The following is a 57,671-nucleotide window of genomic DNA, read 5'->3' as shown; positions in this document are numbered from 1 at the left end:
CGAATTGACGATCTTCCAGCATCTGGCACGGGGCGTGAGCAACAAGGTCATCGCTGAAATCATGCATTTGAGCCACAAGACCGTCAGTACCTACAAAACCCGTTTGATCGGAAAACTCAACGTGGAATCGTCGGTGCATCTGCGGGATCTTGCCCGACGCAATCATTTGATCTGAATGAACGCCCTCCGACACTTTCGCTGCCTGAAAAGACTGCTGTTGCTGGGGTTTGGCCTATGGGTGTCGCATGTCAGTGCCCAGCCGCAAACCTTGACATTGCTGGGTCGTTCCTACGCGCAAGAGTCTACGGTCAAGCTGTCGGAGGCCGATTCCCGCTGGCTGCAGCAAAAGGGCCGGTTGGTGCTTGCCGTCTCTGCCCCGGACTATCCCCCCTTCGACATCACTACCACGGGCCATGCGTTGGAGGGGGTTACGGCGGACTACGCCGGTTTGCTCAAACAGCTTTTGCAGGTGGAGATCGACGTTCAACGCTACGGGTCGCGAGAAGAGGCCATTCAGGCGCTCAAACAAGGGACGGCTGATCTGCTGGGAACGGCTAATAGGTACGAGGCACAGGATCCGCAGCTACAGAAGTCCAGCGCCTACGCCGTCGATCAACCGGTACTGGTGACCCGCACCGATTCGCCTCAAACGCTGACCCCGGCACTGGCCGACAAGCGCCTGGCGATGCTGTACCACTACTTGCCCGAGCAATACGTGCAGCAGTTTTATCCCGAGGCCCGGGTCGAGCTTTTTCCTTCGACGCTGGGGGCGGTGGGGGCCGTGGCGTTCGGTCAAGCGGATGTCTATCTGGGCGATGCGATCAGCGCCCATTACCTGATCAGCAAAAACTACCTGAACAATGTCCAGCTGGCCGATTTTGCTGCCATGGAGCCTGGCCGTTTTGCCTTTGCCATGGCTCGCGATAATCGCCGGTTGTTGCGTATCGTCAACCAGGCGCTGACGGCGATCACGACCAATGAAAAAATGAATATCTTGCGCCGCTGGGGCAGTGGAGGCGCCTCTATTTCGGGCACTCAGCCATTGCATTTCAGCGTGACCGAGCAGCATTGGCTCAAGCAGCATCCGCATTTGAGGGTCGCGATCAATGAAAATCTGATGCCGATTTCCTTCTTCGACAGCGAAGGCAGGTTTCGCGGTATTGGCGCTGATGTATTGGAGAAAATCAGCCTGCGCACAGGGTTGACGTTCGACCTACGACCGACAAAGTCCGTCGCTGAAATGTTCGAGTGGATCAAGACCGGGCAGGTCGATCTGGTAGCAGGCATCAGCCCCAGCATCGAACGTGAAGCCGAGTTGCAATTCACTCGCCCGTTTCTGACCAGCCCGAATGTACTGGTGACTCGCGCAGAGCCAGGCAGCCCCATGACGCTTGATGATATGGCCGGCAAAACCCTGGCCGTTACCCAGGGCAACAGTGCCGGCGAATTCGTCCGTCAGCATTTTCCGCAGATCCGGCTAGTCAATGCACCGTTGACGGCAGATGCAATGGAAATGGTCGCCGAGGGTAAGGCTGACGGTGGTATCAATTCATTGATCGGCGCCCGTTACATGATTTCCCGGCTGTATCGCGGTCATCTGCAAGTGACAAGCACCGTTGGCGTCGATCCCGCTCGCAGCACGCTGGCGACTGGTCGGGACGCCCCCGAGCTGCATTCGATACTGGACAAGGCATTGCTCAGCATCGCTCCCGAAGAGATCGACGAGATGACTCAGTATTGGCGCAATGACCTGATGCTGGAGGAAAGCTACTGGTTGCGTCATCGCCGACAAATTCTCCAGGCCTTCGTCGTGGCCGGCGCCTTGTTGCTGCTCGCCCTGGCCTGGATCGTCTGGCAGCGTCGGCAGATCCGTCAGCGTCAGCAGTGGCTCAAACAACTGCAGGACGCCAAGGATGCCGCCGACGATGCCAACCGGGCCAAGACCACGTTCCTGGCCACCATGAGCCATGAGATTCGCACGCCGATGAATGCCCTGCTCGGCATGCTTGAGTTGGCGCTGAAACGGGCAGATGAGGGCGTTACCGACCGTGCGGCCATCGAGGTGGCGTCAAATGCCGGGCAGCAGTTGCTGGCATTGATCGGCGACATTCTGGACATCGCCCGTATCGAGTCAGGGCATCTGTCGCTGTCGCCGGAGCGGGCCAATTTGCAGGCGCTGGTAGTGTCGGTGTGCCGGGTCTTTGAAGGCCTGGCACGGCAGAAGAATCTGCAGTGGCGGGTCGAACTGGACGAGCACAGCGACCGTGATGTGCTGATCGACCCCACGCGTTTCAAACAGGTGCTGTCCAATCTACTGAGCAATGCAATCAAGTTCACCCACGAAGGCGAGGTCAGTCTGAGCATGCGGATTGTGCCCGCGCCGCCTGATCGTCTCGTGGCCCGTGTGCGCATCGAGGACAGCGGCATCGGCATCAGCGCCTTTGACCAGCAACGATTGTTCAGCCCTTTCGTGCAGGCCGGGAACAGTCAGCAATCAGGCCGACAGGGTTCCGGTCTGGGGCTGGCGATCAGTCGCACATTGTGCGAAATGATGGGGGGGCGCTTGCAGCTCGACAGCCTTCTCGGGCGTGGCACCCGGGTGGACATCAGCCTTGAACTGGTCGCATTGCACACGTTGCCCATCATTGAAATGTCGGAGAGTGAATCACAGATAAAGACCCGCCCTCTGACGATTCTAGTGGTCGATGATTACCCGGCTAATCGGTTGTTGCTTTCGCGACAACTGAGTTATTTGGGGCACCACGTTCGGATCGCGGAGGATGGTCAGCAAGGATTCGAGCAATGGCGTGAACAGACCTTCGATCTGGTCATCACCGACTGCAACATGCCGGTGGTCAGCGGTTATGAACTGGCGGGTGCGATCCGCGATGAGGAACGCTTTGAAGTGGGGCAACCGACCGTAATTCTGGGCCTCACCGCCAATGCGCAACCCGAGGTGAAAACCCGTTGTATTGAAGCAGGTATGGACGATTGCCTGTTTAAACCGATTCGATTGGTCGACCTGAGTACATGGTTGGCCACGAGATTTTCCAGCGGACCGGCAGACGCGAATGAAGGGCTTTCCATGGTCGAAATCGATTTAAGCGGGCTGCAGCGATACACAGGGGCCGACTATGAGCTGATCACCCAGCTGTTGCACGACCTGGCCGTGACCAACCGCGATGATCGCGAACGCCTGCTGCAAGAGCATGCCAGTGGCAATCACCACGGCTTGCAGGACCTGGCACATCGCATCAAGGGCGGGGCGCAGATGGTCCGGGCGCTGAGCCTGGTCGAGTGTTGCGAACAACTGGAGCGTGCATGTGGCAAGGGCGATGCCGCATTGATTGACGTAGCCGTCGATCAGTTGCATCAAGCCATGACGCGCCTGGACCACAGTCTTGAGCAGGGCTGAGGCTTGATCTCCCGTCTATCGCCGGCCTCAAGCGATGTCACTGTGACTGAATTCCTCCCCGAGAAAGTCGATCAAGGTCCGCACTGACGGCAACAATCCGCGTCGTGAGGGGAAGATCGCATGCACGATCCCGCACTTGGGTGTCCAGCCCGGAATCAGTTCCACCAGTCGTCCGGCGGCAATCTCATCACGCACCACCACGTTGGGCAGGTGGGCGATGCCGATGCCGGCGAGCACCGCGTGACGCAAGGCCAGCAAGTCGTCAGTGACCATCCGCGGGGTATGACGAATCAGCGCGCTGGCACCGTCGGCACCGAACAATTCCCACTGGTATTCACGCTGCGCGCCACCCCAATGCACGCTTGGCAGACCGCTGAGATCAGCCGGCGTGGCCGGTGACGACAAACGCTGCAAAAACGCCGGAATGCCCACCAGGCATTGGGTGCTGTTGCCCAGCACCTTCATCACCATGTCGGTGTTTTCCAGCGGTGGAAAGCGCACGCGCAGAGCGATATCGAACCCTTCGTGGATCAGATCGACCCGGCGGTTGGTGCTTTCGATGAACAACTCCACCAACGGGTATTTGAGCATGTAGCGGGTCAGCATCGGCCCGACCCAAGTGTTCAGCAGCGCGGTCGGGCAACTGATGCGCACCAGGCCCTGGGGTTCGGAACGATTGCGTTCGATCAGCTCGGCGGCGCTTTCGGCTTCCACCCGCATGGCCAGGCAACGCTGGTAATACGCCTGGCCGATTTCGGTCAACGAGCAATGCCGACTGGTGCGGTGCAGCAAGCGCACACCGAGGCGTTCTTCGAGTTCGGCAATGCGTCGGCTGAGCTTGGATTTGGGCATGTCCAGCGCGCGCCCGGCCGGGGCGAAACCGTGGTGTTCCACCACTTGGGTGAAGTAGTACAGGGTGTTGAGGTCTTCCACCATCGTTCTCCAAATAGAACGCTAAGGCTGATTTTTGCAGTCTAGCGCAGAAAAGGCGCCGGTTTTAAGCTTTGTCCATCGCGTCACACAACAGATTTGGAGGAAAAGATGAAAAACATCATCGGCATCTACACCAGCCCACGAACCCATTGGGTCGGCGACGGTTTTCCGGTTCGCACGCTGTTTTCCTACGACAACCTGGGCAAACACATCAGCCCATTCCTGCTGCTGGATCACGCCGGTCCCGCCGAATTCACCCCGACCACCGAGCGTCGTGGCGTTGGTCAGCATCCGCACCGCGGTTTCGAAACCGTGACTATCGTCTACAAGGGCGAACTGGAACACCGCGACTCCACCGGCAGCGGCGGCAAGATCGGCCCCGGCGACGTGCAATGGATGACCGCGGCCTCGGGGATTGTTCATGAAGAGTTCCACTCCGAAGGTTTCGCCAAGAGCGGCGGCACTCTGGAAATGGTGCAGCTGTGGGTCAACCTGCCGGCCAAAGACAAGATGGCCGAGCCCGGTTACCAGACGATTCTCGACAGTGACATCCCGAGCCTCTCGCTCAAGAACAACGCTGGCAGCCTGCGCTTGATCGCCGGTGAATTCGACGGCCACAAAGGCCCGGCGCGGACTTTCACGCCGATCGACGTATGGGACGTTCGCTTGAAGGCCGGCAAGTTGCTGACCCTGGATCTGCACGAAGGACGCAACACCGCACTGGTGGTGCTGCGCGGTACGGTTCAGGTCAACCAGAAGGAATTGGTGCGTGAAGGGCAGTTGGCGTTGTTCGAGCGCAATGGCCATCAGCTCAGCCTGGAAGCCAATAACGACGCCGTGGTGCTGCTGCTCAGCGGCGAGCCGATCGACGAACCCATCGTCGGCCACGGCCCGTTCGTGATGAACAGCGAGCAGGAAATCCACCAGGCCTTTGCCGACTTCCAGTCCGGTCGCTTCGGTCGGATGCCCGGTTGAAATCAATGTTGTAACGCTGTGACGTGCCGGGTTTGCCTGACTACGCTTGCCTGGCCATGTTTAAACGAAAAAACAGAGTTCACTTACGCCGGCCCGTTCGGCATCGATAAAAAGCGAGGATTACTCCATGACTACTTCCTACAAACGTCTCGACAAAGATAACGCCGCCGTTCTGCTGGTGGATCATCAGGCGGGTCTGCTTTCTCTGGTGCGCGACATCGATCCGGATCGTTTCAAGAACAACGTGCTGGCCCTGGCCGACCTGGCCAAGTACTTCAAGCTGCCGACGATTCTGACCACCAGTTTCGAAACCGGCCCCAACGGTCCGCTGGTACCGGAACTCAAAGCGTTGTTCCCGGATGCGCCGTACATCGCGCGCCCAGGCCAGATCAATGCCTGGGACAACGAAGACTTCGTCAAGGCGATCAAGGCCACCGGCAAGAAACAACTGATCATCGCCGGTGTGGTCACCGAAGTCTGCGTGGCGTTCCCGGCACTGTCGGCGCTGGCCGAAGGCTTTGAGGTATTCGTGGTGACCGACGCTTCCGGCACCTTCAACGAACTGACCCGTCAATCGGCGTGGGATCGCATGTCGTCCTCCGGCGCCCAGCTGATGACCTGGTTCGGCCTGGCCTGTGAACTGCATCGCGACTGGCGCAACGACGTGGAAGGTCTGGCGACCCTGTTCTCCAACCACATCCCGGACTACCGCAACCTGATGACCAGCTACAACACCCTTACCAATACCAAGTAATTAATGTGGGAGCGGGCTTGCTCGCGAAGGCGGCTTAACATTCAACAATGATGTTGACTGTTACACCGCCTTCGCGAGCAAGTCGAATCGTCGCACCGCCGCTCCCACATTGGTTTTGTGGTGTTTTGCAGATCGCAGGCTCCTACAATCTGTGAGATCTTCGCGCCATTGGCCCTTGCTGGAGTTGCTTGATGCTGTCACTGCTCACCGATCACCCATTGCTCAGCGCGTTGATCCTGATCCTGATCGATCTGGTTTTGTGGCGCCTGATCACCGCCAGCGGCAGCAACTGGAAACTGGCGGTGCGGCTGGTGATTTTTTCGCTGTTCAGCGTGCTGCTGTTCAACGAAGGCTTGAACCCCATGGAACCGGCGCCTTGGGCCGATAACGTGCCGTTGCACCTGGCGGCGACCGGTTTGCAAATTGGCTGGTGGCTGTTCGCCGCGCGCACCCTGACGGTATTGATCGGCGCGGTGATGATGCAACGGGTCGGGCACACCGGGCGTTTGCTGCAGGATCTGCTCGGCGCGGTGATTTTCCTGATCGCGGTCATCGCCGCCCTGGCGTACGTACTCGAATTGCCGGTCAAGGGCGTGCTGGCAACGTCCGGCGCGTTGGCGATCATCGTCGGCCTGGCCTTGCAAAGCACCCTCAGTGACGTGTTCTCCGGGATCGTCCTGAACACCACCAAACCCTATCAACTGGATGACTGGATCTCCATCGACGGCACCGAAGGCCGGGTCACCGACATCGACTGGCGCGCCACACGCCTGCAAACCGCGCAAGGCAGCATGGCAGTGATTCCCAACTCCCTGGCGGCCAAGGCAAAAATCGTCAACTTCAGCCGGCCCAGTGACATTTTCGGGGTGTCGATCAGCCTGCAAGTCAGCCCCCACGCGCGTCCGCAAACGGTGATTGATGCACTGGAGCGGGCCATGCAAGGGTGCCGCTTCCTGTTGGCCAAACCGGCGCCGAGTGTGTCGTTGAAAAGCTCCGGCAGCACCGGCGTGGAATACGAAATCAGCGGCTTCGTGGTCTCCATGGATCAGAAGCGCATGGTGCGTAATCTGCTGTTTGACCTGGCGTTCCGGCATTTGCAGGCGTCCGGTGTCAGCCTGTTGTCGAGCATCGAACCCAACGCCCCTGCTGCGCTGTCACGGCAGCGGGCGTTGCTGGATAGCTCGAACATCTTCTCGACCCTGCGTCAGGAAGAGAAAGAAACCTTCAGCCAGAACATGACGCTGCAAACCTTCCGCGCAGGCGAAATGATCCTGCCGGCGGGGGAGGTCAGCGATCATCTATTCATCATCGAGTCTGGTGTGGTGTCAGTGGCGCTGAGTCGCGGTGGCAAAAAGTTCGAGGCCGGGCGCATGGGGCCGGGTGAGGTGATCGGCGAGGCCGGGATTCTTTCCGATGAATCGGCGCTCGCCGACTTTTCGGCCAAGACTTTTTGCACGCTTTATCGCATCGAGAAGGAATACCTCAAACCCTGCCTGGATGCTCGCCATGACATCAGCGAAGCGATGAAGGCGTTGCTGGATTTCCGTATGCATACGGCTCAGACGCTGATTCAGGAAGTGCCTAAGGTGGTGGCGAAGAAAGGGTTTTTGCAGTGGTTGCGCAGTCGGGCTTAGGCAGTCGAAGGTCATGTGCATAGGTGCACTCGGATTGGCCTTCAACAGGCTGCTGTTCACCGACCGAGGTGCGCCCTTGAGTGTTCCAGTGCTCGAACGGCACATGTTGCAATGTGATGCCGATGGGGCCAACCACCAGCAACAGGCCCAGACGAACCAGGGTTTGTCGACGTGTCAGCGGCGTTTTATGCGCCGTTTCAGGGGACGACGAAGGGGTGCAGGGCAACGACATTCGGGATGAGGATGACATGGGCAGATACTCATTTCGGGCATCCCGGCCTCGTAATCAAGAATGAATCGCATTCTAGTACTGCTGATGAGGTGATGGCAATTACCCATGACGCTTATTTATCGAGCTTACCCATTGGCATCCTCAACTTCCCAATAATTGGTTATTTGTTCAACGCCAGGTCGGCATTACCGTAGCGCCAACCCACTTGTCATTGGAGCTCACCATGCAACCTCGTATCGATTTCTACACGGCCTCCCCGGAAGGACTCAAAGCCATGATGGCCCTGGAAGCTGCCGTCTCGAAACTACCGCTGGAAAAGTCGCTGATCGAACTGGTCAAGCTGCGTGCTTCGCAGATCAACGGCTGTGCCTTCTGCATCGACATGCACACTGCCGATGCCATCAAGGACGGGGAAACGCCACGTCGACTGTTCGCCGTGACGGCCTGGCGCGAGGCACCATTCTTCACCGATCGTGAACGCGCCGCGCTGGCCTGGACTGAATCCTTGACCCAACTGAGCCTGACCCACGCGCCGGATGAAGACTATGCGCTGCTCAGCGCCGAGTTCAGCCCTAAGGAAATGGTCGACCTGACCGTGGCGATTTCCACCATCAACAGCTGGAATCGCCTGGCCGTGGGGTTTCGCAAAATGCCTCAGGCGTAAGGCCTGGCATTTCTAATGCCTGTAGGAGCGGGCTTGCCCGCGAAAGCGGTTTGTCAGGCAACATCAATGCTGACTGTGCTGCCGTCTTCGCGAGCAAGCTCGCTCCTACCTGGGTTGCGCGTTTTTTATCGCTGTTAATCAGCGAATCCCCCTACATCCATTTCCACCTTTCCCGACTTCTTTCCTGATCGATCCCCCGCAAAGTCCCCCGCGCCTAACTTTCTGCGCAAGGGATTGCTCATGTTCGACTCCTTTTCTCCAGCAACCCCGTACTTTTTGGTGCGTTGATGGAGCACGTTACCCGCATCGAGGAAGAACTCGACAGCTTCCCGCATACCCTCTCGCTCTACCGCGAACAGCTCAATCACTGGCTCAGCCAGGCCGCCGACAAGGCCAGCCACGTGGCGGATCTGCCGTCGCTGATGGGCATGGAACGGATCATCAGATTCGGAAGCTCCAGCACCGCTGTCAGCAGCGGCGACGATGATTTTTTCTCCACGGTCGTCCAGTGCCCGAAAGGCGGAATACTCGAAATCGAGAGCAAGTTCGAATCGGTTTATGACATTCCGTTGGGGAACATTCAGGTCGATGTGATCGCCATGGAGGGCGGGAAGTCGACGCCGGTCACGCTCGATAAAAACGGCAAGGGAACGTTCCGAGGAGAAGAGGGCAAGCGCTACCGCGTTCATGTTCAGAGTGAAGTCACCCCGGATGAGGTGAGCGAGCTGTTTTCCTCCTACGACGGCCTGAGCAAGGCGTTGGAAGCTTGGCTGCGTAGCGAGTGGGAGGGGTTCAAGCCGCAGTGGTCACAGTCGACTTTGGTGGCCGGGGGCAACGGAATGCTCGCGGGAAGTTGGGCGGCGATCGAGGGCGTGTGGGACAGCATCAGCCTGCTGTCGGACATTCTCCAGGATCCCCGCCAGTTCGCTGTTCGCTTAGGCAGCGGTGCCGATCAGTTGCGTGAGCTGGCAGAAAAATCACCGCAGGTGATGGAAAAGATCCAGCTGCTGGCCAGTGACGAAGCGGCGCTGTGTTTGCTGCTGCGCACCGCCAGCCTGTGGCTGGAAATGCTGCCGCCCAGTGAGGTCGCCGGTAAAACCGCCGAGGCGGTGTCGACGGGCGTGGTGCAATTGCTGCTCGACATTCTGATCGGGATCGTCCTGACGTTCACCGGGGCCGGCGCCGGGATCGCCTACCTGAGCATGCGCCTGGCCAACTACGGCGCACGGATCATCAATGCCGTGCTGCGCTTGGTCAAAGCGATCTTCACGATCATCGACAGTTTCATGAGCTACGTCGACCGCTACAAAAAGGTCGCCGCCAGGGGCATCGCGGCGGGCCTGAAAAAAGGCCGGATGCAACTGCGTTGGGATGCCCGGCGCAACACCACGCTGAAAAAAAACGAACACCACGACGATGTCTCGAAGCAGGCCACCAACCCCAACGGCGACAGCGCCGATTCCGCCGACAAAACCGCCACCAACAAATGCCCGGTGTCGATGGTCACCGGCGAGGAACTGCTGACCCTCATCGACGGTGCGCTGGATGGGCTGCTGCCGTTTGCCTTTACCCGTTTGTACCGCACCAGCGCGGTGGAGATCGATTGCGGGCTGGGTTTTGGCTGGAGTCATTCGCTCGCCCATCGACTGGAAATCGATGGCGACACCGTCATCTGGATCGACCACGAAAACCGTCGTACCCCACTCCCGTTGCCGAGCAGCGAACGCCCGACGATCCATAACAGCCTGTCGCGTGCCGCGATTTATCTGGGCGATGCCCCCGAGGAACTGATCCTCGCCCAGGCTGGCGACGACACCCGTTTCTATCACTTTCACAACGGTCGGCTGACGGCGATCAGCGACGCTTACGACAACCGCTTGCGCATCACCCGCGACCGTCAGGCGCGTATCCAACGCCTCGACAACGGCGCCGGCCGCGCTTTGCGGTTGCGCTATGAGCGCGCGCATCTGATCGCCGTCGACTATCAGGTGTTTGTCCCGGCGCAGACCCTCGACGAAGCCTGGCACACCGAGCAGACGCTGGTCAGTTACCGCTACGACGAACGCGATCAACTGATCGAAGCGAGCAACGCCGCCGGGGAAAGCGAGCGTTACGACTACGACGACCGGCATGTGATTCTGCAGCGGCAGCTGGCCGGTGGCGCGAGTTTCTTCTGGGAGTGGGAACGGTCTGGCAAGGCGGCGCGTTGCGTGCGGCACTGGGCGTCGTTTGCGCAGATGGACGCGCGGTATGTCTGGGATGACCACGGCAGCGTTGTGGTAAAAAACGCCGACGGCAGTGAGGAGGTTTACCTCCATGACGACCGCGCACGGCTGGTGCGCAAGGTCGGGCTGGACGGTGGCGAACAGCTCAAGGCCTATGACGATCAGGGTCGATTGATTGCAGAGCAGGATCCGCTGGGGGCCGTCACTGAATACCATTACGACGAAGTCGGGCGGTTGGTGGCGCTGATTCCACCGGAAGACGAGCCGACGGCCTACGAGTACCGCAACGGTTTCCTGCATGCGCGCTATCGCGGCAAGGCGGTATGGAAATATCAGCGCAATGTTCAGGGCGATGTCACCGAGGCCACCGATCCCGACGGCCATATCACCCATTACCACTACGACCCTCACGGGCGGCTGCTGTCGATCCGCTACCCGGACACCAGCCGCCATGTGTTCGTCTGGAATGCCTTGGGGCAACTGCTCGAAGAGACCCTGCCGGACGGTGGGCAGCGGCGCTTTTCCTACGATGCGCTGGGGCGGCAGATTACCCGTCAGGACGAGCACGGTGCGCTCACCCGCTACCAGTGGGACGCCCTTGGCCGACTGCTCCAGACGACGTTGCCTACCGGCGCCATTCGCGGGTTCAGTTACAACGCCTACGGCCAGATCACCGCCGAACGCGATGAACTGGGCCGAATCACCCGCTACGAATACGCCGACGACCTGCATCTGGTCAGCCGCCGGATCAACCCCGACGGCACCCAGCTCAAGTACCGCTACGACAACGCACAGCTGCTGCTGACGGAAATTGAAAACGAATCCGGCGAAAAATATCAGCTGGACTACACGCCCAGCGGATTGATCCGACAGGAAACCGGCTTCGACGGCCGTCGCACCGCGTACGCCTACGACCTCAACGGCCACTTGCTGGAGAAAACCGAGTTCGGCGACGACGGCTCGCAGCTGATCACGGTTTATGAGCGGGACTCGGCCGGACGCTTGCTGATCAAAACCCTGCCCGACGGTGTCCAGGTCGAATACCGCTACGACCCGCTGGGCCGACTGACCAGCGTCGACGACGGCCACGACCATCCGCTGGAGTTCGAGTACGACCAGCAGGATCGCCTGATCACCGAGCATCAGGGCTGGGGCACCTTGCGTTATGCCTACGACGCCTGCGGCCAGCTCAAGCGCCTGCGTCTGCCGGACGGCAGCAAACTCGATTACCACCACGCCAAGGGCGGCGCGCTGACGGCCATCGCCCTCAATGTCACGCGGCTCACATCGCACACCTCCCTCGCCGGTCGCGAACAAAACCGTCAACAGGGCCTGCTGCTCAGCGAATATGCCTACGACGACCAGGGACGGCTGAAGGCCCACGCCGTCAGCCAACAGCAAAAAAACCTCTACCGCCGCGATTACGCCTACAGCCTCAACGGCAATCTCGACCACATCGCCGACACCCGTCACGGCCAGCGCAGCTACCAGTACGACGCGCTGAACCGCCTGACCCGCGTGCGCCACACCCGCGACCACCAGCCGGAAAGTTTCGCCCACGATCCGGCGGGCAACCTGCTGATGCAGGACCGATCCGGCCCGACGACCGTTAAGGGCAACCGTCTGCTCATGCAAGGCGACCGGCATTACGACTACGACGCCTTCGGCAACCTGATCCGCGAGCGTCGCGGCACCGCGCAAAAACTCGTCACCGAATACCGCTACGACTGCCAGCACCGGTTGATCGGCGTCACCGCCCCGGATGGTCGTTGCGCCAGTTACCGCTACGACGCCTTCGACCGCCGTATCGCCAAAACCGTCGATGGCAAGACTACTGAGTTCTTCTGGCAAGGCGACCACCTCGTCGCGGAAAGCAGCCGCGAGCATTACCGCAGCTACGTCTACGAGCCCGGCAGCTTTCGCCCGCTGGCCATGCTCGACGGCAAAGGCCCGCGCAAAGCCTGCCCTTTCTACTACCAACTCGACCACCTCGGCACACCGCAGGAACTGACCGACTTTGGTGGCGAGATTGTCTGGTCGGCGAAATACAACGCCTACGGCAAGGTCACGCGTCTGGCGTTCGGCGGGGGCGAGCAGCTCGACCAGCCGCTGCGCTTTCAGGGGCAGTACTTCGACGCCGAAAGCGGTCTGCACTACAACCGGCATCGGTACTATGATCCGCAGATTGGTCGGTATCTGACGCCGGATCCGATCAAGTTGGCGGGTGGGCTGAACCAGTACCAGTACACGCAGAATCCGACGGGGTGGGTTGACCCGTTGGGGTTGAGCGGGAACTGTCCGTCACCGAATAAGCCTGGGTGTGGGGCGCCGGATGATACGACTGGCGCTAAGGTTGATGAGGGTGAGCCAGCGCTACCGAAGTTGACAGGTGATCAGCGGAGGGCGCGGATTGATGAATTGGCGGAGGCGGTTGTTCATAGGCGATTGAAAGAAATGGAAGATTCAATTGATGAGGCCCACTTTCTACAGAAACATGGTGCTCAAACCACTCTGCAGTCCCAGCTTCAGCGAGTGCAAGAAGGCAGGAACCCTGCGACCGGCGAAATAGAAAGGTACGAGAGAGGAAGGCGAAGGGGCGAGCCCGTAATACCCTCTGCGGCGACACACTTTCTCAGCCATCGCGATCAGCTGAATGCGATACAGCGCGCACAGTTGATTTTTAAACAGAGTGGTTTGAATGCTTCCAAGCGTCCAATTGAAATGGGTAAAAAAGTAGGCGAGGGATTTAAGAGAGATGGCTTGCAGTACGGTGAGCAAACCAGAGCTGTAGTTATATTGGATGAAATGGGTCGGCCTAAAACAGCTTTTACGGATTTTGACTAATGAAAATTTCTTACAATATTTGGGATATTCGTGGCTTGCTCTTCGTTTTCGACATAGAAAATACACGCGACTTGAAAAGGGAAGAAATAATAGTTTCGAAGGATGTGAATGATGAGCAAGAGCTCACTGAACTATTTGATGTCTTGATGCGTCCGGAGTTTTTTATCTATAGCCAAAAAGAGAGGCAATTACTTATTGATACTTTGGAGTATTTTTTAGATTGTGGTGACGATTTTGATGGGGTTTTTTCAAAAATTGACACTTATTTTGATGAGGATGTTAAGGATCAGAGAAAGTTTATGACGGTTCTTCTTAGCTGTTTACAGCGTTATCAGTCTGAGGAAGATGTTAAATAGGGGGATAAATAAATCTGTCCTGCTTTTGCACCATAAGCCAGCAATGTACTGGCTTAAAGAATCTGCGAGCCTCTTGGAATCCATTGGCGATTAAGGAGCTTGAAAGACAGCGCTAGGGGCGATTTTTTGGGACAAACTCGTCGGAAGTTTCCTTCAACTCGTATCGGTTTCTATGAACTGGTGCGAAATGTTTTCCATCGATAGTCTCTGGTCGTCACTGAAAATTCAGTGGCAGGGTGTAGGAACCCTTCAAGACTAGAGAGGACGCTTTGGCGTCGACACCTGAATTGCGGCCATCAACGTGCGTCCGTAAGATCAGTTGCGGCGGCTGTGCGCGGGCACGCTTCGGTGTGGTCGAGTTCTCTGGTCTCGATATTCCTACCCCGCGTATAGCTGCCACCCAAGCCTGTAGGAAGGCCGATGGTAGCGCCCATTACTACCAGAGGTTTCAATATGAAAAATCTTCACCCCGATCCACCCTACGAAAAACCAATCCCCCACCCAGATAACCGCTTCATGGCGCTCACCAGCAACTGCACCGACATGCCCACCCTGTTCGTCGATACCCACGCGCCGCTCGATGTTTTGTATGACGCCGCCAGCTATCGAATTCGCGCAGTTACTCAGGTGCTCGAAAACATGTCCATGCGCGGCTCGATCGAGTGCGACTCGATCATTCTCAGCGACTTCGCCTTGCTCTGTGCCATTCCTCTGAGGGACGGGTGTGATGGGTTGGATGTGATTGGGCGGCGGTTGCGGGCGCAGTCAGTAGCGGATTAGTTTCAGAGACTTCCGGCGTCTGATCCGGCGTCTTCGCGGGCAAGCCTCGCTCCTACAGGGTTTTGTGTCGTTTGTGAGTATTGCGAACGACGCAAGACGCTGTAGGAGAGTCAGGCTTGCCACTTCGCGACCCAACGGGGGCAAGCCTCAATGCCCATCAGCACTCGGCGCGGCCGGTGGTTGCACCTTACGCATCAAGGGCACCATCGCCGTGGCTAGGATGAAGCAGACCATGATCATCAGGAACGCGTCACCGTAGGTTTGTGTCTGCGCTTCGCGGTAGGTCAGCAGCCACAATTGACGCAGGCTGGCGGTGACGCCGATGTCTCCGCTCTGGCCGAGGGCGGCGAAGTTATTGCCGACCTGGGACAGCCACTGATTGAGTGCTTCGTTGGTGCTGTTGAGGTTCTCCGCCAACCGGGTGAAATGCAGGTTGGTGCGGTCATTGAGGATGGTCGCGCACGCGGCGATGCCCATTGCGCCGCCGAGGTTGCGCATCAGGTTGAATAACCCTGAGGCATGTTTGAGCCGTGCCGGTGCTAACCCGCCGAGAGTCAGGGTTACCGCGGGCGGCACTGCCAGTTGTTGAGCGATCCCGCGCAAGGCTTGCGGCAGCATCAATTCCTTGGCCCCCCAGTCGTGGGTGATCGGGCTGAAATCCCACATCGACAGGGCGAACAGCGCAAGGCCGGTCATCATGATCCAGCGCAGGTCGATGCGGTTGGCCAGAAAGGCGTACAGCGGAATCGCCAGAATCTGGAACACCCCGGTGGAAAACACCGCCAGGCCAATGTCCAGCGCGCCGTAACCGCGCACCCGGCCGAGAAACAGCGGCGTCAGGTAAATCGTCGCGAACAGGCCGATCCCCGTGACGAATGAAAAGAAACAGCCGAGGGCGAAGTTGCGGTCTTTCAAGGCACGCAGATCGACGATCGGGTTGGCCACGTGCAGGGTTCGACCAATGAACGCCAGTCCGGCCAGACCGCTGATCCAGGCCGTGGTCAGAATCGTGCTGTCGCTGAACCAGTTGAAGCGTGGGCCTTCTTCGAGGGTGTATTGCAGGCAACCGAGAAACACCGCCATGAACAGCATGCTCAGGTAGTCGGCGCCCTTGAGCAGCGACAGTTCCGGCTGGTCGATTTTCACCAGCATCGGCACCGCCACCGCGACGAAAATCCCCGGCACCAGATTGATGTAGAACAGCCAGTGCCAGGACGAAATGTCCGTGATCCAGCCACCGATCACCGGCCCCAGCGTCGGGGCCAGCGAGGCCACGGCGCCAATGGTCGCGGCGGCGATCACCCGTTGTTTACCGGTGAAGAAAAAGAAGGCGGTGGTGAATACGAGCGGGATCATCGAGCCGCCAAGAAACCCTTGCAGGGCGCGGAAGGTAATCATGCTCTGGATGTTCCAGGCCGCGCCGCAAAGCAGGCTGGCCAGGGTGAAACCCACCGCCGAAGCGCAGAACAGCCAACGGGTCGAGAACACCCGGGACAGCCAGCCCGACAGCGGAATCACGATGATTTCGGCGATCAGGTAACTGGTCTGCACCCACGCGGTTTCGTCGGTGCCGGCCGAGAGCCCGCCGCCGATGTCACGCAGCGACGCCGAGACGATCTGAATGTCCAGCAGCGCAATGAACATGCCGATGCACATGGTGGCGAAGGCGAATACCTTGGTCGCCGTCGCCATGTTGGCGGCGTTGAACGGTTGCGCGGGGGCGGCGAGGACGCGGTTCATGGCGCGCTGGCTACGGCCGGGGATTCAGCTTCGGGATCGGTGCGGGTATCCACTTCAGCCGTCACTGACAAGCCGGGACGCAGATGACCGAGTACGCCGTCAGCGGGATCGAGCAGGATCCGCACCGGCACCCGCTGAACGATTTTAGTGAAATTGCCGGTGGCGTTTTCCGGTGGCAGCACGCTGAACTGTGAACCACTGGCCGGTGCGAGGCTGTGCAGATGACCGTGGAATTCACGCCCCTTGAGCACGTCCGCATGAACGATCACGCGCTGACCCGGCGTCATCCGCGACAGTTGATCTTCCTTGAAATTGGCATCGACCCACAGCCCGCTGGCCGGCACCACCGACAACAGTTGCGAACCGGCCTGAGCGTAAGCGCCGACCCGTGCCCGACGATTGCCGATCACGCCGTCGACCGGGGCTTTCAACTCGGTGTAACCGACGTTCAACTGCGCCAGATCACGCTCGGCCCGCGCTTGTATCAGCGCTGCGCGCGCCTGCTGTTTCTGGGTTTCGATCACGTTCAACTGACGTTGCGCGGCCAGCAGTTCGGCCTGGGCCCGGGCACTCTGTGCCTGTGCAGTTTTGAAGGTGGCGTCGGCCCGTTGCGCGCTTTCCACCGAGACAGCATTGCTGTTCACCAGGCGTTTGTAGCGGGCGTTGTCGTCCCGCGAGCGTGCGGTTTCGGCACCCGCGGCATCAATGCCGGCACGGGCCTGGCCGATCACCGCGTATTGCAGCTGTTCGGTGGCGTCGAGGTTGGCGAGCAGCGCTTCTTCAGCGGCCACTGCGCCTTCGGCCTTGACCAGGTTGGCGCGATAGTCACGAGCATCGAGGCGGATCAGCACATCACCAGCCTTGACCTTCTGGTTGTCGGTGACCAGCACCTCTTCGATATACCCCGCGATTTTCGGCCCGATCACTGTGACGTCGCCACCTATGTAGGCATCGTCGGTTTCTTCGATGAAACGCCCGGCGGTCCACCAATGGGCTGCGTACAGCCCGATGAACACCAGGGCCGCGATGGCCGCCGTCAGCAACAGCAGTCTTTTAAGCAGGGGAGACTTGGGGGGGGTCGCCGCGACAGCAACGTCGGGTTCAAGACTGGGCATGCTGGTCATGGAAAAATACCTGTGGGAAACGATGCTTTATTACGCGAGTAATATGATGCAGGTAATATTCACTGGCAATTTATTTCTGCTGCCGGTCGTCAGGTTGGGTTTGAGTTATAGGACGTTCGCGGCCTTCTTTTATCGAACGCCTTGGCGCCCGCCCTCGGTTTTTGATTCTGATTCAACATCCCATCCAGTCTTCCGACGGGGCCACAACACGGGGGATCGAGGGAATCCATTGCTTCCAGTTAATAGGAAGCATTACTATTCACGCCTCCTCTCCACAGCACAGCGCAATGACCCCCAAGCTGCCCCGCAGACACGGCTTTTTCGAGCATTACGAAGAGTTGATCGGCACCTGGACCCGTCGCCTGAGAAATCGTCAGCAGGCCGAGGACCTGGCCCACGACACCTTCGTGCGGGTGCTCGAGTCCGATTCGGCGGTGGTGCAGCAACCTCGGGCATATTTGCACCAGACCGCGCGCAATATTGCGGTGGACGGTTATCGGCGTGAGGATCGGCGGGGCGCCATGGAGTCGGAGGCGATCGATCACTGTGTGTCGTCGTCCGGCGACCCGGAGCATTTCATGCACGCGATCCAGTTGGCGGATTCCATCGAACGGGCGCTCACCGAGCTGCCGGTCAACTGTCGCAAGGTGTTCGTCTGGCAGAAGATCGAAGGCCTGACCCAGGCTGAAATCGCCGAGCGCCTGGGGCTGTCCAAGAACATGGTGGAAAAGTATATGATCCGCACCCTGCGGCACCTGCGTGATCGCCTGGACGGGTTACAACCATGATTCGCCGCGTCTTCTCATCCGCCGCCAAAAAGGACTTTCCATGATGGACACTGGTGATTGTGCGTGCGGGCAAACAACGGTTCGCGACGACGCGGCGCGGTGGTTTGTGCGTTTGCAGGAACCTGTCGTCAACGCCGAAGAGCAGCGAGGCTTCGAAATCTGGCTGGACGAACATCCTCAGCATCGCGACGAATATCAAATGCTCCAGAGCCTGTGGTCGGCGGCCGATCTGCTGCCGGCCAATCGTTTGCATGCTTTGTGCGAAACCCCGCCGGCACGCCGCACACGTCATCCGCTGGTGCGTTACGCGGTGGCTGCCAGTGTGTTGACGGTGGCGCTCGGCCTGGGGTTGTTCAGTGGCGTGAACCAGCCGGCGACCTACACGGCTGAATATTCCACGGCCCTTGGCGAGCGTCGCCATGTGGCGTTGCCGGACGGTTCGGTGATCGATCTGAACAGCCGCAGCCGGGTGCAGGTGCGCTATGAAAAGGACCGTCGCGGCATCGAGTTGCTGCAAGGCGAGGCGATGTTCAGTGTCGAGCACGACAGCAGCCGACCGTTCGTGGTCGAGGCGGGCAGCGGCAAGGTCACGGTCACTGGCACCCGTTTTGATGTGCGTCGCGACAGCGCTGAAACCCGGGTCGCGGTGGAGCAGGGCACGGTCAAGGTTCAAGGTAACGGTGCCGATGTCGTCAGCCTTACCGCCGGCCTCGGCACTCGCGTCAATGCCCAAGGCTTGGTCGCCGCCGCCTATGCGGTCAACCCTGCAGAACTGACCGCATGGCGCAGCGGCAAACTGGTGTTCAACAACGCCAGCCTCAGCGAAGTGGCCGAAGAAGTATCGCGCTATCGGGCAAAACCGCTGACGGTCGACAACGCCAAAGTGGGCAATCTACGCCTGACCAGCGTGTTCAAATCCGACAACACCGACGCGTTGCTCAAGGCTTTGCCGAGCATTCTGCCGGTAGCCATTCGGACCCTCGATGACGGCAGTCAGGAAATAATTGCCCGATAGATTCAGGTTTTTTTCGAGTTCTTCGTCTTCTTGTCCAACTGCAACTGGTTTGCATTAACAGGCGCACACTCTTGCGATCCACAGGACAACGTTCGACGTGAAGAAAACCACCGCTAAAAATAACAAAACACCCTGGCTGCCCCTCGCGCTTGCCCTGGCAATCAGCTCGGCGCTGCCCCAGGCGTTCGCTGCAGACGCCATTCATATTCAGGCGCAGCCGCTGGGTCAGGCCTTGAGTCAACTGGGTCAACAAACCTCGCTGCAGGTTTTTTTCAGCCCGGAACTGGTGGCCGGCAAACAAGCCCCGGCAGTCGACGGTAATCTCTCGCCGGAACAGGCTTTGCGCCAATTGCTGCAAGGCAGCGGTCTGGAATATCAGATTGATGAAGGCTCGGTGACCCTGAAGCCAGCCCCGACTTCCGCCACCAATGGCCCGCTGGAGTTGGGCGTGACCGACATCAAAGTGGTCGGCGACTGGCTGGGTGACGCCGACGCCGCCGTGGTGCAAAACCATCCCGGCGCGCGTACGGTGATCCGCCGCGAAGCCATGGTCGAGCAGGGCGCCATGAACGTCGGCGACGTGTTGAAGCGTATTCCCGGCGTGCAAGTGCAGGACGCCAACGGCACCGGCGGCAGCGATATTTCCCTGAACGTTGGCGTTCGCGGCCTGACCTCGCGCCTGTCGCCACGCTCCACTGTGCTGATCGACGGCGTGCCGGCCGCCTTCGCCCCTTATGGGCAACCGCAGCTGTCCATGGCACCGATTTCCTCCGGCAACCTCGACAGCATCGACGTGGTGCGTGGTGCCGGTTCCGTGCGTTATGGGCCGCAGAACGTCGGTGGCGTGATCAACTTCGTCACCCGCGCGATCCCGGAGAAAGCCACCGGCGAAATCGGCACCACCCTGGAAACCACCCAGCGCGGCGGCTGGAAACACATCGACACCGCGTTTCTCGGTGGCACCGCCGATAACGGCATGGGTGTGGCGCTGTTGTATTCCGGCGTGAACGGCAACGGTTATCGCAAAAGCAACAACAGCAATGACATCGACGACGTGATCCTCAAGACCCACTGGGCGCCCACCGATCAGGACGATTTCAGCCTCAATTTCCATTACTACGACGCCAGCGCCGACATGCCCGGCGGCCTGACGCAGAAGCAGTACGATGCCGATCCGTTCCAGTCCGACCGCGACCATGACAACTTCAGCGGCCGCCGCAAGGACGTGTCTTTCAAGTGGATTCGACAGATCGACGACCGCACCCAGGCTGAAGTGCTGACCTACTATTCCGATAGCTTCCGTGGCAGCACCATTGCCGCTCGTGACCAGAGAACCCTCAGCTCTTATCCGCGCACTTACTACACCTTCGGCATCGAACCGCGTGTGTCCCATGTGTTTGATCTGGGCCCGACCACTCAGGAAGCCAGCGTCGGTTATCGTTATTTGAAAGAAGGCATGCATGAAGAGGCGAGCCGTCTGGCGCTGGTGAATAATCAGCCGGTGGTCACCAAAACTTCCGATGGCCATGTGTTCCAGGATCGCACTGGGGGCACCGAAGCCCACGCTGTTTACATCGATGACAAGATCGATGTCGGCAACTGGACCGTGACCCCCGGCATCCGTTTTGAAAGCATCAGTACCGAATGGCACGACCGGCCGGTGCTCGACACCGCCGGCAAACCTGTGCAGGAAAAACGCCGCAGCATCGACAGCAACGAACCGTTGCCGGCCCTGAGCGTGATGTATCACATGTCCGAGGCCTGGAAACTGTTCGCCAACTACGAAACCTCGTTTGGCAGCCTGCAATATTTCCAGCTCGGCCAGGGTGGTTCGGGTGACAACACCGCCAACGGCCTGAACCCGGAAAAGGCCAAGACCTACGAAATCGGTACGCGCTACAACGATGATGTGTGGGGCGGGGAGGTGACGCTGTTCTACATCGACTTCGATAAAGAGTTGCAGTACATCAGCAACGATGTGGGCTGGACCAACCTCGGCGCGACCACGCACCAAGGCCTTGAAGCCTCGGTGCACTACGACATGGCGGCGCTGGACCCGCGACTCGAAGGCCTGACCGCCAATGCCGGTTTCACTTACACCCGCGCCGTTTATGAAGGCGAGATTCCAGGCTTCAAGGGCCGTGACCTACCGTTCTACTCGCGTCAGGTGGCGACCGCCGGCCTGCGTTACGACATCAACCGCTGGACCTACAACCTCGATGCCTTTGCCCAGTCCAAACAGCGCTCGCCGGGCACCGCGGTGAACGCTGATGGCAGTTTCAGCGGCAACTACATCACCGAAGGCAGCGCGGACGGCCAGTACGGCGACATCCCCGGTTATGTCACCTGGAACGTGCGTGGCGGTTATGACTTTGGTTCGCAATTGTCGAACCTGAAAATCGGAGCGGGGGTGAAGAACATTTTCGACAAACAGTATTTCACCCGCTCCAGCGACAACAACTCGGGGATGTACGTCGGCGCACCGCGCACGTTCTTCGTGCAGGCCAGCGTCGGGTTCTGATCGACCGTCATCGCGGGCAAGCCCCGCATGATCTTTGGCATGGGCAAAATCTGTGTTCACTGAAAATCCTTGTAGGAGCGGGCTTGCCCGCGAAGGCGTCCTCACTGGTGCCAAAAGCTTCGCTGGCAAGCCAGCTCCTACATGGTGATCTGCGGTGAATACAGAATCGGGGCAACTTCGAACATTGTGGGCGGGCTTGCCCCGCGATGCTTTTAAACCTTCAACACCTTCCCGCCAATCGCCACCGCCACCAGCAACACCGCCATCAAGCCAAAGGCAAAACTCAAACTGCTGCCATGGGCGATAAAGCCGATCACTGCAGGCCCGGCGAGAATCCCTGCATAGCCCAATGTAGTAATGGCTGGCACGGCAATGCTTTCCGGCATGACGGTCTGTTTGCCCACGGCGGTATAAAGCACCGGCACAATGTTCGAACAGCCTGCCCCCAGCAGTGCGTAACCCACCAGCGCCCCTTCCCAACTCGGTGCGAATGTCGCCAGCGCCAGGCCCGCCGCAGCCGTCAGCCCACCAAACACAATCACCCGCGTAGCGCCAAGACGATGCACGATTGAATCACCGGTCAAACGCCCAACGGTCATGGTCAGCGCAAACGCCGCATAACCCAGTCCGGCATACGCCGTGTCGATCCCGCGTTCCTGGGCCAGGAACACCGCGCTCCAGTCGAGCGCCGCGCCTTCAGCGAGGAACACGATGAAGCACATGCCGCCGATAAACAGCACGATGCCATGGGGTACGGCAAACGCCGGGCCGGAGCTTTCGCTGCCATAGGGCAACAGATGCGGCGCCGCTTTGAGCAACGCCACAATCAACATCACGATCACCACCAGCGTCGCACCCAGCGGGGAAACCCCGAGGCCGAGCAACGCACTGACACCCGCCGCGCCGACGATCCCGCCGAGGCTGAACAGCCCATGGAAACCCGACATCATATTCTTGCCGCTGGCCCGTTCGACGATCACCGCTTGCAGGTTCACCGTCGAATCCACCGTGCCCAGGCCCGCGCCGAACATGAACAACGCCGCGATCAGCGCCGGAATCGTAGACACCGTCGCCAATAGCGGCAGTGCCGCGCAGATCAACAAAGTCCCGCCGCTCAACATCCGACGGCAGCCAAAACGCGAAGCCAGAATCCCCGCCATCGGCATCGCCAGAATCGAACCCACTCCCAGACACAGCAGCAACAGCCCGAGGGTGCCTTCGTCCAGCCCGGCCCGCGCCTTGGCGTAAGGCACCAGCGGCGCCCAGGCCGCAATACCGAAGCCGGCGATGAAAAAGGCGATGCGTGTGGACATCTGTTCCAGACGTCCGGGGACGAATGAGGCTTGGGTGTTGAGGTTGGTCATATCGATCCTTGGCAAAAAACATCGCGTCCCCAACGGACAGTGAACAACCGCAAAGGGTTCGCTCATCACGTCCGGGGGGAATCGCAGTCAGGCAGGGTGACATCCTTGCACAGCCAGCCGCTGTTTCGCGATATTGTCGACGGATCAATTGCTCATACAGGAGACGCCATGACGCGGATGTACGATGCTCGAGGCAATATCTACGCGGTCGTGACGCCGGACGATGTGCGCAGAAGTGGTATCGAACTGCCTGAACTGGCCAGCCATGCCGCGCAAACCCGTGAGGCCTGGGCGTCGTCGGCCGTAGAGGCGTTCTGCAGTTGGGTTCCCGGCACACAACCGCCCGGCCACAAGGCGCATCGCTGCGACGGTCTGCTGGTGGGGCCGTTTCAAGCTGCGCCACCTTTTGATCTGTTGATCGTCAACACCGATGGCACCCTGGCCGAGCGCAGTGGCAATGGCCTGACGATCTTTTCCCAGGCCCTCGGCGAGCAAGGGCTGATGCCGACGGAGGAGGCTTGTCTGCTCCGGGTTCATCACGACAAGAGCGATGCGGTTTCGCCGGTGCAGACTTCAGTGAAACCCGCGGAAATCGATGGCGTGCAAGGGTTCTGGCTGGATCTGGGGCAGCCATCGTTCGGGCCTGAAGCGGTGGGCGCGCAAGGCGTTGAACCCGTGAGGTTGAAGGGGCGCGAAGTCAGTCAAGTATGGCCATTGTCCGCGCTCGATCCTGCCTGGAGTCACAGTCAGTTCGTGCGTATCGGTAATCCCCATTGCGTGACGTTGGTGACAGACGCCGAGGCGTTGCCGAGTAACGCGCAGATGCGCGAATCGACGTTGGCCGACGGATTGACCCGCATCGCTTACGCCATGCCGACCGGGGCAGGACAGCCATGTGTGGCAGGCGTGAACCTGCAATGGGCGATGCTTGAATCCGAGGGGCGAATCGTTGCGCGGGTGTTCGAGCGCGGCGAAGGCCCGACCGCGTCGTCGGGCACCAGCGCCAGCGCGGTGGCGTGCGCGGCGTGGCGCGTGGGTTGGGTGACGGCCGGGGAAGTGAAGGTGGTCATGCCTGGCGGCACGGCGCCGATTTTGCTGGAAGAAATGGATGGCGAATTGAGTCGGGTCAGGCTTTTTGGTACGGCGCGATTGATGGGTTGATTTCCAGATTGCCTTCGCGAGCAAGCCCGCTCCCACAGTGGATTGTCGTTGTACACAAAAACTGTGTGCACTGAAGATCTAATGTGGGAGCGGGCTTGCTCGCGAAGGGGCCATCACATTCAACGAAGATCTCAGCTCAAACCACTAAACTCCACCACCGGCATCTGCCGCTTCATCAACACCTTGCCATCACGAACCGAATACAGCGGCAAACCCTGGCTGCGAATCACCTCATAATCACTGTCCGCCGACAGAATCAGCAGATTCGCCGGCCGCCCCTGTTCCAGCCCATAGCGATCGCCCAGGTTCATGGCTTTGGCGCTGTTGTCGGTGACGAGATCCAGCGCACTTTGCAGATTGCGATAACCGAGCATATGGCAGATGTGCAACCCAGCCTCGAGCACCCGCAAAATGTTGCCGTTGCCCAACGGATACCACGGGTCGACGATCGAATCCTGACCGAAACACACGTTCATCCCCGCTTCGAGCAACTCATTCACACGGGTTACGCCACGGCGTTTCGGGAAGTTATCGAAGCGTCCTTGCAGGTGAATGCTTTCGGTCGGGCAGGAGACAAAACTGATCCCCGAATGCCCGAGCAGGCGAAAGAGTTTGGCGCAGTAGGCGTTGTCGTAAGAGCCCATGGCCGTGGTGTGGCTGGCGGTGACGCGTGAACCCATGTCGCGGCTGCGGGCCTCTTCGGCCAACACTTCAAGAAAGCGTGAGTGCGGATCGTCGGTTTCGTCGCAATGCACGTCCACCAGACAACCGGTGCGCTCGGCCAGGTCCATGAGGAACTTAACCGAACTGACGCCCTGATCCCGGGTGTACTCGAAATGCGGAATACCCCCGACCACATCGGCGCCCAGGCGAATCGCTTCTTCCATCAGCTCCCGACCGTTGCGGTACGACTCGATGCCTTCCTGGGGGAACGCGACGATTTGCAGGTCGATCAGGTGGCGGCTTTCCTCGCGGACTTCGAGCATTGCCTTGAGCGCCGTCAGTTCCGGGTCGGTGACATCGACGTGGGTGCGCACATGCTGGATGCCATGGGCGGCGAGGGTCTGGATGGTTTTCTTGGCGCGGGTCTTGGTGTCTTCCTGGGTGATGGTCGCCTTGCGCTCGCCCCAGCACTCGATGCCTTCAAACAGCGTGCCGCTCATGTTCCAGCGCGGTTCCCCGGCGGTCAGGGTGGCATCGAGGTGAATGTGCGGCTCGACGAAGGGCGGCACCACCAGATTACCGCCGGCGTCCAGATCATCCGGCCCCAGGGACGGCGCTTCGGTTTGCCGGGCGATGCTGTGAATCAGGCCATTTTCCAGGTGCAACTCATGCAGGCCTTCTTGGTTGCGCAGGCGGGCGTTGATGATGTGCATCAGGCGAATCCTTTTAGAGATCTTGTAGTGGTGCGTCGGCGGTACGGGCACCCAGTACCCCGGTCAATAGCACATACGTTAGCGCGGCGGCGGCAATCCCTACCAGCGGCGCGACCCACGGCGAGCTGAAGGCGGCGACAGTGCCGACCGCATAAGCGCTCAGCCCCGGCCAGTTGAACGCGGGCAACCGTGTGTCGGCGAGGCGTGGGTAGTGGCCACGATAACGGAAGAAAAAGTCCGCCATGATCACCCCGCCAATCGGCGGAATCACCGTGCCCAGCAGAATCAGGTAAGGCACCAGCATGTCGTACATGCCCAGCAGTGCCAGCAGCGTGCCGATCACCGCACCGGTCAGGGTCACGGTTCTGCGCCGGCCGGTGCGCAGCAGGTTGCAGCCAGCGACGGCGAAGTTGTAGATGGTGTTGTCCTGGGTGCTCCAGATATTAAGCAGCAACATCGCCATCGCAGCCATGGCGAAGCCTTGCAACAGCAGCACTTCGACCACGTCCGGTTGCTGATAGACGATGGCGCCGTAGGCACCGATCAACACCATCAGACCGTTGCCGACGAAGAAGCCGATCAGGCTCGCCAGCACCGCAACCCGCGCTGAACGGGAGAAGCGTGTCCAGTTGGTGGCTTGCGTCGCCCCGCTGACGAACGTGCCGAACACCAGGGTAATCGCGGTCGACCAATCCAGCGTTCCTGTCGGAACCACCGCGAGCAAGCCCTCGAGCCCGCCGACCTTTACTGTCGCGACCCACATTGACAGCATCAGCAGCAACATCATGGCCGGCACGGCGATGTACGACAGAATCTCCAGCCCGCGATAGCCGATGTAGGCCGTGGCGCAGAAGCCCAGGCCGAACAGCACCATCAAGCCCAGAACGGTGCCCTCACTCAGTTCGAAATACTTGCCGAGTACGACGGCGGCGGTCGCGGTACCCCAGGCGTACCAGCCGATCTGGGTGAAGCCGAGGATCAGGTCGCTGAGCTTGCTGCCCACTTCACCGAAGCAGAAACGTCCCATCAACACCGAATTGAGGCCGCTTTTGAAGGCGATGTAACCCAGCCCCGCGGCGTAGATCCCCAGCAGCAGATTGCCGACGATAATCACCGCCATCATCTCGCCGAAACTGAACGCCACACCGAGCTTGCCGCCGGCAAACATGGTCGCGGTGAAGAAGGTAAAACCCAGCAGCACCATGGCGGTGGAGGCGAGTCCCTTGCGAGCATGCATCGGGACTTCGCTGAGAGGGTAATCGTTGCCGGGATCATTCTGCGTCATGTGGCGTTCCTTGCTGGATGGAGACGCGGAGGTGTTGCAGTGCTCGTGCCAATGGCGCGAGGGTGTTGTTATTTATAGACGAACAGGCGGATTTGGCCCGCAGAGGGCTCGAAAGCGGTGCACCTGAAAGAACACAGCACCCATGTGGGAGCGGGCTTGCTCGCGAAAGCGGTGTGTCAGCCAACATCATTGTTGAATGTCAGGCCGCTTTCGCGAGCAAGCCCGCTCCCACATTTTGATTCGGGGTTTTCAGGGGGAATCATGTTGCGGCAAAAACCGCAACAGCGCCGCCACGATCGCCTCCGGCGCATCCTCCTGAACCAGATGCCCGGCTTTGGGAATGGCATGAAACTGTGACCCGACAATCATCTGATGCAACGCCCGTCCGCGTTCGATGGGAATCCACTGATCGTCCTCGCCCCAAAGAATCTGCACCGGGCAGCGAATCGTCGGGTACAACCCTTCGATCTCGCGGGTAAAACGTTCATCCATCTGCGCGATCTGCCGATAGAACGCCGCTTGCCCCTGATCGCCGAGCCAGGGCCGCACGTAGGGCGCCAATTCGTGATCGGGAATTTCGCGCTTGATCGCACCACGAATATAGGTCGGCACAATCGCCTGCTGAATGTAATCGGGCAGTCCACTGAACGCCGCTTCATGCTGACGCACATGCTGCACGAACGGCGAACCCCAGGGCGACAGCGCCACTGGATCGATCAGCGTCAGGCTGCGGTAATCCTTGCCGTTGAGCAGATGGGCGCGCAATGCGGTGGCACCGCCGAAATCGTGGGCCACCACGTCTGGCCGTTCCAGGCCCCAGTGCTCCAGCAATTGCGTCAACAGTTGGTTTTGTACGCCCAGCGACACATCGCCGTCCGGCTGTGCGGATAGCCCGTAACCCAGCAGATCGAAGTAGTGCACGCGGTGCGTGGTGATGAAGTGCGGCGCAATCCGGTGCCACACATAAGAAGAGAAGGGCGTGCCATGCACGAACACCAGCGGCGGGCCGTCGCCACGTACGGCGAAGCGAACGGAGTGTCCGTTGAAACGATAGGTCTGAGCCTGCGGCCAGTCAGTCATGGGAGGTGTCCTCTTGGCGTGTGCGAGGCAAAAAGCATAGGCATAAAAAAACAGCCGTTGAAGGCTGTTTCTCTATTCACTGACGAAACGCATTTCCTCTCTGTAGGAGCGAGCTTGCTCGCGAAGGCGGCGGCACAGTCAACATCGATGTCGCCTGACATGCCGCCTTCGTCGGAACACCGCTCGCTCCTACAGCGGTTTACTCACCGCGATAGATGCAACCGCTGGTGCAGGTCTCGTGGATACGAATCGCGCTGAGTTCCGGCAGCAGGGGCTTCAATTCAGTCCAGATCCACTTGGCCAGCACTTCGCTGGTCGGGTTTTCCAGGCCGGGAATGTCGTTCAGGTAGTTGTGGTCGAGGCGCTCGTAGAGCGGCTTGAAGATCGCCTTGATTTCCGAGAAGTCGCGGATCCAGCCCGTATGCGGATCGAGATCGCCACTCAGGTGAATCGCCACTTTGAACGAGTGACCGTGCAGGCGACCGCACTTGTGGCCGTCCGGCACGTGGGGCAGGCGATGGGCGGATTCGAAGGTAAATTCTTTGAAGATTTCCACAGTGATGTTCAGCTCTGTCAGGTGGCGATCGCCGCGGCGATGGGGGCAGGTGGCGAGTTTACCAGAGCGCTGGGCAAAACACTGACTAAAGGGTCAGCAAGCGCTCGCCGGGGCGACCGTTGGCAGCCAGTTTGATGTGGTCGCGATCATACCGGTCTCGATGTCTGGCAGCACATTACGTAGGAGCCAGGCTTGCCGGCGAAGGCGATTTCGAGGACGCCTTCGCCGGCAAGTCGGATCGCCGCACCGCTGGCTCCTACAGGGATTTGCGTGTGTCAGTAATATCGCGCTGCGATCATCAATGATGGCAATTCAGTTTCAGTTAAGTTCGAACCACTAAGGTGATTCCGCAGCAACACATAAAAAAGATACGGAGACACCCCATGAAAATCCTGACTGCCCTGTTCACCGCCTCCCTCATTGCCATGACTGCCAGCATCGCCCATGCACGCGACCTCGGCCCCGACGAAGCCCTTGGATTGCGCGACGCTGGTACCATTGTGTCCTTCGAGAAGCTCAACGCCACGGCATTGGCCCAACACCCCGGCGCCAAAATCAGCGAAACAGAGCTCGAAGAAGAGTACGGCAAGTACATCTATCAGGTGGAACTGCGCGACCCGCAGGGCCTTGAGTGGGACCTGGAACTGGACGCCGTCAGCGGGCAGGTTCTCAAGAATCATCAGGATACGTAATGAAGGTGTCTGGTTTAAATCGACGCGCCAGCAGTCGAATGGCGCTGGCGCTCCTGGCTTTTTGCTCGGTGGTCATGGCCCGCGACCTGGATCAGGACGAGGCCCTGCGCCTGCGCCAACAAGGTGTGATCCTGCCGCTGGAGCGGCTCTTGCAGCAAGCACTGGACCGCTATCCCGGGGCCAAGCTGCTGGAAGCCGAGCTTGAGGAAAAACACGACGTTTACATTTATGAAGTCGAGCTGCTGACCACCGAAGGCGTGGTGCGCGAGCTGGACCTCGATGCCACCACCGGCCAATTACTGAAAGACAAGGAAGACTGACCGATGCGTTTGCTTCTGGTGGAAGACCACGTACCGCTGGCCGACGAATTGATGGCCGGCCTCAACCGGCAGGGTTACGCCGTGGACTGGCTGGCCGATGGCCGCGATGCGGTGTACCAGGGCAGCAGCGAGCCTTATGACTTGATCATTCTCGACCTCGGCCTGCCGGGTTTGCCGGGGCTCGATGTGCTGGCGCAATGGCGGGCCGGCGGCTTGGCCACGCCAGTGCTGATCCTCACGGCGCGCGGTTCCTGGGCCGAGCGAATCGAAGGCCTCAAGGCCGGTGCCGACGATTACCTGACCAAACCGTTTCACCCCGAAGAGCTGCACCTGCGAGTCCAGGCATTGTTACGCCGCTCCCATGGCCAGGCCAATCAACCGACGCTCAAAGCCGCAGGTTTGCATCTGGATGAAAGTCGCCAATGCGTGACTCGCGACGGCGCCGATATCCAGCTCACCGCTGCCGAATTCCGCTTGCTGCGCTATTTCATGCTGCATCCGGAGCAGATCCTTTCCAAAAGTCATCTTGCCGAACACCTCTACGACGGTGAAACCGAGCGCGACTCCAACGTGCTGGAAGTTCACGTCAACCACCTGCGCCGCAAACTCGGCCGCAGCGTGATCGAAACCCGTCGCGGTCAGGGTTACCTGTTCGGCGGGCAAGCGCAGTGAGGTCGATCCAGCGCCGCTTGAGCCTGGGCCTGATCAGCGTGATGGTGATCGTCGGCCTGGTGCTGGCGCAAACCAGTCTGTGGCTGTTTGAAATGGGTTTGCAGCGCTACCTCGAAGCCGGGCTGCGCAACGACAGCGAAAACCTGCTGGTGGCGCTGGTGCGCGGACCGCAGGGATTACAACTGGATGAGCGGCACTTATCGCCGGTCTATCAGCGACCGTTTTCCGGGCATTACTTTCGCATCGATTTTGCTGACAGCCATTGGCGCTCCCGCTCGTTATGGGATCAGGAACTGCCACTGCTCGAACACCCAGGCCTGCACAGCAACCTGCAACTGGGGCCGGAAGGGCAGCAGCTGTTGGTATTGCGTTCGGATTACCGTCGGTTGGGCCAGGCGATTTCCATCAGCGTCGCCCAGGATTACACCCCGGTGCGCGAGAGCTTTCGGCGCATGCAACAGGTTGGCCTCGGGTTGGGGCTGGCGGGGCTGTTGTTGATTTTGCTGTTGCAACGGATCACCGTGCGCCGCGCCTTGCGCCCGCTGGAAAAGGCCCGCGAACAAATCGCCCAGTTGCAGCAGGGTCAGCGCTCGCAACTCGACGAAGAAGTGCCGCTGGAGCTGGAACCGTTGGTGGCGCAGATCAACCATTTGCTGGCCCACACCGAAGACAGCCTCAAGCGTTCGCGCAATGCCTTGGGCAATCTCGGCCATGCCATGAAAACTCCGCTGGCGGTGTTGTTGAGCCTGGCTTCAAGCGAAAAACTCGATGCTCATCCGCAGCTGCGCAAAGTCATGCAGGCGCAACTGGAACAGGTTCAGCAACGGCTGAATCGCGAACTCAACCGCGCCCGATTGTCCGGCGATGCACTGCCGGGGGCGCTGTTTGATTGCGATGCGGAACTGCCGGGGTTGCTGACCACGTTGAACATGATTCACGGCGAACACCTCGACCTGAGCTACCGCGCACCGTCCGGCCTGCAACTGCCGTGGGATCGCGAAGATCTGCTGGAATTGCTCGGCAATCTGCTGGACAACGCCTGCAAGTGGGCGGATGCCGAGGTTCGGTTAAGCGTGGTCGAAACGGCAGAAAGGTTTGAATTGAGCGTGGAAGACGATGGACCGGGGATTCCCGAAGATCAGCGCGCTCAGGTGTTCAGTCGTGGCTCACGGCTCGATGAACAGACCGATGGGCATGGCTTGGGATTGGGCATCGTGCGCGACATTGTCGATACGTGGGGCGGGGTGTTGAAGTTGCAGGAAAGCGAGTGGGGCGGGTTGAAGGTGACGATCGAATTGCCCAAGCGCTGACCCCTGTAGGAGCGGGCTTGCCCGCGAAAACGGTATGTCAGGCGACATCAATGTTGACTGTACCGCCGTCATCGCGGGCAAGCCCGCTGCTACACGAGACCGTGCTCCGGCTTTGACACCGAGGCGACTCTGCGGCAAAGTGCGCGCCCTCTAATAAACCCTTTCTTTAATCCGCTGGCGGCTCATGCAGGCTGCCGGCCGGACTCATTCCGTATGCCTTGAGGTAACGATGATTAATGCAGTAATTGCCGCGGTCGGCATCATGCTGATACTCAGCCTGTCCCGCGTGCATGTGGTAATCGCGCTGATTGTCGGCGCGCTGGTGGGCGGTCTGACCGGTGGCCTGGGCATCGACGCGACGCTGAAAGCTTTCAACAGCGGCCTCGGCGGCGGCGCGACGGTTGCGTTGTCCTACGCCTTGCTCGGCGCATTCGCCGTGGCGATTGCCAAATCCGGCCTGGCCCATGCGCTGGCCGACAAAGCCCTGGCCATGGTCGATCGCCAGCACGCCAACGGTGGCGGAAACGTCAAATGGCTGTTGATCGGTTTGCTGTGGGTGGTGGCCATTGCCTCGCAGAACATTTTGCCGATTCACATCGCCTTTATCCCGTTGCTGGTACCGCCACTGTTATATGTGCTGACCAAACTGCAACTGGACCGTCGACTGATCGCCTGTGTCATTACCTTCGGTCTGATCACGCCGTATATGTTCCTGCCCGTGGGCTTCGGCAACATCTTCCTCAATGAAATCCTGCTGGCCAACGTCGCCCGTAGTGGCGTGGACATCAGTGGCATCAATGTCACCCATGCCATGGGTATTCCAGCGCTGGGCATGGTGTTTGGCCTGGCGGCAGCGTTTATCAGCTACCGCAAGAAGCGTGTTTACGATCTGGAAAAGATCGAAAAAGTCGAGCAGGTTGCGGTGCAGTACAACCCGTTGAGCCTGATGGTGGCCGGCCTGGCGATTGCCGCGGCATTCATTATTCAGCTACTGCTGGACTCGATGATTATCGGGGCGCTGGCGGGATTCCTGATCTTTTCGCTATCGGGGATCGTTAAATGGCGTGAAACCGATGACCTGTTCACTGAAGGCATGAAGATGATGGCGATGATCGGCTTCATCATGATCACCGCGTCAGGGTTCGGTGAAGTGATCAAAGCCACCGGACAGGTGCAAACACTGGTCGAAACTTCGGCTTCGTGGATCGGCCACAGCAAAGCTATCGGTGCGCTACTGATGTTGCTGGTGGGCCTGTTGGTGACCATGGGCATTGGCTCGTCGTTTTCCACCGTACCGATTCTGACAGTGATTTTCGTGCCGTTGTGCGTGCAACTGGGCTTCAGCCCGATCGCCATCGTGTGCATCGTCGGCACCGCCGGCGCGTTGGGCGATGCCGGGTCACCCGCCTCGGACTCGACCCTGGGCCCGACCTCCGGTCTGAACATCGACGGCCAGCATCACCACATCTGGGACACCGTGGTCCCGACCTTCCTGCACTACAACCTGCCGTTGCTGGCGTTTGGCTGGGTGGCGGCGATGGTTCTCTAAACCTTTCCTCTGAACTGGAGATCAGGTGTGGGAGCGGCGGTGCGGCGATCCGACTTGCTCGCGAAGACGGCAGCACATCCAGCATTGATGTGACTGGGTAGACCGCTTTCGCGAGCAAGCCCGCTCCCACAGGGATCAGTGTGACCCTGGCTCAACTTTTGATCTGGCGTGCCGTTAAAGCCTTTAACCACGCCAACAAAATCAAAAGAGTGAACGCGAAGGCGTCGTGTCATTCAACATTGATATCGACTGACACTACGCCTTCGCGGGCAAGCCTACCGCTCCCACAGGTTCCGCATCGCGACTACCCTCATTAGTAAGCAAACACCGTCCAAGCGTTGGTTTGAACCCGTATCCGGAACGGGCGGTCATTTGCTTCAGGTGTCGCGCATTCGCGGCACCCGGACGACCCACCATGGAGTCAGACTTATGAATGACGGTACCTGCGACTGCCCGAAATGCAACTGTAAGCTGGGTGAACACCCTATCGTGCGCCACGGCAAGCACTATTGCTGTGAAGCCTGCGCCAAGCATCACGAACATGGCGAAGCATGCGTCAACGAAGGCTGCAAGTGTGCTCAACACTGACCGTTCAGCCAAAAAAGTGGAGCCGTCCAGGCTCCACTTCGGTTTGAATCTTTCCCCTCCTTTTTGACGCTCAACTGGCCGGTCGCCAGGTCACATTCTCGATGCCGAATTTTTCCGCCAGCGGTTTGCTGGTCTTTTGCACCCGCTCACGGCCAAAACGCGGGATCCGGCCGATCCCTGCGTCGCAACTTGCCCAGTGCCAAGCCTCTGCATTGTCCATTTTGTCCAGGCGGATAATGAAAGACTTGGGCTGGCCATGAAGGGTGTATTCAATAACGAAAAGTTTTGCATTGTTCATAAAGCCTGTATTCCTCCCTGTAGTTATAGAAGGATCGCGAGGCGCGGGGAAAATTCAGTCGGCTTGTCGGACGGTGACAGTGACTGGCGACAGCCGGACGCTTCGTTATCATGGAGCCTTCCTGACCCCCCAATGATCCTAGTCTATGGCTGCGCCGCCTGATTTGAACATGCCTGGGTTGTTGCCGTAATCCGATTAAAGTGGGAGCGGGCTTGCTCGCGAAGGCGGCTTCACATTCAACATCAACGTCGACTGTCAGTCCGTCTTCGCGAGCAAGTCGGATCGCCGCACCGCCGCTCCCACATGGAGATGTGTTGGCAGATCAGGCTTCAGGCACGCCTTTCTCCCAAGCCGACCAGTTCTGCAAAATCTCCTGCACCAGCGGGTTCCCCGTGCGGTACAGATTCTCCAGCGCCGGCACAAACCCACCTTGATCGGCGTACTTGAGCAGGTTATCCACCTCGCTCTGTCCCGGCGCCGGCCGGTCGAAGTCAGAGCCTGCGCGCACCACCGCCAGGCGCCGGACATCCACCAGCCCCTCGCGGCTGGCGCGCAATAGTGCTTCATAGGTGGAATTGTCTTCCTGCTGAGTCGTGCAATAGACCCCTTCGTTATTGGTCAGCAGCTTGGTCCAGACTTCCGCCCGTTCACTCAAGCGCGTCCCGGAAAACCAGGTATTGCCCGCCAGCGTGTCGCATTGGGTCACCACGGGCGGCTGATTGGCCGGCGCGGATGGATACTTCAAGCGCCATGCCGCCGATTCCTTGCTTTCGCTCAGCTGGACCTTGTGGCTCAGGGCGAACGCCTTGGCCTGCAACTTCGGATTGAGCTCGAAGACTTCGGTCTTGTAATCCAGCGGTGGCTTTTCGTTCGGGCCTTGGGTGTTGATGCCCAGGTAACCGGTCGGCCAGTCTTTCGGCGCGTCTCGGGAATCCAGCTCCCATTGGGTGCCGAACTCCACCAGATAGTGCGCCCACGCAGTGGTGCCGATGGTGCCGTGGTGTGGGCTGATGCCGGCAATCCCGGCGATCAGGAAGTAACTTTTGCGCAGGTCGAATTTCGGCGACAGCGCCAGGGCCAGGGTAGAAGCCGCGGCATTGGTCTGGCCCATGCCGGTGACCATCAGGCACACCTGTCGGGTGTTGCAGCGAATGTTCGGGTACTCGGAGGACAGGCCCGGTACGCGGACTTCTTGCTTGAGCTCCAGACGATCGATCCAGTTCTGCGCCTCGGGGGCGAACATGGTGATCAGCATTACTTTCGGCTGGATCGGCGCTTCAGTCGCCCATGTAGCGCAAGAGAGCAGGGTGCCTACCGCAAAACCGACAGACAGGGAAATACGCGTCACTGCATTCATAAAAACCTCCAGATTCAATAAGTCTTAGAACTGATAACCGACACCGGCGTAGTAGCCCCAGCCGTTGGAACGGGCGCGGAAGTCACCGTCGCCGAAATTCAATTCACTGCCGTCCTCCCAGTTGCCGCCGTTGTGGAAATAACGGCCGACCAGGGTGAAACGCAAGTGAGTGAAGGCGTAGAGCAACACGTTGGTGGCCACGGTCGCGTTGGCGGTGCGGGCCGGGTTGTCCTTGTGCAGGTCGGAGCCAAAGTCGAAGTTGGTGAAACCGATGTAGGTCAACGAAGCGCCGTTGCTGAAACTGCTGATGGGCACGATGTATTTGAGCTGGGCGCGGTAGCCGTCCCACGAATATTCATTGCTGGCACCGTAGTTTTCCCACTGATAGCGACCGTAGAAATTGGCCGACAGATTGACCCGCGAATGGGTGTCGATGTCGGTACCGAGGCCGCTGTACAGCGTGTTGGCGCGGTTGGCGCTGTTGCTGCCGTGGTCGTAGATCCAGTCGAACGCCACGTACCATTCCTTGAACGGTCCGATGGCCAGGCTGCGGCCAGCCAGGTAGTCGATGGAAATCCGCGGTTCGTGCTCCATGAACACCGGCGAACCGTGGTCCCACACGCCTTTGTCATGGCTGTTGCCGATGTCGAAGATCTTCGGAATATCGATGTAGCCGTACAACTCGAACGGCCCCTTGCGGCCGAAGTATTCATATTCCAGGTAGATGTCGTCGGCCGGTTGCGGGCCGAAACTGATGTCTTTGCTGCCGATGACAGTCAGGTCCTGGTTGAACCAGTCCGACAGGTAGGCGCCTTTTTTCGGCGGGCTGGCTTCAGGGCTGAGGGCTTCGCCTTGGGCGGACTCTTCGGCGGTGGCCGGTTGGGCCAGAACATGGCTGCTGAGTAGTCCTGTAACGCTGGCCAGCAGCAAGGAAACAGCAAAAGTGCGCGAGCAAGTCACGCGACGGGAAGTGCAATGCATTAAAAGTCCCTTTTCGTACGGATCGAAACCCTGGTGGTGCAGGTTTGCGTGGTAGGTGGCAAACAGGCCGGTATCGGCGACTCGCAAACGTTTGCACAAGACATACCAGTTTGTTTAATGCACTGAAAAATAGTGGGAATTGCTGGTTTTTCTGTCCTTCTGGTCAAGGATTTGGAGGGATGAGGTTTTCAGGGCGAAGGGGATCTGGCGGGGGATATGCACCAAAATGGTGTCGATGGGCCTGACGGGGCAAGACACGGCACCCTGTAGGACCGAGCTTGCTCGCGAAAGCGGTGTGTCAGGCGACATCAATATTGACTGTGCCTGCGTCTTCGCGAGCAAGCTCGCTCCTACGACAGGCATTAGGGCAAGCCCCCTCCCCAAAGGGTTGCTGTAGAATCCTCGGCATTGACTTCACAAGGTGCATCCCCGATGAGCGAGCCGATTCGTCTGACCCAATACAGCCACGGCGCAGGCTGTGGCTGCAAGATTTCACCCCAGGTGCTGGAGGTGATTCTGGCCGGCAGCGGCGCGCAGAACCTGGACCCGAAACTCTGGGTCGGCAACGCCTCGCGCGATGACGCGGCGGTATATGCCATCGACGAAGAACGCGGCGTGGTCTCGACCACTGACTTTTTCATGCCGATCGTCGACGATCCGTTCGATTTCGGCCGCATCGCCGCCACCAACGCCATCAGTGACATTTACGCCATGGGCGGCGATCCGTTGATGGCGATTGCAATTCTCGGCTGGCCGGTCAATGTGCTGGCGCCGGAGATTGCCCGGGAAGTGATCCGCGGCGGGCGTTCGGTCTGCGATGAAGCGGGAATCCCGTTGGCCGGTGGCCATTCCATTGATGCACCAGAGCCGATCTTCGGCCTGGCCGTGACCGGGCTGGTGGAAAAGCGCCACATGAAGCGCAACGACACCGCCACCGCTGGTTGCTTGCTGTACCTCACCAAGCCCTTGGGCATCGGCATCCTCACCACGGCCGAGAAGAAGGGCAAGTTGCGCAATGCCGACATCGGCCTGGCGCGCGACTGGATGTGCACCCTGAACAAACCCGGCAGCCGTTTCGGCAAACTCGAGGGTGTGACCGCGATGACCGACGTCACCGGTTTTGGCCTGCTCGGGCACTTGGTGGAAATGGCTGACGGCAGCAACGTGACCGCCCGCATCGGCTATGACCGTGTACCGCGCCTGCCGGGTGTCGAATATTACCTCGATCAGGGCTGTGTGCCAGGCGGCACGCTGCGCAATTTCGACAGTTACGCCAGCAAGGTCGGCCGACTCCAGGAGTTGCACAAACGCGTGCTCTGCGACCCGCAGACCAGCGGCGGCCTGCTGATTGCGGTCACGCCCGAAGGTAACGAAGGGTTCCTGGCGGTGGCAGCCGAACTCGGTCTGGCCCTTGAGCCGATCGGCGAATTGGTTGAGCGACAGACTAACGCGGTAGAGGTGTTTTGATGTCCATCGACTTCACCGATTACCGCGACATCTTCCTCAACGACCGGCCGATGATGGATACGCGCGCACCGGTCGAGTTCCTCAAGGGCTCATTCCCTGACGTGGTCAATCTGCCGCTGATGGATGACCTCGAGCGGCAACGGGTCGGCACTTGTTACAAGCAGCAAGGCCAGCAAGCGGCCATCACGCTGGGGCATCAATTGGTGTCCGGCGAGATCAAAGCCGAGCGCATCCAGGCCTGGGCCGACTTTGCCCGGGCGCATCCGGATGGTTATTTGTACTGTTTTCGGGGTGGGCTGCGTTCGCAGATCGTTCAGCAATGGCTCAAGGACGAAGCCGGTATCGACTATCCGCGAGTCGGTGGCGGCTACAAGGCCATGCGCACCTTCCTGCTCGATACGCTCGATCAGGCCATTACCCAGTGTGATTTCGTCTTGCTGGGCGGCATGACCGGCACTGGCAAGACCGAGGTGCTCACGCAATTGAGCAACGGGCTGGACCTGGAAGGGCATGCCCATCATCGCGGCTCCAGCTTCGGAAAACGCGCAACCGGCCAACCCTCCAACATCGACTTTGAAAACCGCCTGGCGGTGGACGTGCTGAAGAAGCGCGCCCGTGGTATCGAACAGTTCGTGCTGGAAGACGAGAGCCGCGCGATCGGCAGTTGCGCCTTGCCGCTGCAGCTGTATCAGGGCATGCAGCAATTTCCGATGGTATGGCTGGAAGACAGTCTGGAAGGGCGGGTCGAGCGAATTCTGCGTGATTACGTAGTGGACTTGTGCGCCGAGTTCATTGAAGTGCATGGCGATAAAGGCTTTGCGCTGTTTTCCGAGCGGATGCTGGCGAGCCTGAACAATGTTCAGAAACGTCTGGGTGGCGAACGCCATCGGCGGATGGTGACCTTGATGGAAGACGCCCTGGCAGAACAGGCGAACAGCGGTACGGTGGATTTGCACCGGGGTTGGATCGAAGGGTTGCTGCGTGAGTATTACGACCCGATGTATGCGTTTCAGCGGGAGAAAAAGGGTACGCGGATCGAATTTGTCGGGGAGCGGGGTGCGGTGCTTGAGTACCTGCGAACGCGAGGTAATCAGCGGGGTTAGGTGGGGGGGTACTGGCCTCTTCGCGGGCAAGCCTCGCTCCTACAGGAGCGAGGCTTGCCCGCGAAGAGGCCTGACAGGCGCGCCCGACCGCTTACGTCGGACAGGTCTCCTGACCATTATCCAGCCCCTGTTTGTAGCTGCGGCTCTGCAGGCTGGCCTTGCCGTTGTGCCAGGTCAGTGTGAGCACGTACAGCGAGTCGTAGTCGCTGGATGCCCAGTCATCGGTGATGTTCTGTTTCTTGCCGACGGCTTCCCCGGCGACTTTATTGATCAGTTCGGGCAGGTAGCCGTGGGACCAGGCCGTATAAATGACCGAGTTGTGATACTTGTCGTGGAGCAGCTCATCCGCCAGGTCGCTGGTGTCGTTGGCCGAGAAGTTGATGTTCACCGGCAAGCCTAGCTTGATTGCGCTGGGGCTGATGGTCATCAGTGGGCGGATGTAACTGTAGGAATTATCAAATTCGCCTTCCTCGACATTGCGCGTCGGATTGGCGGCAAACACGTAGTTGGCCTTGCCGAATTTTTCCGGCAACAAGGTGGCCAGGTCGATGGCACGGTTCAGCCCCTGACAATTGAGCTGACCCAGGCCGCCGGCGGGTTTTTCTGCGTGGCGTAAAAACACCAGCGTCTGGGTGCCGTCCGCCGGTTGGGCGCGGCTTTCGCTGGACTCCAACGACAAAAACACGGCGCAGGCCGCCAACAAGGCAGGCAGGAAGACATAGGCGCGATGTTTGAAGCGTTGGGCGAATTTCAGTGGATTCATCATCGAATAGGTCATCTTCAGCGCATTCGGTTAAGGCTGACAAACCTTGACACCGTGAGCTTATGGCTACGGGTGTTTTCCATGTCGTTGATCCGCTATTTCCTATAGGGCCATGCTCAGAGTCCTCTGAAGCCCTTTGGTTCGATCCGAGCGAAGTGCCTGGCACTTTAGCGGCAACCTTGAACGGATTGGAAGAAAGGTTATCGACAGGATGTTGCGGATTTATGGATGCGGTACACATATGCGCCCCCGTCCCCATTATGATCTTCACTTCGATTTTCTCATGGATGCCCCTTATGACCGATTTGTCTGCATTCCCCATCACTCAAAAATGGCCGGCCCAATACCCGGAATGGATCCAGCTCTATTCCTTGCCAACACCCAATGGCGTCAAGGTTTCGATCATGCTCGAAGAGATCGGGCTGCCCTACGAGCCGCACCGTGTGGGCTTCGACACCAACGATCAGTTGTCCCCCGAATTTCTGTCGCTGAACCCCAACAACAAGATTCCGGCGATCCTCGACCCTCACGGTCCGGGAGATCAGCCGTTGGCACTGTTCGAGTCAGGGGCGATTCTGATTTACCTTGCCGACAAGAGCGGGCAGCTGTTGGCGCAGGAATCGGCGGCGCGTTACGAGACCATTCAATGGTTGATGTTTCAGATGGGCGGTATCGGGCCGATGTTCGGCCAGCTCGGTTTCTTCAACAAATTCGCTGGCAAGGACTACGAAGACAAACGTCCCCGTGATCGCTACGTCGACGAAAGCAAGCGCTTGCTCAAGGTCCTTGATGGCCGTCTGCAAGGGCGCGACTGGATCATGGGCGAGCGCTACACCATCGCCGACATCGCGACCTTTCCGTGGGTACGCAACCTGATCGGCTTCTATGAGGCCGGTGACCTGGTGGGTATCCAGAATTTCCCCAATGTCACCCGCGTGCTGGAACGTTTTCTCGCAAGGCCGGCGGTAATTCGCGGGCTGGAAATTCCCAAGCAACCTCTTTGAATCCCTCATCACCAAGGCAGGCAATAAGCTCATTCGATTTCAAGCAAGTAGATGTCTTCAGCCATGGGCCGCGGCGGGGGGACTCAGGTCGAGCAGGTGGGAGATGAGATCTGGGTTGGCGGCGCGGTGGTGACCTGCATTACAGGAATACTGGCGATTTACCCTGTGGGAGCGGGCTTGCTCGCGAAAGCGCTGGGTCAGTCGACATCAATGTTGAATTATAGGCCGCCTTCGCGAGCAAGCCCGCTCCCACAGGGTTCTGTGCTGAATGCGGGGGATTGTTGCCGAACCGGTAACGCTTTGTTCCGCGTCTGAGGTTTGTGCCCCGCGCCTTGCAGCGCATGAGCTTCGCCCCCAACGACTTTTGTCTCATTCACCGTTTTTTTCAGGAAGGCCCATGCCCAGTCAGTTCCCCGAAGCACGTCCACGCCGTCTGCGCCGCAATGCGAGCCTGCGCAGCCTGTTCCAGGAAACCGAGTTCAGCTTGAACGACCTGGTACTGCCGATTTTCGTCGAGGAAGAGATCGACGATTTCGTGCCGATCAAGAGCATGCCCGGCGTGATGCGCATTCCCGAGTCGAAGCTGGCCGGCGAGATCGAGCGTTACGCTCGGGCCGGGATTAGATCGGTGATGACGTTTGGCGTGTCCCATCATCTGGACAGCAGCGGCAGCGATACCTGGAGCGACAACGGCCTGGTGTCACGCATGTCGCGCATCGCCAAAGACGCCGTGCCGGAAATGATCGTGATGTCCGACACCTGTTTCTGCGAGTACACCGACCACGGCCATTGCGGCGTGCTGCACCACCACGAAGTCGACAACGACCAGACCCTGATCAACCTCGGCAAACAAGCCGTGGCGGCCGCTCGGGCCGGCGCTGATGTGATCGCACCGTCGGCGGCCATGGACGGGCAGGTCCAGGCCATTCGCCGGGCGCTCGATGAAGCCGGTTTCAGCCAGACCGCGATCATGGCCTATTCGACCAAATTCGCTTCGGCGCTTTATGGTCCGTTTCGCGAGGCCGGCGGCAGTGCGTTGAAGGGTGACCGCAAAAGCTATCAGATGAACCCGATGAACCGTCGCGAAGCGGTGCGTGAGTCGCTGATGGATGAGCAGGAAGGCGCCGACGCGCTGATGGTCAAACCGGCCGGTGCATACCTGGACATCATCCGCGACATTCGCGAAGCCTCGCGTCTGCCACTGTCGGCGTATCAGGTGAGTGGCGAGTACGCGATGATCAAATTCGCTGCCCAAGCCGGCGCAATCGATGAAGACCGAGTGGTGCGTGAGAGCCTGGGGGCGATCAAACGGGCCGGGGCGGATTTGATCTTCACCTACTTCGCGATGGACCTGGCCCTGGCCGGGATCTAATTGTTTTGAAAGATCGTTCCCATGCTCCGCGTGGGAACGCCTCCTGTGACGCTCTGCCTCACGCTTGTTGGGACGCTGAGCGTCCCTGGCTGCATTCCCACGCAGAGCGTGGGAACGATCAGCCTCGCTAATCTTGGGGTCAGCCGAAGAACGGCCGAATCTCGCGGTCCCGGAAATACCGCTCGATCACCTTCGGATCGGCGCTGTAGTCGGCAATCGCGACATAAGTATCCGGCCGCAGCAGGTAAAAGCCGTTGCGCGCCAGCCCCACGGTTTCAAATACCGGCCGCCAGTCGAACACCTGCAACGGCAGATGATGCTCGGTGCACCAGGCGATCATCTCGTCGCTGGTGTCGCCATACACATGCACCTGCCAGGTCAGGTTTTTCAGTGACTCGAAATTGTCCCCTTCACCGTCGTGAGCCCAGGGCAGGCGATCACCGCCGTGAACGTCGCCGGCGACCCCCTCGCTCAATGGCATGCCGCGATAGTTGAGGGTGGTCTGCGACACCGTGCGAAACATGAATTCCCGAACCGCCTCCAGCGATGTCATTTTCGGGATCAGAAATGGCGCCACGCGCATGCGCAGCAAGTCGGCCACTCGTCCTTCGGCGGTGACGAAATTGAAGACCCGGTCGGTTGTCGCCACCAATCGCCGGGCAAAGGCGGTGCGTTCGGTTTCATAGCTGTCGAGCAGTTTGCTCGTGGCGCCACCGCGCAGCACCGCGGCGAGTTTCCAGGCCAGATTGATCGCGTCGCCAATCCCTGTGTTCATGCCCTGGCCCCCCGCCGGGCTGTGGACATGGGCGGCATCACCCAACAGAAATGCGCGCCCCGTGCGAAAGTGATCCGCTACCCGGTGATGCACACGGTAGGTCGAGAACCAGTTCACCTGATCGATCTGCACCTTTAGATGCTCGATGGCCCGGCTGCTGACGTCTGCAAACTGAAGGGTTTCGGCACGCTCGGCGCGTTCGTCGCGAACGGTGCCGATCAGTCGGGCGCGACCTTCACCGGCCAAGGGGAATACGGCGAGGAAGTCGGCTTCATCAAGGTCCACATGCAGTTCACCGTTGAACGTCGGGCCGTGAGCCTGCACATCCGCCACGTAGAAAATCTGCTGGTAGGTGCCGCCTGGAAAACCGGTGTCCAGGGTTTTGCGCACGATCGACCGGGCGCCGTCGCAGCCTGCGAGGTAACAGGCCTGGCAGGTTTCCTGCTGGCCATCGGGCAAGCGCAGCCGGGCGGTGATGCCGTCGCCGGTTTCCTCGAAGCTTTGCAGTTCGGTGTCGCGCTCCACCGTAATACCGAAGGCCTCCAGGCGCTCGATCAGCAGGCGTTCGTGCTCGTCTTGCGGATACATTTCCAGAAACGCGTAGGGCGTCAGACCCTCGCCGATGGTGCTTAGCGGCAAGTGCGCGACCGGTTCGCCCTTGACCCAGAAGTTCGCGGCGGCCACTCGATGGCCGTTCTGCACAACGGTGTCGCTGAGGTCGAGCTGGCGATACAGTTCAAGCGTTCGCGCCTGTACTGCCAGTGCACGTGAAGTGGTGCCGGGTGCCGACGTCTTGTCGATAATCCGCACCCCAATCCCCAGTTTGCTCAGCCACAGCGCCAGTACCAGCCCGGTCGGGCCGGCGCCGATGATCAGCACGTCGCTACGGTTCATGAGCCTGTCCTCCTCGGTATGTGGATCAAGTATGGTTCAGCCCGGATGCACCGGCCGCCCGGCTGCTCAACGGAAAACCGCCTCCGTAGCAGGGCAGGGGAACAGTCCGCGGCTGTCACAGTCATAGCCTGCGCCATGCCATTGATCGTATGGTTAATCCGGCTCAACGGACTTTGATGGAGCAACATGCAAGCCAATCGATTGATCATGAGCGTCGCGGCACTGTTGGTGCTGGCCGGTTGCGGTAGTCAACGCACTCAGGAACCGCCGACCCGCAAGCCTGCCGAGGTCAAGGCAGAGATCATGCGTCTGCTGCCGGCCAAAACAGTCGACCGCCAGGGCTGGGCTACGGACATCTACGCGGCGTTTGCCGCGCAAAAAATTTCACCGACCACGCAAAACCTGTGTTCGGTACTGGCGGTCACCGAGCAGGAATCGACGTTTCAGGCTGATCCGCCGGTGCCAGGCCTGGGCAAGATCGCCCGGGACGAGATCGACCGCCGCGCCGCCAAGGCCCACATCCCCAGCCTGCTGGTGAGCGGTGCCTTGCAGGTAAATTCACCCAATGGCAAAAGTTACAGCGACCGGCTGAATGCCGCGCGTAGCGAAAAAGAACTCAGCGCGATTTTCGATGATTTCATCGGCATGGTGCCTATGGGCCGGACGCTGTTCGATGGTTTCAACCCGGTGCACACCGGCGGGCCGATGCAGGTCAGCATCGATTTTGCCGAGCATCAGGCGCGTAATTATCCCTACCCGGTGAACGGCTCGATTCGCCGCGAAGTGTTCACGCGTCGCGGTGGTCTGTATTTTGGCATTGCCCACTTGCTCGGTTATCCGGTGAGCTACAAGCAGCCGTTGTATCGCTTCGCCGATTTCAACGCCGGTTGGTACGCCAGCCGTAATGCGGCGTTTCAAAATGCGGTAAGTCGGGCGACGGGTATTGCGCTGGCACTGGATGGCGATCTGGTTCGGCATGGCTCGATCATGCCTGGCACCACGGAATTGGCGGTGCGTAGGCTCGGCAAGCAATTGGACATGCGCAACCTGACCATTCGGGGTCAATTGGAGGAGGGTAACAGTCTCGAATTCGAGGACACCAAGCTGTATCGGCGCGTGTTCGCCTTGGCCGAGCAGGCTGAAGGCCGATCATTACCCCGTGCGGTGTTGCCGGGAATCCTGCTGCAAAGCCCGAAAATCACCCGCAAACTCACCACGGCGTGGTTCGCCAAGCGGGTCGATGAGCGTTATCAGCGCTGTATGAAGCGCGCGGGGATGTGAACGAGCCAGAAAATGTTGTGGGAGCGAGCCGGCTCTCGATGACGGCGGTATATTCAGCATCAATATTGGCTGACCCGCCGCTATCGTCGGAACGCCGCCCGGAGCCGGCTCACTCCCACAGGGCCGACGGGCGCTGATGAGACAACCGAACGCAATCTTCAGCAGCTGCTACAAAGAGAGAGTCGCAGAGGAGATTTAGTCATGTATCAGCTTTACGGACATCAGAACTCGGGTGCGGCTGCCATCGAAGCTGCGTTGGAGTTGTGCGAGGTTCCTTATCGCTTCATCGATGTTTCATCGTCCCCGGAGGCGGTTCAGGCGTTGGAGAAGCTCAATCCGCTCAAGCAGATTCCCACCCTGCAACTGCCCGATGGCGGCGTTCTCACCGAGAGTGCGGCCATCCTGATCCATCTGGGTCTCACGTTCCCGAAGTCGAACCTGCTGCCGGAGAACCCGCTCAAGCGCGATCAGGTGATTCGTGGTCTGGTGTACATCGTCAGCAATTGCTATACAGCCATCGGCATCATCGATTACCCCGAGCGCTGGCTGGCCGAGGCGGACGAGTCGTCCCGGAAAAACCTCATGGCCGGTGCCCGTCAGCGCCTGCACTGGAGTTGGGAGGTGTTTGCCGATCAGTTCGCCGGCAAGTTGTACCTGGGCGAGGGAACACCGGGCGCGCTGGATATTCTGGCGGCGGTGGTGACGCGCTGGGCGGGCACCCGGGAGCACTTGCGCACCGCGCGGCCGGGGTTCTCTGCCTGGCTCGAACGCTTCGACCGGCACCCTGCGTTGGCACCGGTTTTCGCGCGGCATTGGCCCTCTTAAGAACATCGCGAATCAAAATGTGGGAGCGGGCTTGCTCGCGAAAGCGGTGTATCAGTCACCATAAGTATCGACTGATATACCGCTTTCGCGAGCAAGCCCGCTCCCACAAGGGGATTGGTGGTGGGGACAGGATCACTCGCCGCGAATGTACTGCTCCAACTGACGAATCAGTTCAGCCTGTTCGGCAATGGCTTCCTTGACCAGGTCGCCGATGGACAGCAAGCCTATCAACTCGCCGTTTTCCACCACCGGCAAATGCCGCAGGCGTTTTTCGGACATGATGCCCATGCAGGTTTCGACGGTTTGGTGGGTGTCTACGGTAATCACCGGCGCCACCATGATGTCGCTGACCGGTGTGCCGACGGAGGAGCGCCCCTTGAGCACCAGTTTGCGCGCATAGTCACGCTCGCTGATGATGCCGACAACCTTTCCGTCTTTCAGCACCGGTAACGCGCCGACGTTTTTTGAAGCCATCACCATCAGTGCTTCCAGCACCATTTGATGAGGCGCAATGGTGTGGACTTCCTGATTCTGTTGGGCCTTTAACTTGAGCAGTTGGGCGACGGTTTTCATGGCGGTTTCTCAGGTTGTCGTTGTTCTTGAAGAATCGTAGAGACGCGCTCACAGAGCAAGGGAGAAAGCGGCACATACCGCGCAAAAAGCGTCATTCAGCGATTTTTTTTTGTGGCGAGGGGGTGATCGGACTGTAGGAGCCAGGCTTGCCGGCGAAGGGGTCCTTAAGAGCGCCTTCGCCGGCAAGCCTGGCTCCTACAAGCCCCCTCACCACACCGGCGATCACGCGTAGAATGACCCCTTGAATCAGATCGTTGAGGTTGCAGTGGTGGATTTACAGCAGGGCTTCGTCCTGACCCGGCATTGGCGCGATACCCCGGCCGGCACGGAAGTCGAGTTCTGGCTGGCGACCGATGCCGGTCCAAGGCACATCCGCCTGCCGCATCAACCGTCGGTCGCGTTCGTTCCGGCAGCCCAACGCGAGCAAGCTGAAGCGCTGCTGCGCGGCGAGAAAAACGTCGAGCTGAAGCCCTTGGCACTGCTGGACTTCGAACATCGCCCGGTGCTCGGCCTGTATTGCCAGCAGCACGGTCAGTTGATGCGCCTGGAAACCGCACTGCGCAAATCAGGCATCGATGTCTTCGAAGCCGATATTCGCCCGCCGGAACGCTACATGATGGAGCGTTTCATCACCGCGCCCGTGTTGTTCGGCGGCACGCCCAGCGCCGAAGGCCTGCTGCTCGACGCGCAAATGAAACCCGCTCCCGGCTACCGACCGAACCTCAGGCTGGTCTCCCTGGACATCGAAACCACCGCTCAGGGCGAGTTGTATTCCATTGCCCTGGAAGGCTGCGGCGAACGTCAGGTGTACATGCTCGGGCCGCCCAATGGCGATGACAGTGGAGTGGATTTCCAGCTCGAATACTGCGACTCGCGAACCCTGCTGCTGAAAAAACTCAATGGATGGTTCGCCCGGCATGATCCCGACGCGATCATCGGCTGGAACGTCGTGCAGTTCGATCTGCGTGTACTGCACGAACATGCTCGCCGCTTGGCGGTGCCGCTGAAACTGGGGCGTGGCGGTGAAGAAATGCAGTGGCGCGAGCACGGAAGCCGCAATCATTACTTCGCATCGGCCGCCGGCCGGTTGATCATCGACGGCATCGAGTCGCTGCGTTCGGCGACCTGGAGCTTCCCCTCGTTCAGCCTGGAAAACGTCGCGCAAACCCTATTGGGCGAGGGCAAGTCGATCGACAACCCATACCAGCGCATGGACGAAATCAATCGCATGTTCGCCGAGGACAAACCGGCCCTGGCGAAATACAACCTCAAGGACTGCGAACTGGTGACGCGGATCTTCGCCAAGACCGAGTTGCTGACCTTCTTGCTCGAGCGTGCCAGCGTCACCGGTTTGCCGGCGGACCGCAGCGGTGGCTCGGTGGCGGCGTTCACCCACTTGTATATGCCGCTGATGCACCGTCAGGGCTTCGTCGCGCCGAACCTCGGCGGCAAACCACCAGAGGCCAGCCCCGGCGGTTTTGTCATGGACTCGCAACCCGGGTTGTACGAATCGGTGCTGGTGCTCGACTACAAAAGCCTCTATCCGTCGATCATCCGCACCTTCCTGATCGACCCGGTGGGTTTGATCGAAGGGCTCAAACATCCCGACGACAGCGAGTCGGTGCCGGGCTTTCGCGGTGCACGTTTCTCCAGAACCCGACATTGCCTGCCGGCCATCGTCGCCCGGGTTGCCGAAGGTCGCGAAACCGCCAAACGCGAACACAACGCGCCGCTGTCCCAGGCCCTGAAGATCATCATGAATGCCTTCTATGGCGTGCTCGGTTCCAGCGGTTGCCGCTTCTTCGATACACGGCTGGCCTCGTCCATCACCTTGCGTGGGCACGAGATCATGTTGCGCACCCGCCAGTTGATCGAAGCGCAGGGCCATGCGGTGATCTATGGCGATACCGACTCGACCTTTGTCTGGCTCCGTCGCCCCCACGGCCAGGCAGAAGCCGCGCAGATCGGTCACGCGCTGGTAGATCACGTCAACCAGTGGTGGCGCGAGCATGTGAAACAGCAATACGGGCTGGAAAGTGCCTTGGAGTTGCAGTTCGAAACCCACTACAAACGCTTTCTGATGCCGACCATTCGCGGCGCCGAGGAGGGCAGCAAGAAGCGCTATGCCGGATTGGTCACCCGAGCCGACGGCACCGATGAAATGGTTTACAAGGGTCTGGAAACCGTGCGCACCGACTGGTCGCCGTTGGCCCGTCAATTCCAGCAGGAGTTGTACTTGCGCATCTTCAATCGCAAACCCTATCAGGACTATGTGCGTGACTATGTGCGCAAGACCTTGGCCGGTGAGTTCGACGAGCGACTGATCTATCGCAAACGCCTGCGCCGCACTCTCGATGACTATCAACGCAACGTACCACCGCATGTGCGGGCCGCGAGAATCGCCGACGATTACAACGACCAACAAGGACGCCCGCGGCAATATCAGAATGGCGGCTGGATCAGTTATGTCATCACCGTCGCCGGCCCCGAACCGCTGGAAATCCGCAGCGCGCCCATCGACTACGACCATTACGTCACCCGGCAGTTGCAACCGGTGGCGGATGCGATTCTGCCGTTCGTGGATGATGATTTCTCAACGCTGATTGGGGGACAACTGGGCCTGTTTTGAGTCCAGCAGCGACAGTGTCCAGTCATCCGGAATGCCGTGAAAATACTGATCCAGCGCCTGATGGAACAGGCTGCCTTTTGGCGAAACCTGGGCGAACAGCGTCATCGATGAGTGAAACTTGAGGTTGTCGGGATGACCGAAAATCTTGGCGATCGACTGATGAGGAACGTCCAGGACCAATTGCGTGCAAGCACGCAAGCGTGGACCCAGTAACGGATGCTCCAGGTACGCCGTGGCTTCCTCACTGGAGCGAATGGCAAAGTAGCGGGACATCTCGCTGTCGCCCAACCCGGAAAACTGCGGAAAAATAAACCACATCCAGTGCCGGCGTTTTTGGCCGGCGCGCAGCTCCTCCTGCACCCACTCGAACACAGGGTCCTGCGCCTGGACGAAGCGTGGCAAGTTGAAAGAGTCGAGCTGATCGGTACTTCTCATGCCGATGCCCTCTGATAGAACCGCGAATGGCTCAGACCATGGCCAACCGCTGCTTGCGTTGTGGCGCGCGAAAAGCTTGGTCCAGCGCCTCCAGATCCCCGACTTCAAGCCGCAATTGCGCCGCTTGCGCATTGAGCTGCACATGTTCGGGACGGATCGCTTTGGGGATGGCGATCACGCCGTTCTGACGCAGAATCCATGCCAGCGCTACCTGCGCCGGTGTCGCCTCGTGACGGGCGGCAACCTGCTTGAGCGTCGAATTGTTCAGCATGCTCCCGCCCTGGCCGATCGGACAATAGGCCATTACCGGCATCCTTTGATGTTGACTCCAGGGAAGCAAATCGAATTCGATGCCGCGTTCTTCCAGGTTGTACAGCACCTGATTGGTGGCGCAGGCAGGCGAGGCCAATTCGTCCAGGTCGCCCAGATCGAAGTTGGACACGCCCCAACGGTCGATTTTGCCGCTTTCCCGCAGGCGTTCGAAGGCTTCGACGGTTTCCTCAAGGGGATACTCGCCGCGCCAGTGCAACAGATAAAGATCGATGTAATCGGCATTCAACCGCCGCAGGCTACGTTCGCAGGCCTGGGGGATGCCCAGGCAGCTGGCGTTGTGGGGGTAGACCTTGCTGACCAGAAAAACCTGGTCGCGCCTGCCAGCGATGGCCTCACCCACCACCTCTTCAGCGCCTCCTTCGGCGTACATTTCAGCGGTGTCGATCAGGGTCATGCCCAACTCGATGCCCAAACGCAACGCTGCAACTTCCTTTGTGTGTCGGGAGCGTTCCTCTCCCATGCGCCAGGTTCCTTGGCCGATGACCGGCACATGGCTGCCGGCCAGCTCAAGAGTACGCATGGATCCTCCTTTGCGAAGCTCGATCGATACTTCAGTTGGCAGCAAAATAGCCCGGTGGTTCCGTGGTCATCCCGAAAGATCGCAGCCTTCGGCCGTGAACGCCGCGAACCCCGTAGGAGCCCGGCTTGCCGGCGAAGGCGTTTTTATTGGCGCTGCATGACGTGAGGTCATTTTCGCTGGCAAGCCAGCTCCTACAGATGCCGTGAACGCCGCGAACTCCGTAGGAGCCCGGCTTGCCGGCGAAGGCGTTTTCGTCGGCGCTGCAGGACGTGAGGTCGCCTTCGCTGGCAAGCCAGCTCCTACAGATGCCGTGAACGCCGCGAACCCCGTAGGAGCCCGGCTTGCCGGCGAAGGCGTTTTCGTTGGCGCTGCATGACGTGAGGCCGTTTTCGCTGGCAAGCCAGCTCCTACAGATGCCATGAACGCCGCGAACCCCGTAGGAGCCCGGCTTGACGGCGAAGGCGTTTTCGTTGGCGTTGCATGACGTGAGGTCGCCTTCGCTGGCAAGCCAGCTCCTACAGATGCCGTGAACGCCGCGAACTCCGTAGGAGCCCGGCTTGCCGGCGAAGGCGTTTTCGTCGGCGCTGCATGACGTGAGGTCGCCTTCGCTGGCAAGCCAGCTCCTACAGATGCCGTGAACGACGCGAACCTCGTAGGAGCCCGGCTTGCCGGCGAAGGCGTTTTCGTTGGCGCTGCATGACGTGAGGCCGTTTTCGCTGGCAAGCCAGCTCCTACCTTTTGATCTTCTGACCTACAGGGTAGAAAACTTGTACACCGTTGTCTGGGCATAGCGCTTGCCCGGGTCCAGCCGTGTGGACGGGAAGTTCGGCTGATTCGGCGAATCCGGATAATGCTGAGTCTCTAAAGTAAACGCCCCCCAATGCGGATACGTCTTCCCGGCCTTGCCCACGACCGTGCCATCGAGGAAATTGCTGGTATAGAACTGCACGCCAGGTTCGGTCGTGTAGAGCTGTAACCGGCGCCCGGATTGCGGATCGCTGACATCGGCGGCGAGTTTGCCCAGATCACCCTTGGCGTCCAACACCCAGTTGAAATCGAAACCGCCGTGTTTCGCTTCGGCGAATTTCAACTGCGGATGATCGGCCTTGATGTATTGACCGATGGCGGTCGGTTGGGTGAAGTCCATGGGCGTGCCGGCGACCGGGGCCAGCTCACCGGTGGGGATCAGTTTGCCGGTGACGGGCGTATAACGACCTGCATGCAAGGTGGCGAGTTGTTTCAGCACGTCGCCGTTACCAGCGCCGGCCAGGTTGAAGTAGCTGTGATTGGTCAGATTCACCACCGTGGGTTTGTCAGTGCTGGCTTTGTACTCGATGCGCAGCTCATTGTTTTCGGTGAGGCTGTAGGTGACCTCGGTTTTCAGGTTACCGGGAAAGCCCATTTCACCGTCCGCCGACAGGTACGTCAGGGTCACGCCCACTGAATCCTTGCCGTTGTTTGGTTCAGCTTTCCAAACACGTTTGTCGAAACCTTGAGCCCCGCCATGCAACGAATTGCTGCTGTCGTTGAGTGGCACCTGATAGCGCTTGCCGTCCAGCTCGAAGGCGCCGTTGGCCAGGCGATTGCCGAAGCGGCCGATGGTCGCGCCGAAGTACGCGGTGCCACTTTGATAACCCTGCACATCATCGAAGCCCAGCACCACATCGTCGAGCTTGCCGTTTTTGTCCGGCACTTTCAGCGACTGCAGAATCCCGCCATAGGTAATGACTGTGGCTTGCAGACCATGACTGTTGCGCAAAATGTATTGCTCGACGGGCGTGCCGTCATTGGTTTTGCCGAAGGCTTTTTGTTCGCTGGACAAGCCGGCGGCGTGAGCGGGGAGGGTGATGATCATCAGGGACAGTCCGAGGCCGGAGAGCAGGTGTCGGGATTGAAGCATGGTTGACCTTCCTTTTTGTTGTTCTATGAGAAGTAGTCATACTAATGATCGAGTTTTAACGCGATCAAGGAAGGATATATAGCTTATCGATGGAGTGTTGCAACAATAAAGTATGACTAATATGAAATCGCTTTCACGTTGGTCCGCGCTTACGGACCACCGGCACTGCACTTTTTCGGCTTTCACGGTTCTATCCTTGGCCAGCCCGCGGCGATCCCCACCGCCGGCCCATGCCCAAGTTCAAGAACCCATGGCTCGAGTTTTACCCCGCTTTAACCTGCACATTCGCCGTCGTTGCTTGCTGCCGATTAGCTTGTCGATGCTCTTCGCCAGTGGCTGCAGCCATCAGCCGGGCAACGATATCGTCAGCCAATTTCGCAACGGCCAACCCCAGGAACTCCTTCAGACCAGCGTCGACCGTATGGCGACCCTGACGATGCGCGACAACCTCGACAGCCTCTACCTGCTGATGAACAAGCTCTACCTGCGCAACCCGGACGAGCTGAAAAAATCCGGCTTTCTCGATATCGGCACTGCGGAAAAACAAGTGCGCATGGCCATCGAACAGCAACAGCCGTTACCCACCCTCGGCGGTAAAAAAGACCTCGCCGCCCTGAGCTACGCCATGAGCCCGGAATTCCTCGGCGATCGAGTCGGTGCCTTCATCTATGCCATCGGCAGCATGCTGGTGACGGCTCACGGCAATCGGCTGGAGTTCTACATGACGGACGCGATCAACCCGACCTTCGTCAGCAATGCCGCGCGCAACATCGAGAAAGCCACCTGGATCTTGAGCCAGCGGCAAAACCAGCAGGGCGAGCCTTTGCTGTTTTCCAACGAAATCTCGGAAGAGGGCAGCAACCTGAGTTTTGCCGTGGAGTTCGGCAAAATCGTCGCGCGCCTGGACCTGCTGACCCAGATGCTCGACGAACGCTACCGACGGATCGGCCTCAACTACGCCCAGAGTTTGCTGTTTTTGAATTTCTTACCGGTGCAATGATTCGAGTGATTTGATGCCGGATAAAACATAATCCCGTGTGGGAGCGAAATTTTGTGGGAGCTGGCTTGCCCGCGATGGCTATGGGTATCTATACAACTTTCCGAGTTTGATGGTGGTGTACATATCCGTTTCTGCGTTAACGGCCACTTAGGGTTCCGCCCTGACGGCGGGTCACTTTCGAAAAGCGCGAAAGTAACCAAAGCGCTTCTGCCCCTGTCGTTCGGTGCCTCGCCTGGGCTCGGCATGCCCTCGCTCCGGTCCTGCTCCGTGGGCCCGCCGCGATCGGCCATCCCTGGCCGTGCGCGGCTAACCCGGCATCCATGCCGGGTTGCCCACTGCGCAGAACCTCCACTCGGCCTCTCGAGGTGGCGGTGCATCAAGATCAAGAGCTGCAGGCGAGCTAACGCTCGGCCTGTTGAGTGGTGAGAAGCGCCGCTGTACACCGGTCCCTGTAGGAGCGAGGCTTGCCCGCGAAGCTGTTGATCTTGCCGTTGCCGTTGCCGTTGCCGTTGCCGTTGCTTTGGCTTTTGATCCTGATCTGCTTGCTCCTTTCCCAGAGGCCGAACGCAGGCGTTGCGCAGGGGGCACCGCGGCAGGGATGCCGCGGTAGCTGCCCCCGGCCATGGATGGCCGATGGCAGCGGGCCCCCGGAGCAATGCCGGAGTGAGGGCATGCCGAGCCCAGGCGAGGCACCGAATGGCGGGGCAAGAGCCCTTGGTTACTTGGGGCTTTTCCAAGTGACTCGCTGTAAAAGCGAAACCGCCAGCAGCCGTTACCGCAGCAACGGATATGTACTCCAAAAACACCAAGCCCCAGCAGTGAATCTCTATAGCCCAAGAGATGTGTAGATTACTCATGCTGCGATGACATCAACTCGGTTCGACACTAAACCGAGCTCCCACAAAAAGCCCGACCCACAGGGAATTGAAAGAAAGAAGATTGTGTTCCGGCCCCATGAGTTGGCATAACGATAGACCGCATCGATATAACTGGTTATAAGAAAAATCGCTATGCTGCGAGCCGGTTATTTCCCTGCGATTTTCTGGGCGTATTAATGGAATTCGGTAATTTCGGGTTGGTCATTGCAGGTCTGGTGGTCGGCTTCATTGTCGGCATGACCGGCGTGGGGGGCGGTTCGCTGATGACGCCGATCCTGTTGTGGTTCGGCGTCAACCCGGCCACGGCAGTGGGCACGGACTTGCTGTACGCGGCCATTACCAAATCCAGCGGGGTGCTGGTTCATCGCAAGAACAAGAACATCGACTGGGCGATTACCGGTTGGCTGACACTCGGCAGTGTGCCGGCAGTGGCGCTGACGCTGTGGTTCCTCAGCACTTTGCAGACCTCACCCGATGCGATGAATGCCGTCATCAAACAGGCATTGGGCTTTGTATTGTTCGCCACGGCGCTGGCGATTTTCTTCAAGAAACGCTTGCTCGATTTCGCCCACAAACGGGCGGGCGGCCTCTATAACCCCAGCGGCCCCCGATTGAACGCACTGACCGTCATCACCGGATTGGTTCTCGGTACCATGGTGGCCCTGACCTCCATCGGCGCGGGCGCTCTGGGCACAGTAGCGCTGTTCATTCTGTACCCGATGCTGCCTACCCGCCGACTGGTCGGCACCGAAATCGCTCACGCGGTGCCCCTGACCCTGGTCGCCGGCCTGGGCCATGCGAGCATGGGCAATATGGATTGGCACATTTTGGGCTACTTGCTGGTCGGTTCGCTGCCGGGGATTTACCTGGGCAGCCATTTGACCGGGCGTATCTCCGACGAACTGCTGCGTCCATGCCTGGCCACGATGCTGGTTCTTATCGGCTACAAACTGGCGTTCTGATCCGGCACCGTATACCTCACTGAATACTGAATTTAGCGGAATCATGCCCTCGCTGACGTAGTCAAAACTATGACCACGTTCAGATGAGGTCATGACGTCCATGAACAGCCCCGCAAACGATCTTCTACGACGGTTCCGCCGCCCCCGTGGCGAATCACCCGGCAACGCGGCCGAAGTGCTGCGCCGTCATGCCGAGCCGTTGCCTGCTCTCGACTCACCTGAATTCGGCGAACTGTTTGACCGCTTTGGCGACGCCAGCGTAGTGCTGATCGGCGAAGCCAGCCACGGTACCCAGGACTTCTACCAGACCCGAGCGGCGATCACCCGCCGCCTGATCGAGCAGCACGGCTTTGGCATCGTTGCGGTCGAAGCCGACTGGCCCGATGCCGGCCAGATCGACCGATGTGTCCGCGACCTGGGCCGCTCTGCCTGGAAAAAACAGGCCTTCGCCCGATTCCCCACCTGGATGTGGCGCAACACGGCCGTGCAGACCTTTACCCGCTGGCTGCACCACCATAATCGCGGGCTGACGCCGGATCAGCGGGTGGAGTTTCGCGGGCTGGATGTTTACAGCATGCGTCACTCCATCGACGAAGTGCTGGGCTATCTCGATAAGACCGACCCGCAGCTGGCGAAAGAGGCCCGTCATCGCTACAGCTGCCTGACGCCGTGGCATGACGACCCGGCGCTGTACGGTCATTTCGCCGAGCGGGGCAATTTGGCCACGTGCGAGGATGCCGTGGTCGAGCAATTGAATGTGCTGCTGGGCGAACGGCTCGACCCGATGGTCGCCGACGACGAGGCGTTTTTCAGCGCCACCCAGAACGCCCGTGTCGTGCGGGCCGCCGAGCAGTATTACCGCGCCATGTACCGCGGCTCGACCGCCTCGTGGAACCTGCGTGACCTGCACATGTTCGACACCTTGCAAACCCTGATGGTGCACCGCGGGGCAGGCGCCAAAGCGGTGGTGTGGGCGCATAACTCACACATCGGCAACGCCGCCGCGACGCAAATGGGTTGGGAGGGCCAGTTCAACATCGGTCAGTTGTGCCGCACGGCCTATGGTTCGAAAGCGGTACTGATTGGCATGGGCACCGACCATGGCACCGTCGCCGCCGCCGATGACTGGGATGAGCCAATGCAGATCAAACAGGTAAACCCGGCATTAGCCGACAGTTGGGAGCAACTGTTTCTCCAGGCCGGCGTCCCCGCAGCGCTGCTCGACTGGCGGACCTCACCGAGCGAGGAATTGCTGGACGTACTGGCCGAGCCCTTACTCGAGCGCGCCATCGGTGTCATCTATCGACCCAGAACCGAGCGCCAGAGTCATTACTTTCAGGCGGTGCTGGCGGAGCAGTTCGACGCTTTCGTCTGGATCGAAAAAACCCACGCGGTCTCGCCATTGCCGGCGCCTGAGTTCATGGAGCACGAGGAAGACACCTTTCCGTTCGGTATATGACGCGCAAATGACAGGTCTCTATCCCCGGGTAAAAATCTCCAGCAGATGTCCGTCCGGGTCATCGAAATACACTCGCCGGCCACCGCCATGATCATTGATCTCATTCGGCCTCTGCTTGCCCGGATCGGCCCACCAGGGCTGCTTTAGCGCTTGCAGGCGAGCGAAGGCCGCATCGAAGTCTTCGTCACCGATCAGAAACGCATAGTGTTGGGAGGCAATCGGCGGCTCATTGTTGTAGAAGTCCAGCGACACCCCGTTATCGAATTTGACCACCAGCATCGGTCCGAACGGCTCGGGATCGGGCAGGCCGAGGAGGTCGGTCAGGTAATGGGCCGAAATCTGTTTGTCACGGCACCAGACGATGGTGTGGTTCAGCTGCGCGCTCATGGAAAAGTCCTCACGGCGAATCAGGTATGAGATTAGCTCAGGCTGTTGCGCAATGACCGCCCTGACCTAAGCTTGGGGCAAGGCGAAACACTATTGCGGGGGGTTACCCGGAACGTTCGCCGCGATGCGCAATCATTAGAGCGTGGATATCAAAAGGAGATGCGCATGCTCATCAGGTCTTTGACCCTGGCTACTCTGCTGGCTTTCGTCGGTCCTTTGTTCGCCGCCGATGACGATTCCCCACTGGTTAAAGACGTTGGCAGGGCCCGTCCGCTGATTGTCATAGCACCCAGTTCGGTCGACCCCTCTTGGGTCAATCTGAAAAAGTCGCTGGATGAACCCGCCAGCCGCAAGGGCTTCACCGAGCGAAACATGGTGCTGTACACCGTGATCAACACGATGGGCCAGCGCGATGGCAAAGACCTCGACCCGCAAACGACAATGGCCTTGATTCGCTCGCTCAAGTTGGGCGCAGGGGCGAAGAGTAAAATCATCCTGATTGGCAAGGACGGTGAAAAGAAG

At 59.5% G+C, this 57,671-nt stretch carries 48 protein-coding genes and 1 pseudogene (2 of these 49 running past the window's edge); 31 read left to right on the top strand and 18 right to left on the bottom strand.

The genetic code is table 11. From position 1 onward, the window contains the following. Together MEB48_RS05900 and MEB48_RS05895 are read left to right on the top strand one after the other, a co-directional pair. A protein-coding gene (locus MEB48_RS05900) for a response regulator transcription factor (RefSeq protein ID WP_237882745.1) crosses the window boundary here: on the top strand, positions 1–175 show its 3' portion. Its footprint begins 452 nt before the window's first position; 175 of the gene's 627 nt are visible here — the last part of the coding sequence; the start codon falls outside the window, past its left edge; it ends in the stop codon at positions 173–175. Continuing rightward, positions 176–3,415, top strand: a complete 3,240-nt coding sequence (locus MEB48_RS05895; RefSeq protein WP_237882743.1) for a transporter substrate-binding domain-containing protein — start codon at positions 176–178, stop codon at positions 3,413–3,415. A gap of 27 nt (positions 3,416–3,442) precedes the next feature. Here the strand turns inward: MEB48_RS05895 and MEB48_RS05890 are convergent, their stop codons facing one another. Then, positions 3,443–4,351 carry a LysR substrate-binding domain-containing protein gene (locus MEB48_RS05890; protein ID WP_237882741.1) on the bottom strand — a complete coding sequence of 303 codons (909 nt, stop codon included), beginning with the start codon at positions 4,349–4,351 and terminating at the stop codon, positions 3,443–3,445. Positions 4,352–4,456: 105 nt separating this feature from the next. On the opposite strand from MEB48_RS05890, the gene MEB48_RS05885 reads away from it, so the two are divergent. From MEB48_RS05885 to MEB48_RS05855, 7 genes are all read left to right on the top strand, one after another. Further along, positions 4,457–5,323, top strand: a complete 867-nt coding sequence (locus tag MEB48_RS05885) for a pirin family protein (protein WP_237882739.1) — start codon at positions 4,457–4,459, stop codon at positions 5,321–5,323. 127 nt (positions 5,324–5,450) lie between these two features. Continuing rightward, a complete protein-coding gene (ycaC, locus tag MEB48_RS05880) occupies positions 5,451–6,077 on the top strand; it encodes an isochorismate family cysteine hydrolase YcaC (protein WP_237882737.1) in 627 nt (208 codons plus the stop codon). 191 nt (positions 6,078–6,268) lie between these two features. Then, complete coding sequence (locus MEB48_RS05875; protein ID WP_237882735.1) at positions 6,269–7,711, top strand: mechanosensitive ion channel family protein; 1,443 nt, start codon at positions 6,269–6,271, stop codon at positions 7,709–7,711. 455 nt (positions 7,712–8,166) lie between these two features. Next, a complete protein-coding gene (locus MEB48_RS05870) occupies positions 8,167–8,607 on the top strand; it encodes a carboxymuconolactone decarboxylase family protein (protein ID WP_237882733.1) in 441 nt (146 codons plus the stop codon). A 287-nt stretch (positions 8,608–8,894) separates the two neighbouring features. Continuing rightward, a complete protein-coding gene (locus tag MEB48_RS05865; protein WP_237882731.1) occupies positions 8,895–13,676 on the top strand; it encodes an RHS repeat-associated core domain-containing protein in 4,782 nt (1,593 codons plus the stop codon). Beyond that, positions 13,676–14,032: a hypothetical protein gene (locus MEB48_RS05860; protein ID WP_237882730.1), complete on the top strand. Its 357-nt coding sequence runs from the start codon at positions 13,676–13,678 to the stop codon at positions 14,030–14,032. Before MEB48_RS05865 ends, MEB48_RS05860 begins: the two co-directional genes overlap by 1 nt. Positions 14,033–14,485: 453 nt before the next feature. Beyond that, positions 14,486–14,812 carry a hypothetical protein gene (locus MEB48_RS05855; protein WP_237882728.1) on the top strand — a complete coding sequence of 109 codons (327 nt, stop codon included), beginning with the start codon at positions 14,486–14,488 and terminating at the stop codon, positions 14,810–14,812. Positions 14,813–14,959: 147 nt separating this feature from the next. On the opposite strand, the gene MEB48_RS05850 is transcribed toward MEB48_RS05855, so the two are convergent. Continuing rightward, positions 14,960–16,552 carry a DHA2 family efflux MFS transporter permease subunit gene (locus tag MEB48_RS05850; protein ID WP_237882726.1) on the bottom strand — a complete coding sequence of 531 codons (1,593 nt, stop codon included), beginning with the start codon at positions 16,550–16,552 and terminating at the stop codon, positions 14,960–14,962. Next, complete coding sequence (locus MEB48_RS05845) at positions 16,549–17,676, bottom strand: HlyD family secretion protein (RefSeq protein WP_237882724.1); 1,128 nt, start codon at positions 17,674–17,676, stop codon at positions 16,549–16,551. Before MEB48_RS05845 ends, MEB48_RS05850 begins: the two co-directional genes overlap by 4 nt. Positions 17,677–17,963: 287 nt before the next feature. Between MEB48_RS05845 and MEB48_RS05840 the strand changes: the two genes are divergently transcribed. The 3 genes from MEB48_RS05840 (at position 17,964) to MEB48_RS05830 (ending at position 22,000) form a co-directional block, all read left to right on the top strand. Beyond that, entirely contained in the window at positions 17,964–18,464 is a 501-nt protein-coding gene (locus tag MEB48_RS05840) for a sigma-70 family RNA polymerase sigma factor (RefSeq protein WP_237882722.1), read from the top strand. A gap of 40 nt (positions 18,465–18,504) precedes the next feature. Further along, positions 18,505–19,479, top strand: a complete 975-nt coding sequence (locus tag MEB48_RS05835; RefSeq protein WP_237882720.1) for a FecR family protein — start codon at positions 18,505–18,507, stop codon at positions 19,477–19,479. A 97-nt stretch (positions 19,480–19,576) separates the two neighbouring features. After that, positions 19,577–22,000 (top strand): TonB-dependent siderophore receptor, encoded by a 2,424-nt coding sequence (locus MEB48_RS05830; RefSeq protein ID WP_237882718.1) that lies wholly within the window; start codon positions 19,577–19,579, stop codon positions 21,998–22,000. A 212-nt stretch (positions 22,001–22,212) separates the two neighbouring features. On the opposite strand, the gene MEB48_RS05825 is transcribed toward MEB48_RS05830, so the two are convergent. Continuing rightward, the gene (locus MEB48_RS05825; RefSeq protein WP_237882717.1) at positions 22,213–23,364 is read right to left on the bottom strand and encodes an MFS transporter; all 1,152 of its coding nucleotides are present in this window, start codon (positions 23,362–23,364) and stop codon (positions 22,213–22,215) included. Between the two features lie 168 nt (positions 23,365–23,532). Here MEB48_RS05825 and MEB48_RS05820 point away from each other — a divergent pair, with 168 nt between their 5' ends. Beyond that, entirely contained in the window at positions 23,533–24,525 is a 993-nt protein-coding gene (locus MEB48_RS05820) for a diaminopimelate epimerase (RefSeq protein WP_237882715.1), read from the top strand. Between the two features lie 131 nt (positions 24,526–24,656). Here MEB48_RS05820 and codA read toward each other — a convergent pair whose 3' ends face one another. From codA to queD, 4 genes are all read right to left on the bottom strand, one after another. Further along, positions 24,657–25,901, bottom strand: coding sequence for a cytosine deaminase (gene codA / locus MEB48_RS05815; RefSeq protein WP_237882713.1), 1,245 nt, complete (start codon positions 25,899–25,901; stop codon positions 24,657–24,659). Between the two features lie 13 nt (positions 25,902–25,914). Then, positions 25,915–27,186, bottom strand: a complete 1,272-nt coding sequence (codB, locus tag MEB48_RS05810) for a cytosine permease (protein ID WP_237882711.1) — start codon at positions 27,184–27,186, stop codon at positions 25,915–25,917. Positions 27,187–27,435: 249 nt separating this feature from the next. Continuing rightward, complete coding sequence (locus MEB48_RS05805) at positions 27,436–28,266, bottom strand: alpha/beta fold hydrolase (RefSeq protein ID WP_237882709.1); 831 nt, start codon at positions 28,264–28,266, stop codon at positions 27,436–27,438. A gap of 199 nt (positions 28,267–28,465) precedes the next feature. After that, positions 28,466–28,822, bottom strand: a complete 357-nt coding sequence (gene queD / locus MEB48_RS05800; RefSeq protein WP_017736453.1) for a 6-carboxytetrahydropterin synthase QueD — start codon at positions 28,820–28,822, stop codon at positions 28,466–28,468. A 383-nt stretch (positions 28,823–29,205) separates the two neighbouring features. Here queD and MEB48_RS05795 point away from each other — a divergent pair, with 383 nt between their 5' ends. The 6 genes from MEB48_RS05795 to MEB48_RS05770 all read left to right on the top strand — a co-directional run bounded on the left by MEB48_RS05795 (position 29,206) and on the right by MEB48_RS05770 (position 33,953). Beyond that, positions 29,206–29,514 (top strand): PepSY domain-containing protein, encoded by a 309-nt coding sequence (locus MEB48_RS05795; protein ID WP_237882707.1) that lies wholly within the window; start codon positions 29,206–29,208, stop codon positions 29,512–29,514. Next, positions 29,514–29,834 carry a PepSY domain-containing protein gene (locus MEB48_RS05790; RefSeq protein ID WP_237882706.1) on the top strand — a complete coding sequence of 107 codons (321 nt, stop codon included), beginning with the start codon at positions 29,514–29,516 and terminating at the stop codon, positions 29,832–29,834. The genes MEB48_RS05795 and MEB48_RS05790 overlap by 1 nt, the downstream gene beginning before the upstream one ends. 3 nt (positions 29,835–29,837) lie before the next feature. Continuing rightward, entirely contained in the window at positions 29,838–30,506 is a 669-nt protein-coding gene (locus MEB48_RS05785) for a response regulator transcription factor (RefSeq protein WP_237882704.1), read from the top strand. After that, entirely contained in the window at positions 30,503–31,816 is a 1,314-nt protein-coding gene (locus MEB48_RS05780; RefSeq protein WP_237882702.1) for a sensor histidine kinase, read from the top strand. Before MEB48_RS05785 ends, MEB48_RS05780 begins: the two co-directional genes overlap by 4 nt. Before the next feature lie 232 nt (positions 31,817–32,048). Next, complete coding sequence (locus MEB48_RS05775; protein WP_237882793.1) at positions 32,049–33,365, top strand: Na+/H+ antiporter family protein; 1,317 nt, start codon at positions 32,049–32,051, stop codon at positions 33,363–33,365. 429 nt (positions 33,366–33,794) lie between these two features. Beyond that, positions 33,795–33,953 carry a metallothionein gene (locus MEB48_RS05770; RefSeq protein ID WP_237882700.1) on the top strand — a complete coding sequence of 53 codons (159 nt, stop codon included), beginning with the start codon at positions 33,795–33,797 and terminating at the stop codon, positions 33,951–33,953. Positions 33,954–34,023: 70 nt separating this feature from the next. Here the strand turns inward: MEB48_RS05770 and MEB48_RS05765 are convergent, their stop codons facing one another. The 3 genes from MEB48_RS05765 to MEB48_RS05755 form a co-directional block, all read right to left on the bottom strand. Then, positions 34,024–34,251 (bottom strand): DUF6555 family protein, encoded by a 228-nt coding sequence (locus tag MEB48_RS05765; RefSeq protein WP_095053076.1) that lies wholly within the window; start codon positions 34,249–34,251, stop codon positions 34,024–34,026. A 322-nt stretch (positions 34,252–34,573) separates the two neighbouring features. Further along, positions 34,574–35,608, bottom strand: coding sequence for a purine-nucleoside phosphorylase (locus MEB48_RS05760; protein ID WP_237882698.1), 1,035 nt, complete (start codon positions 35,606–35,608; stop codon positions 34,574–34,576). A 24-nt stretch (positions 35,609–35,632) separates the two neighbouring features. Then, positions 35,633–36,589 (bottom strand): nucleoside-specific channel-forming protein Tsx, encoded by a 957-nt coding sequence (locus tag MEB48_RS05755; protein ID WP_237882696.1) that lies wholly within the window; start codon positions 36,587–36,589, stop codon positions 35,633–35,635. Positions 36,590–37,021: 432 nt separating this feature from the next. Here MEB48_RS05755 and selD point away from each other — a divergent pair, with 432 nt between their 5' ends. Together selD and mnmH are read left to right on the top strand one after the other, a co-directional pair. After that, a complete protein-coding gene (selD, locus tag MEB48_RS05750) occupies positions 37,022–38,056 on the top strand; it encodes a selenide, water dikinase SelD (RefSeq protein ID WP_237882694.1) in 1,035 nt (344 codons plus the stop codon). Continuing rightward, on the top strand, positions 38,056–39,159 hold the full coding sequence (gene mnmH / locus MEB48_RS05745) for a tRNA 2-selenouridine(34) synthase MnmH (RefSeq protein WP_237882692.1): 1,104 nt from the start codon (positions 38,056–38,058) through the stop codon (positions 39,157–39,159). The genes selD and mnmH overlap by 1 nt, the downstream gene beginning before the upstream one ends. Positions 39,160–39,250: 91 nt before the next feature. Here the strand turns inward: mnmH and MEB48_RS05740 are convergent, their stop codons facing one another. After that, the gene (locus MEB48_RS05740) at positions 39,251–39,925 is read right to left on the bottom strand and encodes a histidine phosphatase family protein (RefSeq protein WP_237882791.1); all 675 of its coding nucleotides are present in this window, start codon (positions 39,923–39,925) and stop codon (positions 39,251–39,253) included. 293 nt (positions 39,926–40,218) lie between these two features. Between MEB48_RS05740 and MEB48_RS05735 the strand changes: the two genes are divergently transcribed. The 3 genes and pseudogenes from MEB48_RS05735 (at position 40,219) to hemB (ending at position 42,298) form a co-directional block, all read left to right on the top strand. Next, a complete protein-coding gene (locus MEB48_RS05735; RefSeq protein WP_237882690.1) occupies positions 40,219–40,926 on the top strand; it encodes a glutathione S-transferase family protein in 708 nt (235 codons plus the stop codon). A 63-nt stretch (positions 40,927–40,989) separates the two neighbouring features. Beyond that, positions 40,990–41,085 (top strand): annotated as a pseudogene (locus MEB48_RS05730) (phenazine biosynthesis protein PhzF); the annotation flags it as partial. A gap of 238 nt (positions 41,086–41,323) precedes the next feature. After that, the gene (gene hemB, locus MEB48_RS05725; RefSeq protein ID WP_030131534.1) at positions 41,324–42,298 is read left to right on the top strand and encodes a porphobilinogen synthase; all 975 of its coding nucleotides are present in this window, start codon (positions 41,324–41,326) and stop codon (positions 42,296–42,298) included. 139 nt (positions 42,299–42,437) lie between these two features. On the opposite strand, the gene MEB48_RS05720 is transcribed toward hemB, so the two are convergent. Then, positions 42,438–43,967: an FAD-dependent monooxygenase gene (locus tag MEB48_RS05720; RefSeq protein ID WP_237882688.1), complete on the bottom strand. Its 1,530-nt coding sequence runs from the start codon at positions 43,965–43,967 to the stop codon at positions 42,438–42,440. A gap of 186 nt (positions 43,968–44,153) precedes the next feature. Between MEB48_RS05720 and MEB48_RS05715 the strand changes: the two genes are divergently transcribed. Both MEB48_RS05715 and MEB48_RS05710 read left to right on the top strand, forming a co-directional pair. Continuing rightward, positions 44,154–45,248: a DUF1615 domain-containing protein gene (locus MEB48_RS05715; protein WP_237882686.1), complete on the top strand. Its 1,095-nt coding sequence runs from the start codon at positions 44,154–44,156 to the stop codon at positions 45,246–45,248. Between the two features lie 201 nt (positions 45,249–45,449). Beyond that, positions 45,450–46,073: a glutathione S-transferase gene (locus MEB48_RS05710; RefSeq protein WP_237882684.1), complete on the top strand. Its 624-nt coding sequence runs from the start codon at positions 45,450–45,452 to the stop codon at positions 46,071–46,073. A 132-nt stretch (positions 46,074–46,205) separates the two neighbouring features. Here MEB48_RS05710 and MEB48_RS05705 read toward each other — a convergent pair whose 3' ends face one another. Continuing rightward, positions 46,206–46,646: a CBS domain-containing protein gene (locus tag MEB48_RS05705; RefSeq protein ID WP_237882682.1), complete on the bottom strand. Its 441-nt coding sequence runs from the start codon at positions 46,644–46,646 to the stop codon at positions 46,206–46,208. A 268-nt stretch (positions 46,647–46,914) separates the two neighbouring features. On the opposite strand from MEB48_RS05705, the gene MEB48_RS05700 reads away from it, so the two are divergent. Then, positions 46,915–49,275, top strand: a complete 2,361-nt coding sequence (locus tag MEB48_RS05700; protein WP_237882789.1) for a DNA polymerase II — start codon at positions 46,915–46,917, stop codon at positions 49,273–49,275. On the opposite strand, the gene MEB48_RS05695 is transcribed toward MEB48_RS05700, so the two are convergent. The 3 genes from MEB48_RS05695 to MEB48_RS05685 all read right to left on the bottom strand — a co-directional run bounded on the left by MEB48_RS05695 (position 49,240) and on the right by MEB48_RS05685 (position 52,463). Next, on the bottom strand, positions 49,240–49,710 hold the full coding sequence (locus tag MEB48_RS05695; RefSeq protein ID WP_237882680.1) for a DUF1810 domain-containing protein: 471 nt from the start codon (positions 49,708–49,710) through the stop codon (positions 49,240–49,242). The genes MEB48_RS05700 and MEB48_RS05695 overlap by 36 nt on opposite strands. A 31-nt stretch (positions 49,711–49,741) precedes the next feature. Beyond that, the gene (locus MEB48_RS05690; protein ID WP_237882678.1) at positions 49,742–50,563 is read right to left on the bottom strand and encodes an aldo/keto reductase; all 822 of its coding nucleotides are present in this window, start codon (positions 50,561–50,563) and stop codon (positions 49,742–49,744) included. Positions 50,564–51,314: 751 nt separating this feature from the next. Further along, positions 51,315–52,463, bottom strand: coding sequence for an aldose epimerase family protein (locus MEB48_RS05685; RefSeq protein WP_237882676.1), 1,149 nt, complete (start codon positions 52,461–52,463; stop codon positions 51,315–51,317). A gap of 250 nt (positions 52,464–52,713) precedes the next feature. Between MEB48_RS05685 and MEB48_RS05680 the strand changes: the two genes are divergently transcribed. From MEB48_RS05680 to MEB48_RS05670, 3 genes are all read left to right on the top strand, one after another. After that, positions 52,714–53,463 (top strand): hypothetical protein, encoded by a 750-nt coding sequence (locus MEB48_RS05680; protein WP_237882675.1) that lies wholly within the window; start codon positions 52,714–52,716, stop codon positions 53,461–53,463. Positions 53,464–54,517: 1,054 nt separating this feature from the next. Next, complete coding sequence (locus tag MEB48_RS05675) at positions 54,518–55,303, top strand: sulfite exporter TauE/SafE family protein (RefSeq protein WP_237882673.1); 786 nt, start codon at positions 54,518–54,520, stop codon at positions 55,301–55,303. A gap of 100 nt (positions 55,304–55,403) precedes the next feature. Beyond that, positions 55,404–56,762 (top strand): erythromycin esterase family protein, encoded by a 1,359-nt coding sequence (locus MEB48_RS05670; RefSeq protein ID WP_237882671.1) that lies wholly within the window; start codon positions 55,404–55,406, stop codon positions 56,760–56,762. Positions 56,763–56,780: 18 nt separating this feature from the next. Here MEB48_RS05670 and MEB48_RS05665 read toward each other — a convergent pair whose 3' ends face one another. Continuing rightward, positions 56,781–57,149, bottom strand: coding sequence for a VOC family protein (locus MEB48_RS05665; protein WP_237882669.1), 369 nt, complete (start codon positions 57,147–57,149; stop codon positions 56,781–56,783). Between the two features lie 165 nt (positions 57,150–57,314). Here MEB48_RS05665 and MEB48_RS05660 point away from each other — a divergent pair, with 165 nt between their 5' ends. Further along, positions 57,315–57,671, top strand: partial view of a DUF4174 domain-containing protein gene (locus MEB48_RS05660; protein ID WP_237882788.1) — the 5' portion only. Its footprint extends 177 nt past the window's final position; only the first 357 of its 534 coding nucleotides appear in the window; it begins with the start codon at positions 57,315–57,317; its stop codon lies off the right edge, out of view.

The sequence above is a fragment of the Pseudomonas sp. PGPR40 genome, from assembly GCF_022014505.1.
Classification (GTDB): Bacteria; Pseudomonadota; Gammaproteobacteria; order Pseudomonadales; family Pseudomonadaceae; genus Aquipseudomonas.
The sequence above is the reverse complement of the archived record's forward strand: the minus strand, read 5'-3'. Positions and strand labels throughout refer to the sequence as shown.

Excerpts from the sequence above, each read along its gene's own strand:
- MEB48_RS05895 (WP_237882743.1), top strand. The coding sequence starts at position 176 with ATGAACGCCCTCCGACACTTTCGCTGCCTGAAAAGACTGCTGTTGCTG.
- MEB48_RS05890 (WP_237882741.1), bottom strand. The coding sequence starts at position 4,351 with ATGGTGGAAGACCTCAACACCCTGTACTACTTCACCCAAGTGGTGGAA.
- MEB48_RS05885 (WP_237882739.1), top strand. The coding sequence starts at position 4,457 with ATGAAAAACATCATCGGCATCTACACCAGCCCACGAACCCATTGGGTC.
- ycaC (WP_237882737.1), top strand. The coding sequence starts at position 5,451 with ATGACTACTTCCTACAAACGTCTCGACAAAGATAACGCCGCCGTTCTG.
- MEB48_RS05875 (WP_237882735.1), top strand. The coding sequence starts at position 6,269 with ATGCTGTCACTGCTCACCGATCACCCATTGCTCAGCGCGTTGATCCTG.
- MEB48_RS05870 (WP_237882733.1), top strand. The coding sequence starts at position 8,167 with ATGCAACCTCGTATCGATTTCTACACGGCCTCCCCGGAAGGACTCAAA.
- MEB48_RS05865 (WP_237882731.1), top strand. The coding sequence starts at position 8,895 with ATGGAGCACGTTACCCGCATCGAGGAAGAACTCGACAGCTTCCCGCAT.
- MEB48_RS05860 (WP_237882730.1), top strand. The coding sequence starts at position 13,676 with ATGAAAATTTCTTACAATATTTGGGATATTCGTGGCTTGCTCTTCGTT.
- MEB48_RS05855 (WP_237882728.1), top strand. The coding sequence starts at position 14,486 with ATGAAAAATCTTCACCCCGATCCACCCTACGAAAAACCAATCCCCCAC.
- MEB48_RS05850 (WP_237882726.1), bottom strand. The coding sequence starts at position 16,552 with ATGAACCGCGTCCTCGCCGCCCCCGCGCAACCGTTCAACGCCGCCAAC.
- MEB48_RS05845 (WP_237882724.1), bottom strand. The coding sequence starts at position 17,676 with ATGACCAGCATGCCCAGTCTTGAACCCGACGTTGCTGTCGCGGCGACC.
- MEB48_RS05840 (WP_237882722.1), top strand. The coding sequence starts at position 17,964 with ATGACCCCCAAGCTGCCCCGCAGACACGGCTTTTTCGAGCATTACGAA.
- MEB48_RS05835 (WP_237882720.1), top strand. The coding sequence starts at position 18,505 with ATGATGGACACTGGTGATTGTGCGTGCGGGCAAACAACGGTTCGCGAC.
- MEB48_RS05825 (WP_237882717.1), bottom strand. The coding sequence starts at position 23,364 with ATGACCAACCTCAACACCCAAGCCTCATTCGTCCCCGGACGTCTGGAA.
- MEB48_RS05820 (WP_237882715.1), top strand. The coding sequence starts at position 23,533 with ATGACGCGGATGTACGATGCTCGAGGCAATATCTACGCGGTCGTGACG.
- codA (WP_237882713.1), bottom strand. The coding sequence starts at position 25,901 with ATGCACATCATCAACGCCCGCCTGCGCAACCAAGAAGGCCTGCATGAG.
- codB (WP_237882711.1), bottom strand. The coding sequence starts at position 27,186 with ATGACGCAGAATGATCCCGGCAACGATTACCCTCTCAGCGAAGTCCCG.
- MEB48_RS05805 (WP_237882709.1), bottom strand. The coding sequence starts at position 28,266 with ATGACTGACTGGCCGCAGGCTCAGACCTATCGTTTCAACGGACACTCC.
- MEB48_RS05795 (WP_237882707.1), top strand. The coding sequence starts at position 29,206 with ATGAAAATCCTGACTGCCCTGTTCACCGCCTCCCTCATTGCCATGACT.
- MEB48_RS05790 (WP_237882706.1), top strand. The coding sequence starts at position 29,514 with ATGAAGGTGTCTGGTTTAAATCGACGCGCCAGCAGTCGAATGGCGCTG.
- MEB48_RS05785 (WP_237882704.1), top strand. The coding sequence starts at position 29,838 with ATGCGTTTGCTTCTGGTGGAAGACCACGTACCGCTGGCCGACGAATTG.
- MEB48_RS05770 (WP_237882700.1), top strand. The coding sequence starts at position 33,795 with ATGAATGACGGTACCTGCGACTGCCCGAAATGCAACTGTAAGCTGGGT.
- MEB48_RS05765 (WP_095053076.1), bottom strand. The coding sequence starts at position 34,251 with ATGAACAATGCAAAACTTTTCGTTATTGAATACACCCTTCATGGCCAG.
- MEB48_RS05760 (WP_237882698.1), bottom strand. The coding sequence starts at position 35,608 with ATGAATGCAGTGACGCGTATTTCCCTGTCTGTCGGTTTTGCGGTAGGC.
- MEB48_RS05755 (WP_237882696.1), bottom strand. The coding sequence starts at position 36,589 with ATGCATTGCACTTCCCGTCGCGTGACTTGCTCGCGCACTTTTGCTGTT.
- selD (WP_237882694.1), top strand. The coding sequence starts at position 37,022 with ATGAGCGAGCCGATTCGTCTGACCCAATACAGCCACGGCGCAGGCTGT.
- mnmH (WP_237882692.1), top strand. The coding sequence starts at position 38,056 with ATGTCCATCGACTTCACCGATTACCGCGACATCTTCCTCAACGACCGG.
- MEB48_RS05740 (WP_237882791.1), bottom strand. The coding sequence starts at position 39,925 with ATGATGAATCCACTGAAATTCGCCCAACGCTTCAAACATCGCGCCTAT.
- MEB48_RS05735 (WP_237882690.1), top strand. The coding sequence starts at position 40,219 with ATGACCGATTTGTCTGCATTCCCCATCACTCAAAAATGGCCGGCCCAA.
- hemB (WP_030131534.1), top strand. The coding sequence starts at position 41,324 with ATGCCCAGTCAGTTCCCCGAAGCACGTCCACGCCGTCTGCGCCGCAAT.
- MEB48_RS05720 (WP_237882688.1), bottom strand. The coding sequence starts at position 43,967 with ATGAACCGTAGCGACGTGCTGATCATCGGCGCCGGCCCGACCGGGCTG.
- MEB48_RS05715 (WP_237882686.1), top strand. The coding sequence starts at position 44,154 with ATGCAAGCCAATCGATTGATCATGAGCGTCGCGGCACTGTTGGTGCTG.
- MEB48_RS05710 (WP_237882684.1), top strand. The coding sequence starts at position 45,450 with ATGTATCAGCTTTACGGACATCAGAACTCGGGTGCGGCTGCCATCGAA.
- MEB48_RS05705 (WP_237882682.1), bottom strand. The coding sequence starts at position 46,646 with ATGAAAACCGTCGCCCAACTGCTCAAGTTAAAGGCCCAACAGAATCAG.
- MEB48_RS05695 (WP_237882680.1), bottom strand. The coding sequence starts at position 49,710 with ATGAGAAGTACCGATCAGCTCGACTCTTTCAACTTGCCACGCTTCGTC.
- MEB48_RS05690 (WP_237882678.1), bottom strand. The coding sequence starts at position 50,563 with ATGCGTACTCTTGAGCTGGCCGGCAGCCATGTGCCGGTCATCGGCCAA.
- MEB48_RS05685 (WP_237882676.1), bottom strand. The coding sequence starts at position 52,463 with ATGCTTCAATCCCGACACCTGCTCTCCGGCCTCGGACTGTCCCTGATG.
- MEB48_RS05680 (WP_237882675.1), top strand. The coding sequence starts at position 52,714 with ATGGCTCGAGTTTTACCCCGCTTTAACCTGCACATTCGCCGTCGTTGC.
- MEB48_RS05675 (WP_237882673.1), top strand. The coding sequence starts at position 54,518 with ATGGAATTCGGTAATTTCGGGTTGGTCATTGCAGGTCTGGTGGTCGGC.
- MEB48_RS05670 (WP_237882671.1), top strand. The coding sequence starts at position 55,404 with ATGAACAGCCCCGCAAACGATCTTCTACGACGGTTCCGCCGCCCCCGT.
- MEB48_RS05665 (WP_237882669.1), bottom strand. The coding sequence starts at position 57,149 with ATGAGCGCGCAGCTGAACCACACCATCGTCTGGTGCCGTGACAAACAG.